We start from the raw sequence: 56835 nt of genomic DNA, 5'->3' as shown, positions 1-56835 counted from the left end.
TGCGGCTGACGACGCTGCGCGCCAGCATGACCGGCGGCTTCCTGTTCAGGCTCGGCATCGGCGCGCTGCCGTTCCTGCTGCCGCTCCTGATGCAGATCGGGTTCGGGCTGTCGCCGTTTCACTCCGGCCTCGTCACCTTCGCCTCCTCGGCCGGCGCGATGGGGATGAAGCCGCTCGCAGCAAGGATCATCCGCACCTTCGGCTTCCGCAAGATCATGACCATCAACGCGCTGGTCAGCTCGGTGTTTCTCGCCGCCTGCGCGCTGTTCACGCCGGCGACGCCGCTGCTGCTGATCATGATCATCCTGCTGGTCGGCGGTTTCTTCCGCTCGCTGCAGTTCACCGCGATCAACACCGTCGCCTATGCCGAGGTGGAGACCGCGCAGATGAGCCGCGCCACCACGCTGGTCAGCGTCGGCCAGCAATTGGCGATCTCCGCCGGCGTCGCGATCGGCGCGTTTGCCGTCGAGTCGACGATGGCGTGGCACGGCACCACGACGCTCGGCGCCGACGATTTCGCCCCGGCCTTCGTCGTGGTCGCGGTGATGTCGGCGCTGTCGGCGTTCTTCTTCTGGCGGATGCCGGACGATGCCGGCAGTGAGATCTCGGGGCGGAAGGCGATCGAGATCTCGAGCAAGAAGGGCGCCGCCGGCGCAGCAGCCAAGACGGCGACCGAAGAAACCCAGACCGCGCGCGATCAGAGATTGTGACGCCCTTGCGCCGGTCGGCGCGGTCGATCCATGCTACGGACGGGCTTGAAACATTCGAGGCGCCGTGCGTTTCCTGACACTCCGATATTTCAACGCGGTCGCCAGGCTCGGCTCGATCCGCAAGGCGGCCGACCGGCTGCATGTCGCTCCCTCAGCGGTGAGCCGGCAGATCGCGCAGCTCGAGCACGAACTCGACGCGGTCCTGTTCGAGCGCTCCAAGAGCGGCGTTCGGCTGACCGCGGCCGGCGAGGTTCTCGCCCGCCACAGCCATAGGGTGTTCCGCGACATCGACCGCGCCCGCTCCGGCATCGATGATCTGCGCGGACTGCGGCGCGGCGAGGTGAGCCTGTGGGTGATCGAGGGCTTCGTCCGCGGGCTGCTGCCGAGCATCCTGGCCGAATTTCAGATCCGCTATCCGGCCGTAGCCTTCAAGGTGCAGACCGCCTCGACCGACCGGATCATCGAGGCCTTGCTGGAGGACGATGCCGATATCGGCATCACCTTCAACGCCACCCGCCGCGCCGAGATCGAGACCATCGCGGAGTTTCCAGAGCCGATCTCGTGCCTTGTCACACCCGGCCACAAATACGCCGATCGCAAACAGCTCACGCTCGAGGAAATCTGCCGGGAGCCGCTGGCGCTGCCCGACCACAGCTTCGGCCTGCGGCAATCGTTCGAGCGCACCGTCGCCAAACACAAGCTCGCGCCCAAGATTTTGGTGACCACCAATTCGCTGGAGCTGACCAACACCATGGCGGCGACCGGCCAGTTCATCGCCTTCAAGCCCGCTCTCGCGGTGGTGTCGGACCTCGAGGCCGGCCATCTGCGGGCGATCCCCGTCGCCGATCAGGAACTGGCCTCGGCGCGGTCCAGCATCAATGTGCACCGCGACCGGCCGCTCTCACACGCCGCTCAGGAGTTCCTGAAACTGCTGACCGTGACGATCCGGGCCTCGAAGGAACGCTCGGAATAGTCGCCGGGTGTTGCCTTTTCCGCATGAACACATGACAGATTCTCGACTTTTAAGAACGCTGAAGGCTTCCTAGCCTGTCCCAGTTCATCGGGGAGCGGCGCACGACGGCTGTCCCCCGGGGTGCTCACCCACGTCGGCGGCAGGCCATCTCGTCAGGAGCCATCATGACTTCGAAAAAGACCGAAACGACCTCCCTCTCGACACTCTCGGCTCCGACCCGGCGCAACCTTCTGCTCGGCACCGGCGCGCTGGGACTGGCCGCGGCGTTTCCGATGCCGAGCATCGCGCAGAGCCGGACCAAGGTGATCGTCTCCGAGGCGATCCACATCGCGCTCTACACCCCGCTTTACACGGCGATGCGCAAGGATCTGTTCGCCAAGCAAGGCCTCGACGTCGAGCTGTCCACCGCCGGCGGCATCGCCGTGCCGGTGTCGGTGCTGCTCGCCAACCGCGCGCAATTCGCGCTGACCGGCACCGGCATGTCGGTGAACTCGACGCTGGAAGGCGGCAAGATGCGCGTCATCGCCAAGGTGGCGGGCGGCATCTCGCTGTTCGCGATCGCCAAGCCGGGCCTGAAGATCAATTCGCTGGCCGACCTCAAGGGCAAGACCATCGCCACGCTGCGCTTCCCGTCCAACACGATCTCGACGCCGACCTATCTGATGCGCAGCATCGGCGGATTCGATCCGAAGGAAGCCGGCGTCAATTTCCTGGAACTGCCGCCCGGCGCGCAGGCCGCCGCGGTCAAGGACGGCCGCGCCGATCTCGCCATCGCCTTCGATTGGGACGCCAGCATCGGCGTCACGCAGTTCGGCCTCGAAGTGGTCTACTCGTTCGCCGATACTCTCGGGCCGATCGCGTTCTCCTCGATCTTCGTCACCGAACCGTACCTGAAGTCCAACGGCGAGACGGTGCAGAAATTCACCAACGCCCTGGCCGACGCCATGAAGCTGCTGCACACCGATCCGAACGCGTTCGAAGAGGTCAGCCGGCAGGAATTCCCCAGCGTCGCGCCGGAGGTCGTCAAGCTCGGCGCCAAGAATTTCATGACCACCAAGAACGTGGTTCCGCGCAATCCCATCATCACCAAGGAAGACTGGGACGCGATCATGAAGCACGAGAGTGGCGCCGGTACACTCAAGAAGACGCTGCCCTACGAGGAGATGGTCGACACCACCATCGCCACCAAGGCCACGGCCGATTTCGGCCTGAAAAGCTGACGACGACAGCAGGAACATCGATGCCGACCATTCCGCAATCGTTGCCGCGCCGCGACAACGCGCTCATGCTGCCGGCGAAGCCGGAAGAGTTTCCGCTGTCGCCCGACGAGACCGCGCTGATCGTGGTCGACATGCAGAACGCCTACGCGTCTCCGGGCGGCTATCTGGATCTCGCCGGCTTCGACGTCAGCGGCGCCAAGCCGGTGATCGCCGCGGTGGCGGAGACGCTGGAGATATCCCGCAAACTCGGCTTCACCATCGTGTTCTTCCAGAACGGCTGGGACGCCGCCAAACAGGAGGCCGGCACCCCGGACTCGCCGAACTGGTGGAAGTCGAACGCGCTGAAGACGATGCGGTCGCGGCCCGATCTCGACGGCAAGCTGATCACCCGCGGCACCTGGGACTACGCGCTGGTCGACAAGCTGCTGCCGCTGCCGGGCGAACTGGTGCTGCCGAAGCCGCGCTACAGCGGCTTCTACGGCACCCAGCTCGACGCCATGCTGCGGGCGCGCCGAATCCGCAATCTCGTCGTGGTCGGCGTCGCCACCAATGTCTGCGTCGAATCCACCATCCGTGACGGTTACTTCCTGGAGTACTTCCCGATCATGGTGAAGGACGCCACGCTGCAGGCCGGCCCGCCGTCGCTGCAGGAAGCCACCATCTACAACGTCGAGACCTTTTTCGGCTGGACCACCACCACCAGCGAGTTGCGCAGCCTGACCAATCGCTGACAGTTTCAGTCCGTCGAACCACATCGTTTCAGCCCAAACTCGAGGAGCCCTGACATGTCGCGCAAACCGATCATCCCCGCCGGTTCGCCTCCGCCGCTGGCGCCCTACTCGCCCGGCGTGCTCGCCGACAACATCCTCTACGTCTCGGGCGTGCTGGCGATGGACGCCGAAGGCAAGACTGTCGGCGTCGGCGACGCCACCGCGCAGACCCGCGCGGTGCTGGAATCGATCAAGAGCATCGTCGAGGCCGCCGGCGGCACCATGGCGGACGTCACCATGAACTCGATCTTTCTCAAGGACCTGTCCGACTACGCCGCCATGAACGTGGTCTACAAGGAATACTTCCCGAAGGATTTTCCGGCGCGCTACTGCATCCGCGCCGATCTGGTGAAGCCGGAATTCCTGGTCGAGATCTCCTCGATCGCGCATCTGGCGAAGTCGACATGACGATCGCCGTCCCGGCAAAGCAGCGCGGCTCGTTGGTCTCGCCGTGGCTGCTGATCCTGCTCGGACAGATCGCGCTCACCATCGGCTTTTTCGGGCTGTGGGAAATCGCGATCCGGGCCGAGTGGCTGCCGGTCTATCTCTACGGTCAGCCGAGCGGCATCGCCGGCAAATTCGTCACGCTGCTGGCCGACGGCACGCTGATCCAGTCGACGCTGGTGACGGGCTTCGAATCGCTGGTCGGCTTCGTGATCGGCTGCTCGCTCGGCAGTGCCGCGGGCCTGGCATTATGGCTCACCCCGCGCCTGGCGCTGGTACTGCGGCCGTTCATCGTCGCCATCAACGGGCTTCCGAAGATCGCGCTGGCGCCGCTGATCATCGTCTGGTTCGGGATCGGCATCGAATCCAAGATCGCGATCGCGGCGATCATCACCTTCATCGTTTCGCTGATGACCGCCTTCAGCGGCGCGCAGGAGGTCGATCAGGACCTGATCCGGCTGATGCGCTCGCTCGGCGCGAGCCAGCGCCAGACCTTCCTCAAGATCGTCGCGCCGGCGACCATGCCGTGGATCATCTCCGGCCTGCGCCTCAACGTCGGGTTCGCCTTGATCGGCGCGGTTGTCGGCGAATACATCGCCGCCAAGCAGGGGCTCGGCTACCTCGTCTACTACGCCGGCACGCTTTACGACCTCAACGCGGTCTGGGTCGGGCTGTTCGCCCTGATGCTGCTGGCGCTCGTGCTGGACTACGCCGTCACGCTGCTCGAGCGCTGGCTGTCCTGGTGATGATACATCTGCAAGTGGAATGGAGAGTGGGATGCCGCTAGCTCAAGTCAATGGAACCGAGATCGCCTACAGCGTGTCGGGCCAGGGCGAGCCGGTGCTGCTGGTGGCCGGCATCGGCGGCGCGGGCGGCTATTTCAAGCCGAATCTCGACGCCTTCGCGGCCAAATATCAGGTGGTGCTGCACGATCATCGCGGCACCGGCGGATCTCGGCAGGACCGCATCACCTATTCGGTGCCGCAGATGACCGACGATATGGTCGCGCTGATGGACGCGCTCGGCATCGAGGCGGCGCATATCGTCGGTCATTCGACCGGGGCCGCGATGGCCCACGACATGGCGCTGCGCTTTCCGAAGCGGATCAAAAGCGCCGTGCTGTACGCCGGCTGGGCGACCTCCGACGCTTACTTCGCGCGCTGCTTCGACGTCCGCAAGCGCGTGCTGCAGCAGAGCGGCGCGCTGCATTACGTCCAGACCACGCCGCTGTTCCTCAGCCCGCCATGGTGGGTCAGCGCCAATATCGCCAAGCTCGAGGCCGAAGAGCCGGCCGCAGCCGAGGCGCTGGCGCCGACCGACATCATGCTGAGCCGGATCGACGCGATCTGCTCCTACAGCCCGGGCGAGGAACTGCGGAAGATCACCTGCCCGTCTCTGATCACCTGCGCCAAGGACGATCATCTGACGCCGCAGTTCTACTCGCAGCGTATGGCCAAGCTGATGCCCGCCGCCGACACGTTTTATTTCGAGACCGGCGGTCACGCCGTCTCCCAGGTCTTACCGGATCAGTTCAACACCCTGGTGATGTCCTATCTCGACGCGGTGATCGCAGGCAGGAAGTGGCAGGCGCCAGCTCTGAACTATCCGGAGATCGCCTGATGGTGGAAGCGATGGCAGCGGATGGAGACGTCCTGACCGCCAGCGGCGTCGGGATGGTGTTCAACGCCGACAGCGCCAATCCGGTGCGCGCGCTGGGCGACATCTCGTTCGGCCTGCGCAAGAGCGAAGTGCTCGCCATCGTCGGCCCATCGGGCTGCGGCAAGACCACGCTGTTCAACATCATCGCCGGACTGTTCACGCCGAGTCAGGGCAGCGTCTCGGTCAACGGCGTGCAGGTCGCCGGTGCCAAGGGCCATGTCGGCTACATGCTGCAGAAGGACATGCTGCTGCCCTGGCGCAGCGTGCTGGACAACGTGACCCTGGGCCTGGAAGTGCGCGGCGTGTCACGCGGCGAATCCGTCGAGATCGCGCACCGGCTGATCACATCCTACGGCCTCGGCGGCTTCGAGAACGCCAAGCCGGCGACGCTGTCCGGCGGGATGCGGCAGCGCGTGGCGTTCATGCGCACGCTGGCGTTCGATCCGGACGTGATCCTGCTCGACGAGCCGTTTTCGGCGCTGGATTTCCAGACCCGGCTGCTGCTGCAGGGCGAGGTCCAGCGCATCATCCGTGAGCGTGGCAAGAGCGTGATCCTGGTGACGCACGACATCGGCGAGGCGATCACCATGGCCGACCGCATCGTGGTGATGACCAACCGGCCCGCCACGGTGAAGTGCGTACACACGATCGAACTGTCGGATTCGGAGCGCGATCCGGTGACGATCCGCACCAATCCGCTGTACAATCAATATTTCAATCAGATCTGGTCGGAGCTGGAAATCCGGCGCGAGATCTGAGCGGGGAAGAATCCGCTCCTCGTTCGCTTGCATCGTGGTGCCGCCCTGCAAGCCGCAGAACGTCGTTGCAGACGCGGCATCCAAAATGCGGCACGTCGAAGACCGAAGTCGCGTGCGCGACCTCGACGAATTCGCGATCCGACCGATCCGGCTGCGGCAAATCAAGACCGATGCACCGGCATCGTCACGGTTGAGCCGTCACGGCTCCGTTGCGGGCGGCGCGCCCCGGAATCCCATCGCCAGCACGTAGCGCTCCGAGGAATCCTTGCGGCTGGCGGCGGGCTTGACGTGCTTCACGGTGGCGAAGTCGCGCTTGAGCTGGTTCATCAGCGTGGCGTCGGCGCCGCTCTGAAACACCTTGGCGACGAAGATGCCGCCGGGCTTCAGCACTTCACTGGCGAACTGCGCGGCGCTCTCGACCAGGCCGACGATGCGGAGCTGATCGGTCTTGCGATGCCCGGTGGTGTTGCCCGCCATGTCGCTCATCACCACGTCGGCGCCGTCGCCGCCGAGCATCTCGCGCAATTTGTCCGGCGCGGCATTGTCGAGAAAGTCGAGCTGCGCGAACGTGACGCCGGGGATTTCGCCCATCTCCAGCAGGTCGATCGCGATCACCTTGCCGCGGCCGTCCGCCGAGCCGATCCGCTTCGCCGCGACCTGGCTCCAGCCGCCGGGGGCGGCGCCGAGATCGACCACCGCCAGACCCGATTTGAGGAAATGATACTTGTCGTCGATCTCGGTCAGCTTGTAGGCCGCGCGCGAGCGATAGCCGTCGCGCTTGGCCTGCGCCACATAGGGATCGTTGAGCTGGCGATCGAGCCACAGCTTCGACGACAGCTTCATCCGGCCGCCGCTCTTGACGGTGACGCGCATTCGCCCGGTTGTGTCTTTGGCCATGGCCCTGCTTGAAAATTGGTTGTGTTCGCGCGTTGCTTAGCAGATGAGCGCGGAAAAACCAGCGTGGAACCGGCTCAGACGCCCCCTCAGGCGACCCTTCAGGCGACTCCTGGCACGCCGTCTTCGCGCATCATTTCGACCAGCATGCCCTCGCGCAGGCCGCGATCGGCCACCCGCAGCCGCGGCAGCGGGAACGCCGCGCGCACCGCGTCGAGGATCGCGCATCCGGCCAGCACCAGGTCGGCGCGCTCGGCGCCGATGCAATGGTTCTGGGCGCGGTCGTGATAACTCATGCCGCGCAGCCGGTCGATGGTCGCAGTCAGTTCCCCGTCGCTCATCCAGATGCCGTCGACGCGACGGCGATCGTAGCGGATCAGGTCGAGATACAGCCCCGCGAGCGTCGTCACCGTGCCCGAGGTGCCGAGCAGATGCAGGCCGCCGAGATCGCCGCCATGCGCGGCCGCGAACGGCGCGACGTGCTTTGCGACCTCGTCGATCATCGCCGCATAGCTGTCCGCGGTCACGACCTTGCCGCCGAATTGCTCCGCCAGCGTCACCACGCCGAGCGGAATCGACATCCAGGCCCGGATCCGCGGCGGCAGGTCCGGCCGCGCCGGATCGCGCGCCAGCCGCACCAGTTCGCTGGAGCCGCCGCCGATATCGAACAGGATCGCGCCGCGCCCGGCGGTATCGACCAGCGGCGAGCAGCCGATTGCGGCGAGCCGCGCCTCGGTCTCTCGATCGATGATTTCGAGCCGGATGCCGGTGGCGTGTGCGACCGCCTCACAGAACGCATCGGCATTGACGGCGGCGCGGCAGGCCTCGGTCGCGATCAGCCGCAGCCGCTTCGCCTTGCGCTGATGGATCTTGTCGCGGCAGATCGACAGCGCCGAAATCGCCCGCGCGATCGCCGCGTCGCTGATCCGCCCGGTCGCGGACACGCCCTCCCCGAGCCGGATGATCCGCGAGAACGAATCGACCACGCGAAAGCCGTCGCCGGTCGGCCGCGCGATCAGCAGCCGGCAATTGTTGGTGCCGAGGTCGAGCGCAGCATAGACGCCGCCATGCGGCGCCATCGATCCGTGCTCGTCCTCGACAATCGCGGCATTCCCGTGCTGCGGGTCTCCGCCGGGCGCCAGGCCACCGCGGAGCCGCGTCTTCTCATCCATCAATTCGGTCTTTCGTGGCCGTCCGGCCGACGTCGAGATCATATTCACGGAAAGTTTAGCAGCGCATGGCCACGGCGCAACCCACCCGCACGGCCCGCATTCCGGATCGTGCGTTGTCGCGACGCCACCGCTGCATTATCTGAAGATCGTCATCTTTACACGAAAACGGCCGCGCAACGCGGCTTTTTTGACGTCATCCCACCGCTGGAATGAGCCTCATGCAGGACCGACGTTCGAACGCACCGTCCGACACCGCCATCGCACTGCAAAAATTCGGGGTCGGCCAGCCGGTGCGTCGCAAGGAGGACGACACCCTGCTGCGCGGCAAGGGCCGCTACACCGACGATTGCAACCTTCCCGGCCAGCTTTTTGCGGTGATGGTGCGCAGCCAGCACGCCCACGGGGTGATCCGCGGCATCGACGTCGAGGCGGCCCGGGCGATGCCGGGGGTCAGCGGCGTCTACACCGGGGCCGATCTCGCCGAGGCCGGTTACGCCCCGTTCACCTGCGGCCTGCCGATCAAGAACCGCGACGGCACGCCGTTGCTGCAGACCGACCGCCCGGCGCTGGCCACCGACAAGGTGCGCTTCGTCGGCGATCCGGTGGCCTTTGTGGTTGCGAAAACGCCGGCGCAGGCGCGCGACGCTGCGGAAGCTGTCGAGCTCGATATCGAGCCGCTGCCGGCGGTGACCGACGCCGACGAAGCGATCAAACCGGGCGCGCCGCAGCTCTATGATCACATCCCGAACAACGTCGCGCTCGATTATCACTTCGGCGACGCCGCGGCCGTCGACGCCGCCTTTGCCTCCGCCGCGCATGTCACTACGCTCGACATCGAGAACACCCGCGTCGCGGCGGTGCCGATGGAGCCACGCACCGGGCTCGCCACCTACGACCAGCAGAACGGCCGCTACACCATCCAGCTCCCGACCCAGGGCGTCTCCGGCAACCGCAACACGCTGGCGAAGCTGCTCGGCGTGCCGGCCGACAAGGTGCGGGTGCTGACCGGCCAGGTCGGCGGCTCGTTCGGAATGAAGAACATCTCCTATCCCGAATACATCTGCATCCTGCATGCGGCGAAGGCGCTCGGCCGGCCGGTGAAGTGGACCGACGAACGCTCCTCCGCGTTCCTCTCCGACAGCCACGGCCGCGGCCAGCAGATCCGCGCCGAGCTGGCGCTTGATGCCGAGGGCCAGTTTCTCGCCATCCGTCTCGGCGGCACCGGCAATCTCGGCGCCTACATCACCGGCGTGGCCCCCCTGCCGCTGTCGCTCAACACCGGCAAGAACATCGGCAGCGTGTATCGCACGCCGCTGCTGGCGGTGGACATCAAATGCGTCGTCACCAACGTCACTCTGATGGGCGCCTATCGCGGCGCCGGCCGGCCCGAAGCGAACTACTTCCTGGAGCGGCTGATCGACCGCGCCGCCGACGAGATCGGCATCGACCGGCTCGCCTTGCGGAAGCGCAATTTCGTCAAGCCGTCGCAACTGCCGTTCACCGCCTGCTCCGGCGTCACCTATGACAGCGGCGATTTCGGCGGCGTGTTCGCGCAGGCGCTGGAGCTGTCCGACTATGCCGGCTTCGCCAAGCGCAAGCGGGATAGCCGCAAGTCCGGCAAACTGCGCGGCATCGCGGTGGGCTCCTATCTCGAAGTCACCGCGCCGCCGAGCGCCGAGCTCGGCAAGATCGTGTTCGAGGCCGACGGCACCGTGCGGCTGATCACCGGCACGCTCGACTACGGCCAGGGCCACGCCACGCCGTTCGCGCAAGTGCTGTGCGCGCAGCTCGGCGTGCCGTTCGAGAACGTCCGGCTCGAACAGGGCGACAGCGACGTCGTCCACACCGGCAACGGCACCGGCGGCTCGCGCTCGATCACCGCCAGCGGCCAGGCGATCGTCGAGGCATCGCAGCAGGTGATCGCCAGGGGCAAGGCCGCGGCATCGCATCTGCTGGAGACCGCCGAAGTCGACATCGAATTCGAAGGCGGCCGCTTCACCGTCGCCGGCACCGACCGCAGCATCGGCATCATGGAGCTGGCTGAGCGGCTGCGCGAGGCCAAGCTGCCCGAGGACGTGCCGTCGTCGCTCGACGTCGATCATGTCGCCAAGGGCGTGCCGTCCGCCTTCCCCAACGGCTGCCACGTCGCCGAGGTCGAGATCGATCCCGACACCGGCGTCACCCGCGTGGTGCGCTACACCGCGGTCAATGATTTCGGCGTGGTCATCAATCCGATGATCGTCGAAGGCCAGCTGCACGGCGGCGTCGCGCAGGGCATCGGCCAGGCGCTGATGGAGAAGATGTCCTATGACGGCGACGGCCAGCCGATCACCGGCTCGCTGCAGGACTACGCGCTGCCGCGCGCCGAGGACATTCCGATGATGGCGGTCGGCGACCACCCGGTGCCGACCAAGTCGAATCCGCTCGGCACCAAGGGCTGCGGCGAAGCCGGCTGCGCCGGCTCGCTGGCGAGCGTCGTCAACGCCGTGCTCGACGCGCTGAAGGACGTCGGCGTCACGACGCTCGACATGCCGCTGACTTCGGAGAAGGTCTGGCGCGCGATCCGGGAGGCGAAGGAGACGGCGGCGGCGTGAAAGCTGGCGCTTGCCGAGTGAGGTTGCGAACGCCCGCTGTTGCGCACTGCGCCTCCTCAAACAATCCCGTCATGCGCGGGCTTGACCCGCGCATCCATCGCGCGCGCAGCGCGCCAACAACGACTCTTTGCGAAGAGGATGGATCGCCGGGTCGAGCCCGGCGATGACGTCTTTCATGGGTGCGAGGCATCGTTGAGCACGCGACGCGCGCTTCTCCTCTCCCACAAGGGGAGAGGAGTCGACGGCCTTACTCCGCCTTCACCAGCGGGCAGCCGCCGTCCTTCAGCGGGCGGAACGCCTGATCGCCGGGGACTTCGGCCAGCAGCTTGTAGTAATCCCACGGCGCATTCGACTCTTCGGGCTTCTTCACCTCGAACAGGAACATCGAATGCACCATGCGGCCGTCCTCGCGCAGGAAGCCGTTGTTGGTGAAGGCGTCGCGCACCGGCATCTCGCGCATCTTCGCCAGCACCGTCTTGGTGTCCCTGGTGCCCGCCGCCTTCACCGCCTTCAGATAATGCAGCGTCGCGCTGTAGGTCGCGGCCTGGTTCATCGTCGGCATCCGCTTCATCTTGTCGTAGAACTTCCTGCCGAATTCGCGGGTCCGGTCGTTGAGGTCCCAGTAATACGCCTCGGTGATGATCAGCCCGTTCGCCATCTTCAGCCCGAGGCTGTGGATGTCGGAGATGAACATCACGATGCCGGCGAGCTTCTGGCCGCCGGCCACGATGCCGAATTCGGACGCCTGCTTGATGGTGTTGATGGTGTCGCCGCCGCCATTGGCCATGCCGATGATCTTGGCCTTGGACGATTGCGCCTGCAGCAGGAACGACGAGAAGTCGGCGTTGTTCAACGGATGCCGTGCGTTGCCGACGATCTTGCCGCCGGCCGCCTTGACCACCTCGCCGGTGTCGCGTTCGATCGAATGGCCGAACAGATAGTCCGCGGTGATGAAGAACCAGGTGTCGCCGCCGTTCTTGACGATCGCCGACCCCACCGTGTGCGCATTCGAATAAGTATCATAGGTCCAGTGCGCGGTGTAGGGCGAGCACGACTTGCCGGTGATGTCCGACGACGCGGCATCCGTGACGATCATGATCTTCTCGAACCGCTTCGACATCTCCATCGCGGCGAGCGCGGTGGCCGAGGTCGGCAGGTCGACGATCATGTCGACGCCCTCGTTCTCGTACCATTTCCGCGCCAGCGACGCGGCGATGTCGGGCTTGTTCTGCACGTCGGCCGAGATGAATTCGATCGGCTGGCCGAACATCGTGCCACCCATCTCGGCGATCGCCATTTTGGCGGCCTCGACATTGCCGGCGCCGCCGATGTCGGAATACACCGACTGGAAGTCGCCGAGCAGGCCGATCTTCAGCGGGCCTTGTTGCTGCGCGAACGCCGAAGCGCCGAGCAGCAGCGGAGCGGTGAGCGTCAGTGCCGCCGCCGCACGTTGAATGAAGTGCATGTTTCCTCCGGAGTGTTTTTTGATTTTGTTGGTGCGGCCTTGTCGCCGGCCCGCGCATGCGTGGTGTGTGCCCCCCTGTCTGCCCGTGATGTCGTGAAGCGCATTCTCGCAGCCCGCGCGCAAGACGCGCGAGGTCAGAACGTCGCAGCCTGCATCGGCCCGCGTCCGCGCGGCGGAATTAGCTCGACTACGCCGCCGCCTGTTCGCGCGGCTGAACGATCGCGATGTGATGGCAATGCGCGATCGGCGTCGTGCCGTTGGCGACGATCAGCGCGTCGAACTCGGCGAAGCGGTGGCCCTTCTTGTCGTAGTTGGCGACCACCTTGGCGCGCGCCGTCAGCGTGTCGTCGGCGCTGGCGGCTGCGAGCAGTTGCATTCGCGAGCCGACATGAATCCACGGACCGAGCACGACATTATCGACCAGCACCCGGTTCATGATGCGCTGCAGCGTGCCGGGATGTACCAGATTGTTCGCGAGATAGATCGGATCGGTCTCGCGCACCTCGGCGAGATAATCGCGCAGCGCCTCCCCGCCCCACGTCACCGGCTTGGTGCCGAGCCACAGCCCCGGCGCGAACGCTCCGGGACCGATCGGAGGCCGGACCGCGGCCGGCGCGGTCTCGGCATAGTCGCCGAGATCGACCACCGGCGCCCGCGCCGGCAGCGCGGCCGAGCCCGTCGCGCACAGCGCGCCGCGGCTCTCGACCTCGATCGCCAGCGCACCGCCCTCGTCACGGCCCGACACCGTGGCGGTCTCGCCGTCATAGACCGGCTTGACGAACCGCGCCTCGATCAGCCCGCGCTCCAGGAAGTCGCGGCCCCAGCGCGCGACCGGCAGGTGCATCATATAGGCCATCACCTCGACGCCGGGCACCAGCCCGCCCGAAAAGCCGAACCGCTGCGCCACATTGTCGTCGTGCATCTTGTTTTCGGAGAGCTTTGCGGTGTTGAAGGCGCTGACGCGCCAGGGCTCGAGCGGAGCGGCCATGGTTTCTCCCGGTTTGTTCGATCTTGTTGGCGATCGTGTCCGGCGATGCTACGCCAGCGCCGCAGCGGCCGTAAAGCGCCGCGCCAGCCCCCGACCGAGAGCGAATGACCGAAGCCGCGCCCACCCGCATCTATGTCGACGCCGACGCCTGCCCGGTGAAGGACGAGATCTACCGGGTCGCCGAGCGCCACGGCCTGCCGGTCAGCGTGGTCGCAGGCAGCTTCATCCGCGTGCCGGCGCATCCCCTGATCGAGCGGATCGCGGCGGGTTCCGGCATGGACGCCGCCGACGACTGGATTGCGGAACGCGTCCAGCCGGGCGATATCGTGGTGACCGCCGACGTTCCGCTGGCGAGCCGCTGCGTCAAGGCCGGCGCCGAGGTGCTGGCGCCGAACGGCAAGCCGTTTTCCGAGGCGTCGATCGGGATGACTCTGGCGGTGCGCAATCTGATGACCGATCTGCGCTCCTCCGGCGAGATCACCGGCGGTCCGCGCGGATTCACCCCGCGCGACCGCTCGGCGTTTCTCGCGGCGCTCGACACCACGATCCGCCGGATCGCCCGCCGCCGCCCCTCGCCGCCGGCGCAACCACAGACCTGATGGACCACCAATGGCCCCGCCGCTGATCCAACTCAAAGACATCGCGCTGACCTTCGGCGGCGCGCCGCTGTTCGACGGCGTCGAACTCAGCGTCTCGGCGGGCGACCGGCTCTGCCTGATCGGCCGCAACGGCTCCGGCAAGTCGACGCTGCTGAAGATCGTCGCCGGCCTGATCGAGCCCGACCGCGGCAGCCGCTTCGTGCAGCCGGGCTCCACCATCCGCTATCTGCCGCAGGAGCCGGATTTCGACGGCTTCAAGACCACGCTGGCCTATGTCGAAGCCGGGCTGGCGCCGGGCGACGCGCACTATCAGGCCGCGTATCTCTTGGAGCAGCTCGGCCTGCACGGCGACGAGGACCCGTCACATCTGTCGGGCGGTGAAGCGCGCCGCGCCGCGCTGGCGCGGATGCTGGCGCCCGATCCGGACATCCTGTTGATCGACGAGCCGACCAACCATCTCGATCTGACGACGATCGAATGGCTGGAAAGCGATCTGGCGCAGCGCAGGGGCGCGATCGTGATGATCAGCCATGACCGCCGCTTCCTCGCCAATCTGTCGCGCGCCACCGCCTGGCTCGATCGCGGCGTGATCCGGCAGATCGACCGCGGCTTCTCGCAGTTCGAATCCTGGCGCGACGATGTGCTCGCCGAAGAGGAGCGCGATCAGCACAAGATCGACCGCAAGATCGTCGCCGAGGAGCACTGGCTGCGCTACGGCGTCTCCGGCCGCCGCAAGCGCAACGTCAAGCGGCTCGCCGGCCTGCACGAGTTGCGCGCCTCACGCCGCGATTATCGCGGCCCGACCGGCAGCGCCAATCTCGCCGCCGCCGAGGCCGACAAATCCGGCAAGCTGGTGATCGAGGCGAAGAACATCGCCAAGGCGTGGGGCGATCGCCCGATCGTCGACGGCTTCTCGATCCGCGTCAATCGCGGTGACCGCATCGGCATCGTCGGCCCCAACGGCGCCGGCAAGACCACGCTGATCAGCATCCTGACCGGCGCGTTGTCGCCCGACTCCGGCAGCATCCGGCTCGGCACCAATCTCGAAGTCGCGACCCTCGATCAGCATCGCGACAGCCTCGACGCCAAGACCTCGCTCGCCGAAGCGCTGACCGGCGGCCGCGGCGACCAGGTGATGGTCGGCGGCAAGCCGCGCCACGTCATCGGCTACATGAAGGACTTCCTGTTCAAGCAGGAGCAGGCGCGCACACCGCTGGAAGCGCTGTCCGGCGGCGAGCGCGGCCGGCTGATGCTGGCCCGCGCGCTGGCGAAGCCGTCGAACCTCTTGGTGCTCGACGAGCCGACCAACGACCTCGACCTCGAGACGCTCGACGTGCTCGAAGAGATGCTCGGCGATTACGACGGCACCGTCATCCTGATCAGCCACGACCGTGACTTCCTCGACCGCGTCGTGACGTCGGTGATCGCACCGGAAGGCGACGGCCGCTGGACCGAATATGCCGGCGGCTACTCCGACATGCTGACCCAGCGCGGCGCCGACCTCAGCCGCGCCCCGGCGAAAACTGCCAGCGAGGCGAGCGCGCCCAAGGCCGCGGCGCCAGCCGCGTCGGCGTCCGCGCCGAAGCGCAAGATGACCTTCAACGACAAGCACGCGCTGGAAACGCTGCCGAAGACCATCGCCAAGCTGGAGGCCGAGATCGCCGCGCTGCAGCAGCAGCTCGACGACCCGCAACTCTACGCCCGCGACCGCGCCAAATTCGACACCGCCTCCGCCGCGATGGCCAAGGCCCACGCGGCGCTTCACGATTCCGAACAGCGCTGGCTCGAACTGGAAATGCTGCGCGAAGAAATCGAAAGCGCGTGAGGCCTCGTTTCTCTCACAGCCTTGACCGGATAAGCACGGCGCTTCCCAGTCGTAAGTCGTCATGGCCGGGCTTGACCCGGCCATCCACGCCCACGAGCTAGGCCGTGCTTGTTTCCGTGGATGCCCGGGTCAAGCCCGGGCATGACGTGCTAACAAGTTGCCAAGTCTACGCCACGAACCGGAGCCCGCCCATGACCACCCCGCTCGCCGCCAAAATCGCCCGCGACATCGGCACGCCCGCTGCGGTGATCGACATGGACCGCGTCGAGCGCAACATCGCGCGGGTGCAGGCGCTGTGCGACGCCGCCGGCGTCGCCAACCGGCCGCACATCAAGACCCACAAGTCGCCGCTGCTGGCGCAGATGCAGATCGCGGCGGGGGCAAGGGGCATCACCTGCCAGAAGCTCGGCGAGGCCGAAGTGATGGCGGATGCCGGCATCGACGACATCCTGATCAGCTACAATCTGATCGGCGAGGAGAAGATGGCGCGGCTCGGCGCGCTGCATGAACGCGTACAGATGATCGTCGCGGCCGACAACGAGGTGGTGATTGCCGGCCTGCCCGCAGCCGCCGCGCGCGCGGGCCGCCCGCTCGGCGTCGTGGTCGAATGCGACACCGGCCGCCAGCGCGCCGGCGTCGAGACGCCTGCCGAAGCGATCGCGCTGGCGCGCACCATCGCCGCCTCCGACGGGCTCGTATTCAAAGGCTTGATGCTGTACCCGACCGAGGACGGCTGGCCGCAGGCGCAGCGCTTCTTCGACGAGGCGCTCGCCGGCATCCGCGCCCACGGCCTCGACGCGGAGATCGTCTCGACCGGCGGCTCGCCGAATCTGAAGAATCTCGGAAAGCTCGACGGCGCCACCGAGCATCGCCCCGGCACCTACATCTACAACGACCGCATGCAGGTCGAAGCCGGCGTCGCGAGTTGGGACGATTGCGCGCTGACGATCTATTCCACCGTGGTCAGCCGCGCCGCGCCGGAGCGCGGCATCCTCGACGCCGGCTCGAAGACGCTGACGTCGGACCCCGGCGGCGGCCTCGACGGCTTCGGCCTGATCCTCGATCACCCCGAAGCCCGCATCGCAAAATTCGCCGAAGAACACGGCTTCCTCGACCTCTCCCGCAGCAACTCCCGCCCGGCCATCGGCGACGTCGTCCGCATCGTGCCCAACCACGTCTGCGTCGTCGTCAACATGCTCGACGAAGTGGTAATGGTCCGCGGCGAGGAGATTCTGGGGACGCTGCCGGTCGCGGCACGGGGGAAGCTGAAGTAACATCTTTTCCGTTCGTCATTCCGGGGCGCGAGCGTAGCTCGCGAACCCGGAATCCCGAGATTCGGGGCACAACCGAGATTCCGGGTTCGCGCTCCGCGCGCCCCGGAATGACGAACTCAGATCATCCCTTTGTCATTGCGAGCGAAGCGAAGCAATCCAGCAGTTCCGAGCATGCGGCTGCTGGATTGCTTCGTCGCTTCGCTCCTCGCAATGACGGAACTAACGACTTTCCCGTCGCCCACGCTATGCATCATCGCCCCAGCCACGCCAGCGCGCCCCGCCCCGCCGCAGCCCCCGTCGCAAAACACCCTGTCAGCAAGTAACCGCCGGTCGGTGCTTCCCAGTCGAGCATTTCGCCGGCCGCGAACACGCCGGGCAGATGGCGCAGCATGTAGTTGTGATCGATTGCGTCGAACGCGATGCCGCCCGCGGTCGAGATCGCCCGCGCGATCGGCGCGATGCCGGTGAGCCGCACCGGCACCGCATTGATCAGCGCCGCCAGTTCCGCCGGCGACAGCGCCGCCAATGACACCCCCTGCCGGTGCGCAGCTTCCTGCAGCAGCCCGATCCCGGCCGGCGCCAGCCCCGCCGCCTTGCGCAAGTAAGTCGACAGCGATTGCTTGCCCTTCGGCTTGCCCAGCCGCGCGGTGAGTTCGTCGGCGCACAGATCCGGCCGCAGCGCGATCGTCAGCGTCGCCGCGCCGGCCGCGAGGACGGCATCGCGCAAGCTCGCCGACAGCGCATAGACCGCGCCGCCCTCGAGGCCGCCTCTGGTGACGATCGCCTCGCCGCGCACGCTGCGCCCGCCGAACGACAGCACGAGGTTCTTCAGCGGCGAGCCCTGATACTTGTCGACAAACACATCCGACCACTCGACCAGGAAGCCGCAATTCGCCGGCTTCAGCGGCGCGATCGCGACGCCCTTCGCGCCGAGCAGATCGACCCAGCCACCGTCGGAGCCGAGCTTCGGCCAGCTCGCGCCGCCGAGCGCCAGCACGGTCGCCCGCGCCGCGACCGCGTGCACGCCGTCGAACGTGTCGAACAGCAGTCGCCCTTGCTCATCCCAGCCGCTCCAGCGATGCCGCAGCTCGAATCCCACGCCCTGGGCGGCGAGCCGGCGCAGCCAGGCGCGCAGCAGCGGTGAGGCTTTCATCGCCACCGGAAACACCCGGCCGCTGCTGCCCACAAAAGTCGGCTGCCCCAATTCCTCCGCCCAGGCGCGCAGCGCATCGGGCGGAAACGCCTCGATCGCCGGCGCAAGCCGCGCCTGCGCGTCGCCATAGCGCGCGAGGAATTCCGGCAGCGGCTCGCTGTGGGTGAGATTGAGCCCACCGCGCCCGGCGAGCAGGAATTTGCGGGCGGCCGAACTCATGCCGTCGAACACGGCCACGCGCGCGCCGCTTTGCGCAGCGGTCTCGGCGGCCATCAGCCCGGCGGGGCCGGCGCCGATCACGGCAATGTCGATGTCGAACCTGTCAGCCACGACGGTGGCCTGCGCTGGAAATCATCCGGCCCTTATACACGAACCGGGCTGCGCGCGGAGATTCCGGGTTCGCGCCTGTCGGCGCGCCCCGGAATGACAAGTTGAGAGACGATCGTTTCCCCTCTCCGTCATTCCGGGGCGCTCGCGCAGCGAGCGAACCCGGAATCCCGAGATGTTCTGCAACCTGAGATTCCGGGTTCGCGCTGCGCGCGCCCCGGAATGACGTGTTGAGAGCCGATCGCTTCCCGTCTCCGTCATTCCGGGGCGCTCGCGCCAGCGAGCGAACCCGGAATCTGGAGCTGTTCTGCGACCGGAGATTCCGGGTTCGCGCCTGGCGGCGCGCCCCGGAATGACATCCAGAGCTACATCTTGATGCCGAGCCTCGCCGCCGCCTGCGCGACGTATTTCTGCGTCTGCTGGAACGCGCCTTCCAGCGCCTGGGCCTTCGACGAATCGTCGATCTCGGCAAAATGCGCGGCGATCGCGTCCGGGGTCCATTCGTCTTCCGGCAAGTTGATGCCTTCGGTCTCGATGATCTTGATCACCGCGAACGAGCCCGCGCCGGCTCCCATGATGGTGCGGGTCGGCGCGTTCTCGCCGAGCAGGAACAGCACCGCCGGGGTGATCGCCTCGGGCTTCATCAATTGCAGCGCCTGCGGCGGCAGCAGCTCTTCGGTCATACGGGTCGCCGCCGTCGGCGACACGGTGTTGATGCGGATATCGGACTTGCGGCCTTCCTGGGCGAGCACGTTCATCAGCCCGACGATGCCGGCTTTGGCCGCGCCGTAATTGGCCTGGCCGAAATTGCCGAACATGCCGGACGACGAGGTCGTCAGCACGATGCGGCCGTAGTTGCGCTCCTTCATGCCGTCCCACACCGCCTTGCAGCAGTAGAACGTGCCGGCGAGATGCACGTCGATCACCTTCTGGAAGTCGGAGAGCTCCATCTTGCCGAAGGATTTGTCGCGCAGGATGCCGGCATTGGCGACCATCAGATCGACGCTGCCCCACTCTTTGGTCGCCTTGGCGACCATCGCCTGCACCTGCTCGTAGTTCGAGACGTCGGCGCCGTCGGCCATCGCAATGCCGCCGGCCTTACGGATCTCCTCGACCACGGTCTCGGCCGCGGTCATCGAGCCGCCGGTGCCGTCGCGCGCGCCGCCGAAATCATTGACCACCACCTTGGCGCCGCGCGCCGCGAGGCCCAGCGCATGCGCGCGCCCCAAACCGTTGCCCGCGCCGGTGACGATGGCGACGCGTCCGTCGAACCTGATAGCCATGTGTGTTGTTTCCCGGATTATTGTTCGAAGTAGATCAGGCCGAGCCAGTCGGCCACGAGTGCGGAACGTTTCTCGCCCTCGATCTCGACATTGACGCTGGTACGCGACAGCAGTTCGCCCGGCTTGCGCCACGTCGCTTCGGCCAGCATGAACCGACCGCGCACGCGCATGCCGGCCTTCACCGGCGAGATGAAACGCAGCCGGTCGAAGCCGTAATTGACGCCCATGGTGACGCCCTTGATCTTGGGCATCGCCTCGTAGGAGAACACGCTCAGCATCGACAAAGTCAGGAAGCCATGCGCGATGGTCGAGCCGAACGGCGTCTCACGCGCGGCGCGTTCCGGATCGACGTGGATGAACTGCCAGTCCTCGGTGCAATCGGCGAATGTATCGATCCGTTTCTGATCGAGAACGTGCCACTCCGACACCCCGATCTCGGTGCCGACCAGTTTCATATAAGCATCGCGTTCGATTTCAGCGCTCATTCAGTCCTCGTTGTTTTGCGCTGCATTCCACATTGCGAAACCCGCGCCAAGCGAAATTTTCGCTGGGCGCCGCTTGCAAATTCCGCGTTACGGCAGCAGCGCGACCCGGCCGATCGCCTTGCGCTCGATCAGAAGCCGCATCCCTTGCGCCCATTGCGCGAGCGGCAACCGATGCGACACGTTCGGACGCAGCACGCCCTTTGCCGCGAGATCGAGCAGCGCTTTGATGCGCCGTTCGCCGAGCGCGGGATCGCGCCGCACCGCCTCTCCGGCGCGAACGCCGATCACGCTCGCGCCCTTCATCAGGATCAGATTGGTACGTGCGAGCCCGATGCCGCCGGTGAAGCCGACGACGAGCAGCCGCGCGCCCCAGTTGATACAGCGCACGCTCTGTTCGAAGATCTCGCCGCCGACCGGATCGAACACCACGTCGGCGCCGCGGCCTTGTGTGATGCGCTTGACGGCATCGCGAAACGGCTCGGCGCCGTACAGGATGCCGTGATCGGCGCCGCGGGCGCGCGCAACCGCGAGCTTTTCCTCGGACGACGCCGCCGCGATCACGGTCGCGCCGAGATATTTGCCGAGTTCGACCGCGGCGAGGCCGACGCCGCCGGCGGCGCCGTGCACCAGCAGCACCTCGCCGGTCTTCAACTGCCCGCGATCGACCAGCCCGTGCCAGGCCGTGCCGTGGCCGGCGAGAAACGTCGCCGCCTCGGCGTAGTCGAAATTGGCGGGCGCAGGTGTGAGCTGCGACGCCGCCACCGCCACTTCCTCCGCATAGGCGCCGAACCGCAGCTTGACGATCACCCGATCGCCGACCGTGACGTCGCCGACGCCCTCGGCCGTTTCGATCACGTCGCCGGCCGCCTCGACGCCGGGAATGAACGGCAGCTCCGGCTTGAGCTGATACTCCCCCGCGCACATCAGGATGTCGGGAAAGTTGATGCCCGCGGCGCGGATCGCGACCCGCACCTCGCCGGGCTTCAACGCCTTGCGTTCGATCTCTTCAAGCCGCAGCGCCTCGGGCGGACCGAGTTCGCGGCACACCACCGCCTTCGTCATCAGGCGGCGCTCGCTTTGCGGCGCATCAGCGCCTCGCGCACCAGCGGCAAGCGGTCGTTGCCGAAATACATATCGGTTTTGTCGACGAAGATCGTCGGCGAGCCGAAGCCGCCGCGCGCCATCACCTCGTCGGTGTTGGCCTTGAGCTGATCCTTGATCGCGGGCTCGGCGATCGCCGCGAAGAATGCCTGCGGATCGAGGCCGGCGCGGGTGCAGATCGCGCTCAGCACCTCGTCCTTGGAGATATCCTGATCGTCGCCCCAATAGGCCTCGAACACGGCGGTAGCAAACGGCGCCATCGCGTCCGGCTTGTCGCGCAGCAGCCATAGGCAGCCGCGCATCGCTTTCACGCTGTTCACCGGAAACACCGAGGGCGGCATCTTGATCGCCAGCCCCGCCGAACGCGCCCAGTCGGAAAGATCCTTCTTCATGTAGCGCGCCTTCAGCGGCACCGGCGTCTTGCGCGATTCATACACGCTCGGATTGACCGAGTTGAAAATCCCGCCGACCAGGATCGGCCGCCAGACGATCTCCTCGCCCACCTCCTTGGCCAGCGGCTGGATGTTGTGGAACGCCAGATAGGTCCAGGGACTGGAGCAGTCGAAGAAGAATTCGAGCATCGGGGTTTCCTTTTGTTGTTGTTACTTGTTCAATACTCTCGATCCGTCATTCCGGGGCGCCGCGCAGCGGCGAACCCGGAATCCAGAGGTTCAGGACATCTCGGGATTCCGGGCTCGCGCCCTCGGCGCGCCCCGGAATGACGAACGTTGATGTTGTGCGGGGCATCGTTACCACATCCCCACCGTCGTCCCCCGCGAAAGCGGGGGACCCAGTATTCCAGAGCGATTGAGTTCAGCGACATCTGCCCTGCAATACTGGGTCGCCCGGTCGAGCCGGGCGATGACAGGTGGGGTTGTTGATCGCGCGTGCATCGACGTCGTCCGTATCCAGTGCTCACCACTACTCTCACTGCTGCTGCGCACCCTGCGCCGCCGCATGCGCCGGGCCGTCGACGCCGAACAGCAGCTTGCGCGCCTGTTCGTCCATCGGCTTCCGGTCCTCCTTGCCGAGCGCCAACCCGGCCTGCAGCTTCGGCCGCGCGCGCAACAGCGCGTACCAGCGCTTGACGTTCGGGAATTCGTCGAGGCTCAGCCCCTGCGCCTTGTGGGTCATGATCCAGGGAAAGCACGCCATGTCGGCGATCGAATAGTCGCCGGCGATGTATTCCCGGTCGGCGAGCCGCGTCTCGATCACGCCGTACAGCCGCTTGGCCTCGCGGCTGTAGCGGTCGATCGCATAGGGAATCTTCTCCGGCGCATACAGCAGGAAATGGCCGTTCTGGCCGAGCATCGGCCCGAGCCCGCCCATCTGCCACATCAGCCATTGCATCACGTCGAAGCGCGGCCGCGCTGCGCTGGGCATGAACCGGCCCGACTTCTCCGCCAGATAGATCAGGATCGCGCCGCTCTCGAATATGCTCAGCGGCGCTCCGCCGTCGGCGGGCGCATGATCGACGATCGCCGGCATCCGCCCGTTCGGGCTGAGCGCGAGAAATTCCGGCTTCAACTGGTCGCCGCGGCCGAGCTGCATCGGCACCACTTTGTACGGCAGGCCGCATTCCTCCAGCATGATCGAGATCTTCCAGCCGTTCGGCGTCGGCGCGTAATGCAGGTCGATCATGCGGGCTCCCTTCGCGGGTTGATTTTTGCGCATCCTAGCCCGGCCGCGCCGGCCTTGTCACCTCGGTCTCGGCCCCCTATCCGCCACGCAGCGAACATGGCAGAGAGGGCCGCAACGACGCGTCCCAGGGAGAGGCCCCATGCTGTTTCCGACCACGATCGCTGGCTCCTTGCCGAAGCCGGAATGGCTCGCCGAACCCGACAAGCTGTGGGCGCCGTGGAAATCCTCGGGCGCGGAACTGCAGCGTGCCAAGCGCGACGCGACGATTCTCGCGCTGAAGCTGCAGGAGGATTCCGGCGTCGACATCGTCACCGAAGGCGAGCAGGCGCGGCAGCATTTCGTCCACGGCTTTCTCGAAGCGGTCGAGGGCATCGATTTCGCCCACAAGGTCGAGATGGGCATCCGCAACGATCGCTATAAAGCGATGGTGCCGCAGGTGGTTGCGCCGCTGCGGCTGAAGGGCCGCGTCCACGAATTCGAGGCGCTGGTCGCACGCGCGCATACAAGGCACAAGATCAAGTTCACCCTGCCCGGGCCGATGACGATCATCGACACCATCGCCGACAAGTACTACGGCGACCGCGTCAAGATGGCCTTCGCCTTCGCCGAGCTGCTCAATCAGGAAGCCAAAGCGCTGCAGGCCGATGGCATCGACATGATCCAGTTCGACGAGCCGGCGTTCAACGTCTACATGAGCGAGGCGGCCGACTGGGGCGTCAAGGCGCTGGAGCGCGCCGCCGAAGGCCTCACCTGCGCCACCGCCGTGCACATCTGCTACGGCTACGGCATCAAGGCCAACACCGACTGGAAAGAGACGCTCGGCGCCGAGTGGCGGCAATACGAACAGATCTTTCCGGCGATCGACGCCAGTCCGATTCAGCAGGTCGCGATCGAATGCCGCAATTCGCGCGTGCCGCTGGAATTGCTGTCGCTGCTGCCCGGCAAGATCGTCCAGGCCGGCGTGATCGACGTCGCCAGCGACGCGATCGAAACCGCCGACGACGTCTGCGCCACCATTGAGGCGGTGATGCAACACGTGCCGAAGCACAACATCGTCGCCACCACCAATTGCGGCATGGCCCCGATGCGCCGCGACATCGCCGAGGCGAAACTCGCCGCACTGGGTGCCGGCGCGGAATTGGCAAGAAAGCGGTTCGAGTAGTTCACGGCACGCCTGCTGCGCTCGCGCTCGTCATTCCGGGGCGCACGCGCGGCGTGCGAACCCGGAATCCCGAGGTGCTCTGAACGTCTGGATTCCGGGTTCGCGCTGCGCGCGCCCCGGAATGACGCTGTCAGTTGGCAGGCGCGCTCGGATGCAGCGCGGGTCGATAGCCCGCGCTAAGCGCACGCAGCGTCGAGGGCGGCGTAACTAGCATCGCATTGACGGGGAGCTGGTCGACAGCCTGATAGCCGTCGAACGAGCAGCGCAGCGCCCGGCCCTTCGTGATCAGGTAGCACGCTGGCATCTGTTCCGCCGGCGCTGCTGCCGCCGTGGCCGCAGCGCATGGCGACGCGCCGTCGCCAGCCGCCACCACGCTAGCGCCTTCCGCCACCATCGCGCCGTCAGGTAACTCGCTCACCGCACACGGCAGCGGATGCAGCCGCTTCGCCTTCCCGTCGAGCCGCTCGCGATGCAGCGTCGCGTCGATCTCTTTAGCACTCACATGCACAAGGCCGCTGCCCTTCGCCCACGCCGCGGCGAAGCGGTTCGCATCGTCGCGGCGGCAATAGTAGCAAGGCCGATGTCCCGCCGCGAGCGCGGTCGCTTCATCGAGAAAGAACAGCTCGGTCCAGCTCCGCGTCGCCATCACGTCGCGGCGGCGGCCGCGGAAGTCGCAGACGCAGGTGATCCAGGCCGGGCTCGACCAGCGCCGCGTCAGCAGCGTCTTGGTCGCGGGATCGTGGATGATGCCGCGATTGCCGGTGAACAGCCCGCGGCTCGCCACCGCGACGATGTCGCCGAACGGCGTCACGCGGTTCTGCAGCGGCATGGTCGGCTCCACAAACACAAGACGAGGCCTGTCTCAGAGCGTCATCGCGATCCCGCGCGTGGCAGGACCTCTCCCCGCGCCCGGCCTGCTCCTTCTCCCCGCCTGCGGGGAGAAGGGTGGGATGAGGGGGCGTCTCGCCGCAGCCGAGCGTCGCGATGTCATCACCAGCGCGCGGCGTGCGCCACCCGAAAAGCTCAGACTCGTGGAGGCGCCCCCTCACCCGGATTGCTGCGCAATCCGACCTCTCCCCGCCCGCGGGGAGAGGTTAGTCCGCGCCGCGCGCCACAATGCCGACCGCCCCTACGCCGCGCCGTCCTTCAGCGGCGGCTGGAAGCTCAGGCCGGTGTCCCACGGAAAGAAGATCCAGGTGTCCTGCGAGACTTCGGTGATGAAGGTGTCGACCAGCGGCTTGCCCATCGGCTTGGCGTAGACGGTGGCGAAGTGCGCGTCGGGCAGCAGGTCGCGGACCATCCGGCCGGTCTTGCCGGTGTCGACCAGATCGTCGACGATCAGCAATCCCTTGCCGGTGCCGTGGCCCAGCGCGGCGGTGTGTTCGGAGACGCCTTTCAGCACCTGCAAATCGCCCTGTTTGTCATGGGCGTAGCTCGCCACGCAGATCGTGTCGATCACCCGCAGTCCGAGTTCGCGCGCCACGATCGCCGCCGGCACCAGCCCGCCACGGGTGATCGCGATCACCGCACGAAACGGCCCGACCTCGTTCAGCCGCCAGGTCAACGCCCGGCAATCGCGATGAAACTGGTCCCAGGAGACCGGAAACGGCCGCCGCTCTGCTATGCCGGCCTCGAAGCCGCTGTCCATGCCGTCTCCGTCATCCTGCGGATCACCGCGGTCGCGGTGCCGGTCGCCACGACCCTGTCGTCCTGCAGCAATTCGCCGCTGAGCTGGCAGACTTCCCTGCCCCGCAATAGCACGCGGCCGACGCCTTTCAACATCCCGACCCGTGCGGGGCGATGGAATTGCACATTGAGATTGACGGTCGGCGCGAACTCGTCGGGGTCGAGCGTCGCAACCAGCGCCGGCCCCATCGTGTCGTCGAGCATCGCGGCGAGAAAGCCGCCCTGCACGTGGCCGGCGAGATTGAGAAACGCCGGCGTCGCCTCGAATTTCACTTCGATGTTGCCGGATTCGGGGGTGACGCGGAGAAATTCGATTCCCAGGGTGGTGGCGCAGGGCGGCGGCGGCAATCGTCCGTCTGCGATCTTCCAGAACACCGAGTCGCTGTTCATACTCCCTCCGTGCTGAAATTATTCGGTCGCGTGCAATTCCGCCAACATCCGCTTCACCGCGCTCATCGCCTGCTGCAATTTTTCGGCGTCGCGCGAGCGGACCACCAGATTCGTATTCGGTTTGCGTCCCTCGTCGAGGAACGGGTAGCTGCCGATCATCGTCTCCGGATGAGCCGCGGCGATCTCCCGCAACGGTCCGCCGATGTCGCCTTCGCGCGCATTGGCCTGCACCGATTCGGACAGCATCTTCACTCCGGACTTCAATTTCGGCGCGACGATGTCCATCATCGCCTGCATGATCGACGGCACCCCGGCCATCACGATGACATTGCCGATCTTGAATCCCGGGGCGATGATGGTGGCGCTCTGGATCAGTTCGGCGCCGTCGGGAATCCGCGCCATCCGCAACCGAGCCTCGTTCAGTTCCGCTTCGGAGAATCGTTCGCGGAACCTCGCCAGCACCTCGGGGTGATAGCCGATGCCGACGCCGAACGCCTTCGCCACGCAGTCGGCGGTGATGTCGTCATGGGTCGGGCCGATTCCGCCGGTCGTAAACACATAGGTGTAGCTGCCGCGCAGCGCGTCCAGCGCCTCGACGATCGCCTCCTCGTCGTCGGCGACAACCCGCACTTCGCGCAGGTCGATGGCGATATTGGTAAGGTATTCAGCGATGAAGCCGATGTTCTTGTCCTTGGTGCGGCCGGACAGGATCTCGTCGCCAATCACCAGGATACCCGCCGTGACGATGTCGCTCATGACTTTCCTTGTCCTCCCGGCCGTGCCCGGACCGTCTGATCTTACCGACTGACGCTTTAATGTGCAGCGCTTCGCCGTTTTCCGGGCAGCATCATGGACCGGCGCGAGAAATCGGTCCACTCCATCCATATCGCGCTGGTCCGGCCCTTGCTACCATCCTGTTCCGTGCTGCACTCTGGCGCGAACACCTCTGGAATCAATTTGGCGACATGGCAGTTGCGTTCGATGAAATGAACGGCCCCGGCGGCGAGCTTCGTCAGGCCTATCAGGAATTATCCCGCTGGCTGAGCGAGACGCCGCCCGAGTCTCTCACCCATCGGCGTCAGGAAGCCGAGCTGCTGTTCCGCCGGATCGGCATCACCTTCGCGGTCTATGGCGACGCCGAGGCGCAGGAGCGGCTGATCCCGTTCGACGTCATCCCGCGCATCCTGTCCGGGCGCGAATGGGCGCTGATGGAACTCGGCCTGAAGCAGCGTGTCCGCGCCCTCAACATGTTTCTGCGGGACATCTATCACGGCCGCGACATTCTGCGCGCCGGCATCATTCCCGACGACCTGATCTTTCAGAACCCGGTGTTCCGGCCGGAAATGAACGGCCAGGCGGTGCCGCACGACGTCTACGTCCACATCGCCGGGATCGACATCGTCCGGGTCGACGACGAGAATTTCTACGTGCTCGAAGACAACGCCCGGACGCCGTCCGGCGTGTCCTACATGCTGGAAAACCGCGAAGTCATGATGCGGCTGTTTCCGGACCTGTTCGCGCGGCACCGCATCGCGCCGGTCGAGCGCTATCCGGACGAGCTGCTGACGGCGCTGCGTTCGGTGGCGCCGGCGCATTCCTCGTCGGAACCGACCGTCGCGCTGATGACACCCGGCGTCTACAATTCGGCCTACTACGAACACTCGTTTCTGGCCGACAAGCTCGGCGTCGAGCTGGTCGAGGGCCGCGATCTCGTCGTCAAGAACGACGAGGTGTTCATGCGCACCACCGAGGGCCTGAAACGGGTCGACGTGATCTATCGCCGGGTCGACGACGACTTCCTCGACCCCCTGACCTTCCGCCCGGATTCCGCGCTGGGCGTGCCCGGGCTGATGTCGGCCTACCGCGCCGGCAACGTCACGCTGGCCAATGCGGTCGGAACCGGCATCGCCGACGACAAGGCGGTCTACAGCTACATGCCGGACATCGTGAAGTTCTATCTCGGCGAAGAGCCGATCCTGAAGAACGTGCCGACCTGGCGCTGCCGGGAGCCGGCCGACCTCGCTTACGTGCTCGATCATCTGTCCGAACTGGTGGTCAAGGAAGTCCACGGCTCCGGCGGCTACGGCATGCTGATCGGCCCGGCCGCCACCAAGGCGACGATCGAGGCGTTCCGCGACAAGCTGAAGCGCGAGCCGGAAGGCTTCATCGCGCAGCCGACGCTGGCGCTGTCGACCTGCCCGACCTGCACCGAAGCCGGCCTCGCACCGCGCCACGTCGATCTGCGCCCGTTCGTGCTGACCGGCCGCGACCGTGTCACCATCGTCCCCGGCGGCCTCACCCGCGTCGCGCTGAAGGAAGGCTCGCTGGTGGTGAACTCCAGCCAGGGCGGCGGCACCAAGGACACGTGGGTGCTGGATGAGTAAGCTCGCCGAAGTCGCTCACCGCTTCAACGACCGCTGCCTGCCCCCCTCCCCCTTGTGGGGAGGGGTCGGGGGTGGGGGTCCACAACGGAAGCCTCGCTTGTTGCCACCCCCCACCCCGACCCTCCCCCGCAAGGGGGGAGGGAGGAAAAGAAACCATGCTGTCGCGTACCGCTGAAAACCTGTTCTGGCTCGCCCGCTACGTCGAACGCGCGGAGTATCTGGCGCGGACCATCGACGCGACGCTGCGCGTCACCGCTTTGCCGAACACCTATTCCGGCCAGGGCAACGAGTGGGATTCGGCACTGCTGACCGCCGGCGTCGCCGGCAGTTTCTACAAGCACTACGACGAGGCCAACGAGACCAATGTGGTCGAGTTTCTGTCGTTCGCCGCCACCAACCCGTCGTCGATCCGCAGTTGCATCGAGGCCGCGCGGCTGAATGCGCGCTCGGTCCGCACCGCGCTGACCGGCGAGATGTGGGCGACCATCAACAGCGCCTGGATCGAGCTGCAGGAAAACTGGAGCAAGGGCACCAAGACCCGCGAGCAGCTCACCGGCTTCCTGCGCTTCGTGCAGGAGACCTCGCTGCGGTTCGACGGCTCGGCCTACCGCACCATGCTGCGCAACGACGCCTACTGGTTCTCCCGGCTCGGCGTTCACCTCGAACGCGCCGACAACACCGCACGGATTCTCGACGTCAAATATCATCTGCTGCTGCCCGAGCAGGAACATGTCGGCGGCCCGCTCGATTACTATCAATGGTCGTCGATCCTGCGCTCGGTGTCGGCGCTCACCGCCTATCACTGGGTGTATCGCCAGACGCTGAAGCCGTGGCTGATCGCGGATCTCTTGATCCTCAACGACTCGCTGCCGCGCTCGCTCGCCTCCTGCTACGGCAATCTGGTGCGCAACCTCGACCAGATCGGCGTCGCCTATGGCCGCCAGGGTCCGGCGCAGCGCCACGCCCGCGGCATCCGCAACCGGCTCGAACATTCCGAGATGGAAGACATCTTCCAGCGCGGCGTGCACGAATTCATCCAGGAGTTCCTCGCCGACAACAGCCGCCTCGGTGAGATCGTCGCCAAGCAATACCTGATCTAAAGCATGGTACAGCCACGCAAATCCGGGTTTCCGGGCGAAATCATGCGGACGCGACAAATCCGCGAACAACGGCGATTGACGACGCGTCCTCGCGCCCGAGCCTGATATAGTCCGCCGCGCCACCGCGCCGCGACGACCGGAATGCCGACCCATGCGCCTGCGAATTTCCCACACCACGACCTATCGCTACGAGCCCGCCGCCACCGGCGTGATCCAGGTGCTGCGGCTGACGCCCGGCAGCCATGACGGCCAGTATGTCGCCGACTGGCAGATCGACGTCTCGGCCGATGTCCGGCTCGACATGCACTACGATGCGTTCGGCAACGCCACCCACGTGCTGACGATCGGCGCGACCGAGGACCTCACCATCACCGCGGAAGGGCTGATCGAGACCATCGACACCGGCGGCGTGATGCGCGGCACCGACGAGCGGTTTCCGCCGCAACTGTTCCTGCGCTCGACCGAGCTGACCGAACTCAGTCCGGCGATGGCCGCCTTCACCCGCGACATCGGCGGCGCCGAGGGCGACGTCATCAGCTTCCTGCACGCGCTGATGACGCGGATGAACGACCATATGACGTTCGACGGCGATCCCACCAATTCCGGCACCACCGCGGCGGAAGCCTTCACGCTGCGCCGCGGCGTCTGTCAGGATTACGCGCATGTGTTCATCGCCTGCGCGCGCGCCAGCGGCGTCCCCGCACGGTTCGTCGCCGGCCATTTCCTGCGCGCCGACGGCGAGGTGCATCAGCAGGCGGGCCATGCCTGGGCGGAGGCCTATGTCCCGGCGCTCGGCTGGGTCGGCTTCGATCCCGCCAACAGCATCTGCTCGACCGACGCCCATGTCCGCGTCGCGATCGGGCTGGATTATCTCGGCGCCGCCCCGGTGCGCGGCACCCGCTATGGCGGCGGGCTCGAGACGCTGACAGTCGCGGTCAAAGTCGATCAGGCCGGCCGGCACGGCCAGTCGCAGAGCCAGTCGTAGCGGGCACCGGCGAGCCGAACTCGTGCGTTGTCAAAGTGAGCGGCATTCCCGGACGCGCGCAGCTATGAGCGCTCGCCCCGGAAAACCGAGAGGCCGGGCCGGCGACGGCGTGCGCGCGCTATGCCGCACGCACCGAGGTCAGGAACTTGCCGACTTCCATCCTCAGCCGATTGCTATCGCGAGACAGCGACTGCGCCGCCGACAGTACCTCGGACGAGGCCGAACCGGTTTCGCTGGCGCCGCGCTCCACGTCGGTAATGTTGGATGAAACCTGCTGGGTGCCCTGCGCGGCCTGTTGCACATTGCGGGAGATCTCCAGGGTCGCGGCGCCCTGCTCTTCCACCGCCGAGGCAATGGTCGATGAAATCTCCGACATCCGGTTGATGGTGCTGCTGATCTCCTTGATGGCCGCAACCGAACCCTGGGTCGCGGTCTGGATGCTGGAGATCTGCTGGCTGATTTCGCCAGTCGCCTTGGCGGTCTGCTCGGCCAGCGCCTTGACCTCGGAAGCCACCACCGCGAAGCCGCGGCCAGCCTCGCCGGCGCGCGCCGCTTCGATTGTGGCGTTCAGCGCTAGCAGGTTGGTCTGGCCGGCGATGGAATTGATCAGTTCGACCACCGCGCCGATCCGGCCGGCGGCCTGCGACAACTCGCCGACGCGATCATTCGTGGTCCTGGCCTGGTCCACCGCCTCGCCCGCGATCCGTGCGGATTCCTGCACCTGGCGGCTGATCTCGGTGACCGACGATGCCATTTCCTCGGTCGCCGAAGCCACCGATTGCACATTGGTGGAAGCCTCCTCGGAGGCCGCCGCCACCGTCGTGGCCAGTTCTTGGGAGCGTACGGCGGTCGCGGTCAGCGTGCTGGCGGACGCTTCCAGTTCGGTCGATGACGACGACACGGTTTCGACGATTTCGCCCACCGCGCCTTCGAAATCATTGGCCAGCTTCTGCATTGTTTCGCGGCGCAGTGCATCCGCAGTGGCCTGATCCTCGACACGCTGCGCGATGCTGCGCTTGAGATCGTCCTGCATCCCGCGCAGGGCGCCGGCGAGAACGCCGACCTCGTCGGCCTGCTCGATTTCCAGCTTCTGCTCGAAGTCGCCCTTCGCGATTCCATTGGCGAATTCAGCGCATCGCTTGGTGGGACGCGCGATGCTGGCGGCCGCCAAGGTGATCAGGAAGATCGCGATCGCGATGATCACCAAGCCAACGCCGAGCTGCCAGTAGATAGTGGCTGCCGCACGTGACGCCAGCGTTTCGTCGAGTTGCCGAACGCCGGCCATCACCACGGCACGCGGCACCGAAATCACCACGGCCCATGCGGCGCCGGTGCGGCCAATCCGGATCGGGGAATAGACATCGACATTGGCTGATTGCGGGTCGTCCTGCACGATGGCCTTCCCGGCGCGGATGCTGGCCATGGCGTCTGTCCAGCGTGAATCCGACGTGCCGGCGCTCCGGCCGATAAATTCCACTCCGGCGCTGTTGGCGACGGTCAGTCCGGTATCGTTGATGATCGTGACCTTGCCTTTGCCTTCGAAGACCGAACCGTTGATTTGCAGGGCCAGCTTCTGCACGAAATCGAGATTGTAGTCGGCTCCGGCGACCCCATGGAACTTGCCGTCGATCATGACCGGCACCGACATGGTGGCAAGGAAAACCTGACGGCCCTGGACGATGTAGGGCAGCGGGCCGAGGATGTTCTCTTTGCCGGTCGCGCTCGGGTCGATGTACCAGGCGCCCTTCACCAGCCCATTGGGATGCCGCTCGGCGCTGTCATACTCCACCAACGGCTGAACCGCGATCGAGCCCTTGGAGTCGCGGGTCCAGTACGGCAGAAAACGCCCGGTGTCGTCGGATCCGAGATCCTTGCGCCCCTTGAACGAGGCATCATTGCGGTCGAGGCCGTTGGGTTCCCACGCCGAGTAGGTGCCGTTGAATGCAGGGTTGAGTTCGAGGACGCCGCGCAGCACCGCATTCAACTGCGCGCGGCGCGACTCGATCGGAGTGGCCGCGGTTTTGCTGCCGGCAAGGACGGCAAATGACTGCGCCATGGTGCGCGCCGCATCAAGTCCGAGTTCCAGTTCGGACTTGATCACATTGGCCTCGGTGGCAGCTCGGTTCAGCAAGCTCTCTTTGGATTGCTTATCGACCAGATGCGACACTTCGGTGCCGACGTACTCCATCGTACTGCGCGCGGACAACAGGCTGTAGCCGATCAGGGCAATGCTGGTACCAACGAGGCAAGCTCCCGAGATCAATGCGATCTTCAGTTGGACTGATCGCATCGCCTTGAAAGAGAACGTCGCCATTTCGAATCTCCAGATGCCTGAATTGGCTGCAAACCGACTAGCTGTGGCGGGATACAACGATCCATTAATTTGGGGCCACGTAACAATACGAACGCAGACTTGCGGCCCGCGCTTGGCGCTCCCCACCGACAGTCAGACGACGATGCCGGAGACCGACTCGGGTTGCTGCGCCCTGCTCTTCTGTCACGAACGCGACGATGGATTGGATTTCCGGCTGTGCCATGCAATGAGGAGGGGTAGACGGGACGACGAAATTGACTAGTGTTCCGCCGCAGGCGCTTGACCGGTCCGCAGCCGCTTGAGCTGATTCCTGTTCGGGCTGAGCCGCGGCGATTCGGTCCGCGCAACCCGAAGCTTCTTCATCGAAGCTCCCACATGGCTTGATGGCGCAGATCGAGGACGAGATGACCTATTGCTGCGGAGTGCTGGTCCAGGACGGCCTGGTGATGGTCGCCGACACGCGGACCAATGCCGGGCTCGACAACATCTCGACCTTCCGCAAGCTGCACGTCTTCAACCGGCCCGGCGACCGGATCATGGCGGTGGCGAGCGCCGGCAACCTGTCGATCAGCCAGTCGGTGCTGTCGACGCTGACCGAAGGCCTCGAAGATCCGGAGACCGGCGAACGCGAAACGCTGCTCGACTCGCCGACGATGTTTCAGGCGGCGCAGCGGATCGGCCGGGTGATCCGTCACGTCAACGCCACCGAGGCGCAGGCGCTGAAGGCCGAGGAGATCAATTACGAGGTGTCGTTCCTGTTCGGCGGCCAGATCAAGGGCGAGCGGATGCGCCTGTTCATGATCTACCCGGCCGGCAATTTCATCGAATGCACCATCGACACGCCCTATCTGCAGATCGGCGAGCACAAATACGGCAAGCCGGTGCTCGACCGCGCGATCACCTACGACGTCGAACTCTACGAGGCGCTGAAGACCAGCCTGATCTCGATGGATTCGACGATGCGCTCCAATCTCGGCGTCGGCCTGCCGATCGACGTGCTGGTGGTCCGCACCGACGTCTGCGACGCCGACCTCAACCACCGCATCGAAGCAGGCGAACCATATTTCCACGATCTGCGCTCCCGCTGGTCCGCCGCGCTGCGCGCCGCCCACAAGAACATCCCGCGGCCGCCCTACAAGGATCAGAAGTAGTTCGCCGCGATGGCGCATTCCCACATACGAAAGTCGTCTCGCCACGATACGACCCCTTGGTTCACGCACGTCCCCTCCCCGTCATTCCGGGGCGCGCGCAGCGCGAACCCGGAATCCATAACCCCTCGACTCTCGTGGACATGACATCCTCGCCCACGGTGTTCCTCCGCATCCGTCAGGGGATATGGATTCCGGGTCTGCGCCCTGCGGGCGCATCCCGGAATGACGAACGTAGAGGCGGGGCGCTGCCATGACGACCGCCGCTACTCTCTGGCGCCAGATGACCGCCGCCGATCTCGCCGCGGTGAATGCCATCGCCGCACAGGTCCACGTCGCCTTTCCGGAAGACGCCGCGATCTTCGCCGAGCGTCTCGCGCTCTATCCCACCGGCTGCTACGTGCTGGATCGCGAGCGCGACGGCATCGGCGGCTACGTCGTCAGCCATCCGTGGCGGATCGCCGAGCCGCCCGCGCTCGACACGCTGCTCGGCAGCCTGCCCTCGCCGGCCTCGACCTACTACATCCACGACGTCGCGTTGCTGCCGCACGGCCGCGGCAACGGCGCCGGCGCGGCGCTGGTTGCGCTGCTGCTGCGACATGCCGTCGCGGTGGGGCTGGACACCATCTCGCTCGTCGCCGTCAACGGATCGGTCCCGTTCTGGCGCAGCCAGCGGTTCGAGGTGATGGAAAATCACGCTCTGGCCCGGAAACTCGCGAGCTACGGGGTGGACGCCCGCTACATGGTTCGCACCGCAGAGACGGGTTAACTCTATCGCCCGATGCCGACGGCGAAAGGCGCTCGCAGCGGTTATATCATCGACGCCGCGCCCCGGTCGCGTGCATCGGAATCGATAGACCACTGGAGTTCCATATGATCAGCAATGCCGGCGCGGCGGGTGCCGACGGCGAGCGTCTGGAGATCGTCCGGACCGCCGAACGGCTGCGCGAGATCGGCCCGCTGTGGGAAATGCTGTGGCACGACGCCGGCGCGTTGGTGTTTCAGAGCCATGACTGGACCGCCGCGTGGTGGAATGCGGTGCCCGACCGCAAGCGCCGCGAATTGTCGATCGTACTGGCGTGGCGACACGACACGCTCGTCGCGGTGCTGCCGCTGGCGACCTGCCGCTGGTACGGCGTCCGCGTGCTGGAATGGGCCGCCAAGGACTACTCCGACTATTGCGACGCGCTGCTGCGTCCGGGCGTCGACCCGGCGGTGGTGCAGCGGATGTGGGACTATCTCGATCAGCAGGGCGGTTTCGACGCCGCGTATCTCGGCCATGTGCTGCCGGCGGCGGTCGTGAACACGCTGACCGCACGGACCGACGGAGGCGGCGTCGCGCTGCGGCCCCATCACCGGCAGGCCACCAGCCTGCGCGTGGTCGGCCCGTGGAGCAACAGCCAGGCCTGGTTCGATTCGCATTCGGGCAATGCGCGGCGCAACTATCGCCGCGGCCTCAAGAGTCTGGCGGAGAACGCCAAGGTCGAATTCCGGCTGATGTCGCCGGACGAGCCGCTCGGGCCCGCATTGCAGCGTTGCGCGGAGCTCAAGCGCGCATGGTGCGCCCGCAACGGGCTGGTCGCGCCGCTGTTCGATGCCGGTTCGCCGATGCTGGAAGCGCTGGCGCAGGTGCTCGCCGACAAGAAGCTGCTGCACGTGTTCGTGCTGGAGCGCGACGGCGTGATCGTCGCGATGACGGTGAACCTGATGCAGCACGACACCATGATGGCCTATGTCACCACCTACGACGCCGCGTTCGAACGCAGTTCGCCCGGCAACATCCTGCTGTTCGACTACATCCGTTGGTCGATCGATCACGGCGCGACGACCATCGATTTCCTGTGCGGCGACGAAGACTACAAGCATCGCTTCGCCAACCAGCAGGTCACCCTGCAATCGTTCGCCGGCGGACGCACGCTACTGGGCAAGGCGGCGATCCTGTCGGACAAGGCGCTGCACGCCGTCAACGCCTTCCGCGCCCGATCGCAGAACCGCCCGTCGAAGTCCGCGGCGAAATCCGCCGATCGGGAGGCCCTCGGCGCGCCGGTCGGCGAACCCTAGCTTCCTTTCGGTTCGGCCCCCTCGCCCCGATGCAGGCCGTCTTGTTGAAGCGCAGGACAGCCTCTACGATCCCGCGAACATTCACAACGAACAGCAAGAAACTCCGGGGAGAGCCAATGTCCGACACCAAGAAGATCGCCATCGTCACCGGCGCGGGCACCGGCGTCGGTCGCGCCGCGTCGCTGGCGCTGATGCAGATCGGCTTCACCGTCGTGCTCGCCGGCCGCAGGCTCGCACTGCTGCAGGAGACGCAGAAGCTCGGCGAAGGCATCGGCGACAGTCTCCCGGTGCAGGCCGACATGACCGATCCCGCCTCGATCGCCGCATTGTTCGACAAGACGGTCGCGAGCTACGGCCGGCTCGATCTGCTGTTCAACAATGCCGGCATGGGCGCGCCGCCGGTGCCGTTCGAGGAGCTGTCGCTGGCGCAATGGCAGGCGGTGGTCGACACCAACCTCACCGCGCCGTTCCTGTGCACCCAGCACGCCTTCCGCATCATGAAGGACCAGTCGCCGCGCGGCGGCCGCATCATCAACAACGGCTCGATCTCGGCGCATGCGCCGCGGCCGTTCTCCGCCGCCTACACCTCGACCAAGCACGCCATCTCCGGGCTCACCAAGGCGTGCAATCTCGACGGCCGCGCCTATGATATCGCGGTCGGCCAGATCGACATCGGCAATGCCGCGACCCCGATGACCGACCGCATGGTCGACGGCCCCGGCGTACTGCAGCCGGACGGCTCGACAAGGCACGAGCCGCGGATGGACGCCAAGGCGGTCGGCGACGCCGTGGCCTACATGGCCGGCCTCCCGCTCGACGCCAACGTGCTGTTCATGACGGTGATGGCCACCAAGATGCCGTTCGTCGGCCGCGGCTGATACGCAAGACGCGGCGCGCAGCCTTCACACCGGCCGGGTGAGCGCCTTCAGCGCCGCGGACAAATGGCTGCGGACCTGCAGCGCGCGGCGCAGCGGATCGCGCTGCCCGGCCAGCTCGGCATCGCGTCGCTCGAACGCGCTGTCGCGAACCGGCGCGAGCGTCGCGATCGAGCTCGGCTCGGCGGAGCGTGGCGCAAAGTCGACCGCCGCCAGATCGCCGGGCGAAAGATCCTCCCGCATCGACAACCGGGCGAGCTGGGCGCGGGCGTGGTTCCGTCCCGCCTGCTCCGGCGCCAGCTCCGGCTTCTGCGCCACGGCGACGGCATCGCGCCAGATGTTGCTTCGATACACCTGACGCCGCTGCACGTTGGCATCGATCACGACGAGGCCCGCGGCCTGCGCCAACGCCGGAAGCCCATCGGGGTTGTAGCGGAAACAATCTTCCGGATAGCGATGCACATGTCCGGCGCTGGGGGCAGCCAGGAAGGCAAGCCCGCGCGGACGCAGGACGCGGGCGATTTCCTGAACCAGACGCCAGGGATGGCGGGTGTGCTCCAGCACCTGACTGCACAGCACGACATCCAGACTGTCGTCCGCAATCGCGGTCCAATCGTAACCATCGGACACGACCAGATCGACATTCGGTCCCGGCTCGATGTCCATGCCGACATACGACCACCCGCGCCTCACGACGTCCGGCCGATGGGTGTCGGCGCCGTCGATGGCGCAGCTTCCCACGTCCATCACCGAGAGCGGCCGGCCGACATGCGCCGGCAGATACACGTCGAGAAAAACCCGGAACTTGTCCAACGCCGATTGATGCATGCGATCCGCCCACCGTCTCTTGTTTCTTCGGAAACAGTCAGAAACATTAGGCGGTCTGCTTCGCATCTCCAACCGGCATCATCGCCACAGCCCTCGGCAGCTCACACGTTCGATTTGGGCGAGGTCGTCCGGCACCGCCGTCGCCGCCGGTTGCGTTCGGCATTGACGACGCTGAGAAAGCGGAGAAGATCACACGGACCACACGACACCGGCGACTGACGGAGACACCATCATGACGACCTGTAGCGAGAGTCACCACGCCAACCACGATCATCAGCACGGTCCCGCCTGCGGCCACACCGCGGTCAAGCACGACGGCCATGTCGACTATCTGCACGACGGCCATCTGCATCACATGCACGGCGACCATGTCGACGAGCACGTCATCGCCGTCAGCGACACCAATCCGGTGCAATGCACGCCGCAGACCGCCTGCGCCGGCCACACCCACGGCCCCGGCTGCGGCCACGAGGCGGTGCCGCACGGCGATCATGTCGATTATCTGGTCGACGGCCGCCTGCACCATCCGCACGCCGGCCATTGCGACGACCACGGCCCGATCGAACTCGCCTGAGTTCTGGACCTGCCCGGCGGCTACCAGCTGATGGCGTAGCTGCCGGTGTAGGGGCCGCCGCCCGGCAGCACGTTCTTGGTGCCGAGCAATTCCTGCAGCGCCGGGATATCGGCGGTCGTCTTGGTGCCCCTGCCGCTCCAGCCGATGCCGTTGGACGAGACGCTGAACTCGTTGGTGGTCTGCACCAGGCCCGGGTCGTCGATCCCGGTGATCTTCATCTTGCCCTGCTGCGCCGCCGAGAGTTCGTTCTCGTATCTGGCGATCACATCGTTCCAGCCGTCGGACTCCGGCAGCGTGCCGTTCGCCAGTCCGTCCTTCATCCGCGCGATCGCTTCGGGATAGCTTTCGAGCACCGTCTCGACGTGACCCGACAGCGCGTCGTCGAGCGTCTTCGGCTGGGCGTCGTAGAGGCTCTGAAGCGTCTGCACGACATGGTAGACATTCTGCTCGGCGGTGCTCAGGCCCGAAACATCGATATCCTTCGGCATCGGCAGTTGCGCGATCTTGCCGTCGCGCACCAGCGCGCGGACTTGATCGTCGGCGACGCCCCTGGCGGCGTTCGCGAACGTGCCCGACGCCGCCATGGTCTTGATCAGCGAGATCGCGCCGGCGCCGCCGGAGAGCGTCCCATTCGCCGTGTAGGTCGACAGCGCGGCGGACGAGCCGCCGGCATTCCATCCGCCGAAGCTTGCGCCAGTCGAGGACTGGCCGGCGCCCTTGCCGGAGGTGGACGCCGAGCGCGACAGCAATTGCAGCACGGCGACATCGTTATGGTAAGACGCAGCACTTCCGATCCGCATGGAAGCCCCCGATTCAGAATATGGTCGATCGTTACGTTCGCCGGGTTAATGAATTGATAAGGATATGGGCAACGGGAACCTTATTCCGGGGGCGAACAGGTCCGGATGAAATCCGCCACCGCCGGGTTCGCACGCAGCTCTGCGAGGTCGCCCTCGCCCGGCAGTTGCGGCCGGTCGCGCTCGGCGTTCACCACGCAGAGAAAGCCGAGGCAGTCGCCGGCATTGGCGCGGAACTGGTGCCAGGTCATCGGCGGAATGAACACCAGATCGCCCGCCGCGACGTCGCCGATCGTGCTGCCGACCAGGCACTGCCCGCGGCCACGATGGATCATCACCGCATGGACATGCGCGTGCCGCTCCAGCGTCGAGTGGCCGCCGTCGTCGACCTCGAAATAGCGCCATTCGCAGGCGAGGTTCGGATCGGCGAACAGCACCTGCCGGGTCACGTCGCGAAACGGCGCGGCGTCGGCCTGCTTGTAGGGCATCAGCGCGACGCCGTCCCAACGGCCGGGCGTCGTCTGTCGGCGGACGCGGGGCTGCTCGTTGCTGGTCTCGTCATTGGCCATGGGCTGCGACCTCCGCGGCGAATTCCGCCGCCTGTTCGCTGAGGCGCTCGCGCGCCGCGAGCAGGCTGCCGCCGATCAGCAGCATCACGTCCTCACCATAGAACGACAACAGCTCACTGACGCGATCGATCGCGATGCCGCCCGCCGGCACCGGCAGGCACGGCTTCAGCCCGCCCCACGCGGCGCGCGCCGCATCCGCCAAAGCGCGGCAGGTTTCGGGCGTATAGGCGAACCGCCCGCCATGATGCGGAAACACCGTGGCGTCGGCGCCGAACAGCCGGAACAGTTTTCCGAGCAGCAGTGGCGGCGCGATCCTGGTCGCTCCCGACAGCGCCGGATGCGCCAGCACCGCCAGCCCCTCCGCCTCCTTGGCGATCGCATGGAAGTTCGACAGCCCGACGATCATCGGCATCATCATCAGCGCGGGGATGTTTTCGGCGCGGATCAGGTCGAGCTGGCGCCGCATGTCGTCGAGCGAGCCGGACACATGCGGCGCATACAATGTCCGTTGTCCGCTCGCCTGGTTGGCGGCATCCACCGCGCGGCCGACCGCGGCGATCCGGGCGGCGAACGGGCTGTAGGCCTGATCCGCAAGGCCGTGATCGTCCTTGATCAGATCGACGCCGCCGTCCGCGAGTTGCCGCGCGATCGCGGCCAGCGCCGCGGGCGCGAGTCCCTGCGGCTTCAGCGCCGAGGCGGTCAGCGCCCGGCCTTGCACGCCGGTCAGCGCGCGGATGCCGTCGATGCCGAGCTTCGGGCCGCCGAACGCTTCGGGATAGGACGGCGGCAGTTCGACATCGACCAGCGCGACGTCGGGCTGGATCGAGGCGTTGCCGAACAGCATGTTGATCAATTGTCCGGGCTCCGCCGGCGCCGTCGCGGACGCCAGCGCGATCCGCACCGCGTAGCGGCCGCTCTCCAGCTCGTCGATCCGCGCGACACGACCGAGAATCGCGTCGCACACCCAGCGGTCGCCGATCGCATCGAGCGGGCATTCGACGCTCTGCTCGATCGCGAGCCCCTGCGCGCGGTCGGCGATCCGTCCGGGCTCGCTCGTCACATGATAGGTCGCGATGATTCGATCGTTCGTCATCCGCTGCCGTCCCGCCGCGCCCCGCCGACGCGACGGCCTCTCTAGCACGGCGCGCATGACAGCGCCGCGATGCGGCGGGCGCCGCGACGCCGTCTCGCGCGGTCAGGCCCTGAGCACAAAGTCGCAGATCGAATTTGCCCCAGCCGTGCTGGTCACCGCGCCCGGCATCGGCATAATGGCGTGGGGGACTGATGCTGCAACTTCAATCTGCTGTTGGAATTTTTGCGCTGCTGATGCTCGCCTGGGCCTGCGGCGAGCACCGTGATCGCGTCTCGCTGCGCCAGATCGTGATCGGGCTCGCGGTGACGATCGGCACCGCCGCACTGATGCTCAAGCTGCCGGGCGCGGCGCACGCCTTCGGCGCGATCAACGAGGCGGTGGGCGTGATCGCCGCGGCGACCCGCGCCGGCACCTCGTTCGCGTTCGGCTATCTCGGCGGCGGCGCGGCGCCGTTCGACGTCAAGGCGCCCGGCGCGGATTTCATTCTCGCCTTCCAGGCGCTGCCGATCGTGCTGGTGATGAGCGTGCTCACCACGCTGCTGTTCTACTGGAAGATCCTGCCGCCGGTCGTGCACGGCATGTCGTGGCTGCTGGAGCGCACGCTCGGCGTCGGCGGCGCGGTCGGGCTGTCGACCGCGGCCAACGTGTTTCTCGGCATGGTCGAGGCGCCGCTGTTCATCCGGCCGTATCTGGCGCAGCTCACCCGCAGCGAGCTGTTCCTGGTGATGACCGGCGGCATGGCCGGCATCGCCGGCACCGTGCTGGTGCTGTACGCCACCCTGCTCGCGCCGCATCTGCCCGACGCGGCGGCGCATTTCGTCATCGCCTCGGTGCTCGGCGCGCCGGCGGCGATCCTGATCAGCCTGATCATGGTGCCCGAGACCGAGCCGCGCGCCACCGGCGGCGCGCTGGCCGATCCGGAGCGGATCGCGGTCAGCAGCATCGACGCCGTGGTCAAAGGCACCGCCGCCGGGCTCGAACTGCTGCTCAACATCATCGCCATGCTGATCGTGCTGGTGGCGCTGGTGTATCTCGCCAACGCGGCTCTCGGCATTCTGCCGGACATCGGCGGCGCGCCGATCTCGCTGCAGCGGATGCTCGGCTATGCGATGGCGCCGGTGTGCTGGCTGCTCGGCCTGCCGTGGCCGCAGGCCGTCACCGCCGGCTCGCTGATGGGCATCAAGACCGTGCTCAACGAGCTGATCGCCTATGTCGAATTGTCGAAGCTCGCGCCCGACGCGCTCGATCCGCGCTCGCGGCTGATCATGCTGTATGCGATGTGCGGCTTCGCCAATTTCGGCAGCCTCGGCATCATGCTCGGCGGCCTCACCGCGATGGCCCCGCAGCGCCGCGAGGAGATCGCCGCGCTCGGCCTGCGCTCGATCGTCTCCGGCACCCTCACCACCTGCCTGATGGGCGCCGTGGTCGGCGTGATGACGTAGGCCGACGGCTCGAACGTCGCCGTTCCGAAGCCCGCGCTAAGCCAGCCGCCTGATGGCGGAATCGGGAAGTGCGAGCGGCGGGCGGGCAGACTGTTCTGCGATGCGCCGGGTCATAGCCTCCGCGCGGCGGGCGCTGTAGTCGACCAGCCAGAGTTCGAATCCCGCCGGCGTCAGCGCCGGAGCATAGAGGAATCCCTGGACGGCGTCGCATCCCAGTTCCGCCAACAGCGCGAACTGCTCGTCGGTTTCGACGCCTTCGGCGATCACGCTCAGTTGCAGGCTCTGGCCGACCCGCACCACCGCGGTCACCACGGCCCGCGCGCTGGGCTGGTGCGCGATGTCGCGCATGAAGCCGCGGTCGATCTTCAGTTCGCGGATCGGCAGTTGCGCGAGCTGGCTGAGACTGGAATAGCCGGTGCCGAAATCGTCCAGCGACAGTCCGACGCCGAGCCCGCGCAGGGCATTCATGGTCTCGATCGCCAGCGAGCGTTCGTTCTGGATCACGCCCTCGGTCACTTCGAGCATCAGCATGCCGGGCGGCAGGCGGAATTCGGCGAGTATATCCGATACCAACGCGGCGAGATTCGGATTCTGGAAATTGATCGGAGACAGGTTGACGGACACGCACGGGATATCGAGCCCGTGCTCGCGCCACGCCGCCATCTGCCGGCACGCCGCGCGGATCGACCACAGCGCGATCTGTTCGATCAGCCCGCATTCCTCGGCGAGCGGGATGAACTTCGCCGGCGACACCGAGCCGAGCACCGGATCGTTCCAGCGCGCCAGCGCCTCGACGCCGTGAATGGCACCGTCGCAGGTTCTGATCTGCGGCTGATAGTGCAGTTCGAGCGAATCGAGCGCGATCGCGTTGCGCAACGCCGCGCTGTAGGCCATACGCTCCTCGGCCGCGCCGTTCATGTCCTTGCTGAAGAATCGATAGGTGGACCTGCTGGCGCGCTTGGCCTGGTACATCGCCGTGTCGGCCTGCCTGATCAGCGTGTCGATATCGGTCGCATTGTCCGGATACAGGCTGATGCCGATACTCGCGGACATCAGCACTTGTTTGGATCCGATCCCCACCGGCGTCGTCAAGGCCATGGAGATCCGCGACACGATCAGATCGGCCTCGGCGGCGTCGCGCCCCGGCATGACGATGACGAATTCGTCGCCGCCGAGCCGCGCGAGCATGTCGCGCGGCTGAATCTGTTCGCGCAGGCGTCGCGCGAACTCGACGAGAAATTCGTCACCGCCCGAGTGCCCGAGCGTGTCGTTGACGTCCTTGAAATTGTCGACGTCCAGAAACGCCAGCGCGACGTGCTGTCCCGGCGGACAGGTCTCGATCGCCTGGGCGATCAGATCGCGCAGGCGCGCGCGGTTCGGCAGGCCCGTCAGCATGTCGTAATAGGCCAGCCGCGCGATCTGGGCGCGCGCTTCCTTGCGCTCGATCGCGAGCGCGCCGAGATGCACGCAGGCGTCGACGATCCGCTCGTGCCAGCGGCTGGGCGCGCGACATTCCCGGAAATAGAACGCGAAGGTTCCGATCACGCGGCCGTCCTTGGCCATGATCGGCGACGACCAGCAGGCGCGCAGACCGGCAGCGAGCGGAAGCGCCTTGAACGGCTGCCAGCGCGGATCCGTATCGATGTCGATCGCCAGCACCGGCCGGCCGAAATAGGCCGAGGACCCGCAACATCCCATCTCCGGCCCGATCGCGACGCCATCCAGCGTGCGCGAATATTCGTCGGGAAGGCTCGGGCCGCCGAGCGGATGAAGCAGGCCGTCCGCGTCGACGTGGAGCAGCGAGGAGACGACGTCGGGCGCGATCTTCTCGACCAACCGGCACAGCCGGTCCGCGATCTCGGTGATCGGCAGTTCGTCGGCCAGCGCGCTCAGGGTCAGTTGCTGCAACGACCGCAGTTGCACCGACTCGGAGATGTCGGTCATCAGAGCGAACCCGTTGGTGATCTCCCCGCGCCCGTTGCGCAGCGCCTTGACGTCGGCGGAAACCCAGATTTCGCCGCCGGCCTTGTCGTAGAGCAGAATCTCTCCCTCGCCGCCTTCGTCCTCTCCGATTTTGGTCGCCAGATCCTGGAGCGTTTCACGATCGGTGTGGCTCCCCGCCAGCAATTCGCCGGCCCGTCGGCCCCGCGCCTCCTCGGACGAGTATCCGAACAGGCGCGTGAAGCCGGCGTTGCTGTAGACGATGCCCCCGTTGGGATCGGTGACGACGACGGCGCGGTTGGTCCGGTCGGCGATCGAGGTGAGCAGCGCCAGGCCTTCGCGTTGTTCGATTTCCCGGGTGATGTCGCGGACGAAAGCGATGGTGCAGCCGCTGCATCCGTACTGTACGCGGGACACCGACAACGCGGCGCGGATCCGGCTGCCGTCCTTGCGACCGATGCTGATCTCAGAACCGGGATCGCCGGCGGCGACTGTGCCGGCGGGCGGGGTCGACGCCGGCGAGCCGTCACGCGCGATCAGATCGGCGAGCCCCAGCGACCCGACATCGCTACCGAGCACCTCGGTTCGATCGAGCCCCCAGATCGACTCCGCCGCGCCGTTGAAGTAGCGCACGTGACGGTCGCAATCGACGATCACCACGGCATCGTTCGCCCGCTCCAGCGCGGCGAGCTGAACGGCGGAATCGTCCGTCGCGGCGTCATCCCTCTTTTCCATCGTCCCGTCCTGATGCCTGTGGATTCTACGTGCTCGCGCGAGCGGGAGTTAGTTCTAATGTCGAACTACGTATTCGCTCAGGAGTGATTAAAGGGTTGTTCGATGCCGACCTCGACGGTCGAGAACTTTCATCCTTAGCAATCCGTTGCCGACGCTCGCCCGATGCGGCGAATGCGCGCGAAAACCGCAACGACGCGGTGCTCGGACGTCCTCGGAATTCCACGAGGTCGCCCCCGCGCGACTCGAACGCCCGACACAACCGGAGCCCGGATCCGCACGCACCCGTCGGCCCCGGCGCCGACGCACAACTTCGGCGTGCGATCCTCTCGACAGGATCGCGCTCGTCGCGGATCGCGCGCCGACTCCGCGCGCCGGCAATATCGGGAAACGGGGCGAGCCGAGCCGGCGTTGCGACCGACGGCCGAAACGCCCCGCCTTTAGAATATGATTAAATCGTCTGTCCTGCCGGATCGCGCTGCTTCTTCGTTTCTCCGCATTGGTGCTATCACTCGGCATCGTACGAGCTGAATGTCGCGACCGCGTGGATGCCGCCTGGCAATCGATCAGCCGTCACTGTAGATGCGGAGATCGGATTGCCACTGACATCGTTGCGGGATCAGGCGCGCTCGCTCGGGCTGCGCACCCTTCTGGCCGGGCTGGTCGCATGGGCCGCGGCCGCCGCGATCGCCTTCCGCTCCAGCCTGCTGTCGTCGTTCGATTGGATCTTCGGCAGTCCCGGCGACGGACGGCTGATCGCCTATCTGCACGAGCATCTGTTCAATGCGCTGCGCGGGCGCGCCGAATTCCTGTCGCCGCCGTTCTATTTCCCGCAGAAGAACGTGCTCGGCTATACCGACGCATTCCTGCTCGACATCCTGCCCTATTCGGCGCTCCGCACGCTCGGCCTCGATCCCTTCCTCGCCTCGCAGATTTTCGCGATCTCGCTGTCGCTGGCCTGTTTCGTCGCCAGCCTGGTGATTCTGGTGCGCTATCTGCGGCTGTCGCCTGCGATCGCGATCTGCGCCGCGGTCCTGATCACGTTTCCCAACAATCTGATGTTCAAGACCGCCGAGGGACATCCGAATTTCTTCGCGCTGTATTACGTGCCCTGCATCGTGCTGCTGGCGCTGTGGGCGATCGAGGATTTCCCGCGGCCGACGCGGTGGTCGCTGATCCGCGCCGCGCTGGCCGGGCTGCTGTTCGGCCTGTTGTTTTCGACCCTCTTCTACGTCGCGTGGCTGTTCGTCTTCACCGCGCTGTTCGCCTTGTGCGCCGTCGCCGTGCTGCGCTGGCGCGCCATGGCGGCGCTGCTCTGGAGCAATATCCGGCCATGCGCCGCGCTGCTCGCCGCGGCCGCGCTCGGCTTCGCGGTGGGCGTGGCGCCGCTGGTGGTGATCTATCTGCCGGCGCTGCACGAATTGTCGGGCCGGTCGTATCGCGAGTTTCTCAGCTACGCGCCGTTCCCCAAGGACCTGATCAACGTCAGCCACACCAACCTGATGTGGGGCTGGCTGGTCGACCTCCTGCTCGGCAAGACCGACCACGAGCGGGTTCTCGCCGTCACGCCGCTGCTGACGGCGGCGGCCGTGGCGCTGGTTGTCGTCGTGCGCGGAGCGCGACGGCCGGGCGAAGCGATGCCGTGGCAACTCGTCGTCGGCGTCGCCTGCGTCGCGGTCTGGGCGCTGTCGTGGCTGTTCACCTTCCGCGTCGGCACGTTCAGCGTGTTCTGGATCCCCTACCAGATCGTGCCCGGCGCCGTGGCGATCAGGGCCGCCGGGCGAATCCAGTTGCTGGTGCATCTGTGGATGGTGACCGGGCTGGCCGTGCTGCTGCATTATTGGATCACGACCGCGCCGCTCGGCCGGCTGCGGACGCGGCAGGCGATCGCGGCGCTGGTGCTGGCGGTCTGCCTGATCGAGCAGATCAACCTGCAGCCCGGCGAATTGTCGCGTCGCGACGAACTCGCGCGGCTCGCTGCGGTGCCGGCGCCGCCGGCCGATTGCGAAGTGTTCGTCGTGAATGCGGGACCGCCCTCCGACATCTCGCTCAAGGAAGTCGACGCGATGTGGATCTCGATGCGGATCGGCCTGCCGACCATCAACGGCAATTCCGGCTGGTCGCCGCCGGGCTGGCGCCTCGACGACAAGCAGATGGACTACGACGACGCGCTGCGACGCTGGATCAAGCTGGCCGGCGTGACGCAGCGGATCTGTCAGTATCAGCGCGACGCCGGGTTCTGGTCGGCCTACGACACGAACCCGCCGGCGCTGCGGCCCACGGCGGACGCCGCCCCGCGGGCCGACTGAGCGAGTGGCGTCCGGCCGCTCGGCGTCTCCGGTTCAATGCAGCCGGAACACGCCGTCGACGGTGCGCAACTCGGCCGGCTTGATCAGCTTGGAATGCGCCACGGTGACGGAAAACAGCGGCCCCTCGAGCTCCTTTTCCCAGAACGACAGGAAGTCCTTCAGCGCCGGAAAGTGCGGAAACAGGTCGTAGTTCTGCCAGGTGTAGCTCTGCAGCAGCCAGTTGCGATCCGGGCGCCGATAGAGAATTTCCGCCGTGGTCAAACCATAGCCGAGCACCTGTTTCTTGAAGTCTTCAGAAACCGCACCTTTTCCGTCCATGCCAACCTCCTGGGGTAGAGCGCATTCAGCAAAAGTGGTGTCCGGCTTGCGTCGTCGATGTGCCCTACAGCTCGTTCTGACTGCCCACCGACTCCGGTATTCACTTCCCGGTGGGCTCGCCTCAATTGTGACGTGACGAAGTAACCGATCTCAAGCCCAAAAGTTTAACGCTCTGTATAAAAAGTCAGCGTTAGCAGCGACTTACGAGAAGTGCTAACAGCCCGTCCGGGGCGGACCGCAGGCCGGCCGGAGCAGCCGGCGTTAATCCTGGTCTACGGAATTGGCAGATGTTCCAGACGACTGCCAATTTTTCTGCTATCCACCCTTGTCTCTCCGAACGCGGCGGATTATGTCCTCAATGTCGGTCTGGCACTCGCCGGACACGACTGCCAATTTCCAGAAATTCTGAAAACGTTTCAGAAACTTAGGAGGATCTGCATGAATTTCCGTCCGCTTCACGACCGCGTCGTGGTCAAGCGCATCGACGCCGAAGAGAAGACCGCTGGCGGTATCATCATTCCTGACTCGGCCAAGGAAAAACCCTCGCAGGGCGAAATCGTCGCCGTTGGCCCGGGTGGTCGCGACGAAGCCGGCAAGCTGATCCCGATCGACCTCAAGGTCGGTGACCGGGTGCTGTTCGGCAAGTGGTCGGGCACCGAAGTCAAGATCGACAGCAAGGAGCTGCTGATCATGAAGGAAAGCGACATCATGGGCGTCATCACCGACGTCGCCCCCGCCAAGAAGAAGGCGGCCTGACGCAACGCAAAGCCCTCACCCTGAGGAGCCGCGGCGCAGCTCGAAGAGCGAAGCCGGGGCGTATCGAAGGGTGAGCCACGCAACGTTCAACCAGATCATCCTTCGAGACGCCGCCCCGCCCTTCGGCCGGGCCGGCTGCTCAGGATGAGGTCCACAACCAGTTTTCAGGGAAACCTCATATGTCAGCTAAAGAAGTCAAATTCGGCGTCGACGCCCGCGACCGCATGCTGCGCGGCGTGGACATTCTCGCCAATGCCGTGAAGGTCACGCTCGGCCCGAAGGGCCGTAACGTCGTGCTCGACAAGTCGTTCGGCGCGCCCCGCATCACCAAGGACGGCGTCACCGTCGCCAAGGAGATCGAGCTCGAGGACAAGTTCGAGAACATGGGCGCCCAGATGGTGCGCGAAGTGGCCTCGAAGTCCGCCGACGCCGCCGGTGACGGCACCACCACCGCGACCGTGCTGGCCCAGGCGATCGTCCGCGAAGGCGGCAAGGCCGTCGCCGCCGGCATGAACCCGATGGATCTGAAGCGCGGCATCGACCTCGCGGTCGAAGCCGTCGTCGCGGATCTCGTCAAGAACTCCAAGAAGGTCACCTCGAACGAGGAGATCGCCCAGGTCGGCACCATCTCGGCGAACGGCGATGCCGAAATCGGCAAGTTCCTGTCGGACGCGATGAAGAAGGTCGGCAACGAGGGTGTCATCACCGTCGAGGAAGCCAAGTCGCTCGAGACCGAACTCGACGTCGTCGAGGGCATGCAGTTCGACCGCGGCTACATCTCGCCCTACTTCGTCACCAACGCCGACAAGATGCGCGTCGAATTCGACGACGCCTACATCCTGATCAACGAGAAGAAGCTCTCGAACCTCAACGAACTGCTGCCGCTGCTCGAAGCCGTGGTGCAGACCGGCAAGCCGCTGGTGATCGTCGCCGAGGACGTCGAAGGCGAAGCGCTGGCCACCCTCGTCGTCAACCGCCTGCGTGGCGGCCTGAAGGTTGCCGCTGTGAAGGCTCCGGGCTTCGGCGATCGCCGCAAGGCCATGCTGCAGGACATCGCGATCCTGACCGGCGGCCAGGCGATCTCGGAAGACCTCGGCATCAAGATGGAGAACGTCACGCTCCAGATGCTCGGCAAGGCCAAGAAGGTGATGATCGACAAGGAAAACACCACGATCGTCAACGGCGCCGGCAAGAAGGCCGACATCGAGGCCCGCGTCGCGCAGATCAAGGCGCAGATCGAGGAAACCACCTCGGACTACGACCGCGAGAAGCTGCAGGAGCGTCTGGCCAAGCTCGCCGGCGGCGTCGCGGTGATCCGCGTCGGCGGCGCCACCGAGATCGAGGTCAAGGAGCGCAAGGATCGCGTTGACGACGCGATGCACGCCACCCGCGCCGCGGTCGAGGAAGGCATTGTCCCGGGCGGCGGCGTCGCTCTGCTGCGCGCCTCCGAGCAGCTCAAGCGTATCAAGACTGCGAACGACGACCAGAAGACCGGCGTCGAGATCGTGCGCAAGGCGCTCTCCGCCCCGGCCCGCCAGATCGCCATCAACGCCGGCGAAGACGGCTCGGTGATCGTCGGCAAGGTGCTGGAGAAGGACCAGTACAACTACGGCTTCGACAGCCAGACTGGCGAATACGGCGACCTGGTCAAGAAGGGCATCATCGACCCGACCAAGGTGGTCCGCACCGCGATCCAGAACGCGGCCTCGGTCGCAGCCCTGCTGATCACCACCGAAGCGATGGTCGCCGAACTCCCGAAGAAGGGTGGCGCCGGCGCCGGCGGCATGCCCCCGGGCGGCGGCATGGGCGGCATGGATTTCTGATCCAGGCACCTCATTCGCTCCAAGCGAAGTATCAGATGCAGAACCCCGGCGGAAACGCCGGGGTTTTTGTTTGGTGATCGACCTACTGCCCCTCTCGTTCGTCATTCCGGGGCGCGCGCAGCGCGAGCCCGGAATCCATACGCCCTCGACTCGCGGTGAAGCACTGCTGTTGAGACGCCGGTTCTCGACCATGAAGTCCCTCGGTTATGGATTCCGGGCTCGCGCGCTTACGCTCGCGCCCCGGAATGACGCGCAGAGGTTGATGCGATAGACTGGGATCCGGACTTGGAGGGCGCCTCCTCCTCGTGAAGGCCGGACCCACGCCATGCCCCAGCTCCCACCCCATCTCGCGCGGCTCGAAAACGAACTCGCCGATATGGGCGTCGAGGCCTTGCAGCTCGAAGAGCTCGACGGCTTCATCGCCGCGCTACTGGTCTGCCCCGAGATGATCAAGCCCGGAGACTGGTTGCCGGCGGTGTGGGGCGGCGACGCTGACGAGCCGGCGCCGTTCACCGATCTCGATCACGCCAACAGCGTGTTCGCGCTGATCATGCAGCATTACAACGAGGTCGCGGCGACGCTGGCCGACCATCCCGAGCGCTACCGCCCGCTGATGCCCGGCATCGGTACGAAGGACGTGGTCTGGGAGATGTGGATCGACGGCTTCGGAGCAGCCGTGGACATGTGGCCGGAGCACTGGGAGCTCCTGCAGAATGCCGACGAGGCGACTCGCGCGGCGTTCGACAGCCTGACGCAGCTGGCCGACGTCTCCGCCATGATGGTGGAGATTTCCGACGCCGACCGCGAAGCCCTGGCCAAGACCGCCGACGCCAAAGTCACCGGCTGGATCATCGCGCTGAACAGATGGCGGACCGCCACCGACCAGCCACGTCGCTCAATCGAATGGGGCCCGCCAACGCCGCCGGCCCTGCCAGCCAAGACGCAACGCAAGGTCGGCCGCAACGAGCCCTGCCCCTGCGGTTCGGGCAAGAAGTACAAGCGCTGCTGCGGAGCGAACGAGGCGAACTCGTAGGATGGGTTGAGCGCTTCGCGAAACCCATCACCGTCGCAAGTCGCCGCATGGGTATCGCTCCGCTCAACCCATCCTACGATCAACCCTTCCCCTCCACCGGCTGAAAGCTGATCTTCAGCCGGTGCCCGGTCGCCTTGGCGAAGCGTAGCAGCGTCCGGGTCGAGGGCTGGCCCAGACGCAGCATCGTCGCCCGCGAAGAGCCCAACGCGATGCGGGCCGCAGCGCTGTCCGCTGCGGCCCGCCCCGAGACCAACGGAAGCTACTTCGCCGCCTCTTCGATCAGCTCGGCCACCACCTGCGGCTCCGACACCATCACCACATGCGAGGCGCCGCTGACCACCACAGTGTGCTTGGAATTCGCGCGTCCGGCCATGAAGTGCAGCGCCTTGGCGGGAATGTTCTTGTCGCCGTCGCCAAAGACGAAATACGACGGCAGCGACTTCCAGGCCGGCTCGCCGGATTTTTCAGTCAGCGCCGCCTCGGTGATCGGGCGTTGGCTGGCCGCCATCAACGCGGTGTTCGCCGCCGGCACGTCGTGCGCGAACTGCTCGCGGAACTTGGCCTGATCGATGTACAGATCGACGCCGCCGGAGGCGAGCTTGACCGGGGGCGCCAGCGCCGCGCCGAGCGTGCCGCCGGGGAATTTGCCAGCCAACTCGGCCACCGCCTCGCCGGCCTCCGGCGCGAACGCCGCCACATAGACCAGCGACTTGACGTTGGCGTGGCCTTTGGCGGCGGTCGAGATCACCTGACCGCCGTAGGAATGACCGACCAGCACCACCGGACCCGCGATGCTGGCGACGACGTCGGACACGTAGCGCGCGTCGCTCGACACGCTGCGCAGCGGATTGGCGGCGGCGACGGTCTTGTATCCCTTGCTCTGCAGGATCGAGACGACCCCGTTCCAGCTCGAGGAGTCGGCGAAGGCGCCGTGCACCAGGACGATGGTGGGGTGGTCGGACTTGGCCGGTTGGGCGACGACCGAACCGGACAACAGCGAGGCGGCAAGCGCGACGACGGCGGAGAGCTTGGACATGATGACGATCTTTCGGGATGCGGGTTTCGAGGTGGGGAGATTGACTGTGATCAGGCGCGGATGAAGGACAGCACGTCGGCATTGAAGCGGTCGGCTTCGATCTCGGCGAGGCCGTGCGAGCCGCCGGGATAGACCTTCAGCGTCGCGTTCGGGATGAGTTCGGCCGCGCGATGCGCCGACGCGTCGATCGGCACGATCTGGTCGTCGTCGCCGTGGATGATCAGGGTCGGCCGGTCGATCCGCTCGAGGTCCTCGGTGTAGTCGACCTCGGAGAATTCGCGGATGCAGTCGTACTGGCCCTTGATGCCGCCCTGCAGCCCGATCCGCCGGAAGTTTTCGCGCAGGCCGTCGTTGCTCGCGACGCCGTCGCGGTTGAAGCCGTAGAACGGCACGGTCAGGTCGAAGAAGAATTGCGAGCGGTTCTTGGCGGTGCCGTCGCGGATGCCGTCGAACACCGACAGCGGCGTGCCGTGCGGATTGGCGGCGGTCTGCAGCATCAGCGGCGGCACCGCGCCGACCAGCACCACCTTCGCGACGCGGGACGTGCCGTGCCGGCCGAGATAGTGTGCCACCTCGCCGCCGCCGGTCGAATGGCCGACCAGGATCAGATCGCGCAGGTCGAGCGCCGCGATCAGCTCGGCCAGATCGTCGGCGTACTGATCCATGTGGTTGCCGTCCCAGGTCTGGTCGGACCGGCCGTGGCTGCGCCGGTCATGGGCGATCACGCGATAGCCCTGCGCGCCGAAGAACAGCATCTGCTGGTCCCAGGCATCTGACGACAGCGGCCAGCCATGCGCGAACAGGATCGGCTGGCCGGTGCCCCAATCTTTGTAGAACAGCCGGGTCCCATCGCGGGTGGTGAACGTGGTCATGGTCGAGGTCCTTTTATTTGTGTGCGATTGCTTTGTGCACGATCTATCTAGGACGACGGACCGACGCTGTCAATCGCTTGCAATTCAATCGCACACAAATTATTTTGAACGGCATCGGAGACGCCATGACCTCGCCCCGCGCCAAGTCCGCACCAGCCCCGCCCCCAGCCCTGCCCCCAGCCCTGCCCCCAGCCCTGCCCCCAGCCCTGCCCGATGTCTCGGACATGCTGTGCTTTTCGATCTATTCGGCGGAGCACGCCTTCACCCAGCTCTACCGTCCGCTGCTCGATCGGCTGAAGCTCACCTACCCGCAGTTTCTGGTGATGATGACGCTGTGGCGCCGCGACGGTCAGTCGGTGAAGGAGCTGGGCAAGGCCCTGTTCCTCGATTCCAGCACCCTGACCCCTCTGCTCAAGCGGCTGGAGGCGGCCGGTCTCGTCACCCGGACGCGCAATCCGAAGGACGAGCGCGAGGTCCAGCTGCGTTTGACCGACGCAGGTCGGGCGTTGCAGAGCCAGGCGGCGGACGTGATGCAATGCGTCGCGCAGGCCGTGGCGCTGGACGAGGCGACGGTGACGGCGATCAAGACCGCGATCGACACCATCCGCGACCGGCTTCACGACCAGACTAAATCCTGAATCTGTTGAAGGCGGCCGCCGCGCGATCCGCGCGCTGGACGAACGAACGGATCGTCACGGCGTGTCTCGCGCGTGACCTGTCGACGCGTGACAGCCGAGCCCGCGGGCCTACTCCCCCGCGTGCTTCAGGATCGCCTTCAGCAATCCCGGAAACCGCGCATTGATGTCGCCTTCGCGCACGGTGTTGCGGTTTTCGACGCCCTTCTTGGTGGTCCGGATCAGGCGGCTTCGCGCAGCACGCGGAAGTGGTTCGACAAGGTCGATTTCGCCATCTCGGCGCAATACGCTTTGCTATTGCGCCCCAACCGTCAGGCCTGTCCAAAGCAACCCGCCACTACTCACCCCTTCCCCTTCACCGGCTGAAAGCTGATCTTCAGCCGATGCCCCGTCGCCTTGGCGAACCGCAGCAGCTTCCGCGTCGAGGGCTAGCCGCGACCGCAGCACGCCGCGCGCGGCGGGATGCGCTGCAGATCCGGGGCCCCGGTTCTCGTCGTGACTCGGCAAAGCGGGATCCCGGATCGGCGGCCCGGCGCTACGCGCCGCGCCTTGTCCGGGACACGGCAGAGGGACGCGGCAGAGGGACGCGACGCGACGACACGACGCCATCCTGCCGCGCGCCGGTCGGCATGCGCCGATCCGACGGCGCTTGCGCGGCTCAGAAGGTGGCGTTGAAATTCGCCCGCACGCCCTGGTCGAGGATGCCGGAGCCGACCTGCCCCGAGTAGTTGAGGCTGACGGCCATGCTCGGGCTGAGCGCGGTGCCGAGACCGGCCTCGAACACGGCGACGTCCTGCACCAGCGGCACGCCAGCCACCGTGAAGGCGCTGCCGCCCGCGAGCGCGTTCGTGACCGTCGGCGTGACGTGGTTCAGCGAATGCCGCCAGCCGACCATGCCGTTGGCCGTCACCGCGGTCCAGCCGAGCTCGACCGTGGTCTTGGCGCGCAGGCCGAGCGTGCCGAACGTCGCGTCGATCGTGTCGCCCGCGCTGGTCAGCGCCGCGGCGCCGCCCTTTTCGGTGAAGCCCGAGGTGTCGAGGCTGACATGAGCGAGGCCGAGGAACGGCTGCAGCGCGGCGCGCCCGAGCTCGATGTTGTAACCGACATCACCATAGACCTGCGTCGTCCGCGCATTGTAATCGGCCGACAGCCGATCCGCGAAACCTGCGAACGCCAGGTTGCGCCGCGACGACAGATCGTGCCACGCGTGGTTGACGCCGACGCTCATCGCGATGGCGCCCCAGTTTCCGCCGCCATAGGCGCCGACGCTGTAGGTGTCGCCCGACACCGAGCCCCGCCCGCTGTCGAGGCTGATGCTCGAATAGCCGTAGCCGCCGACCACGCCGAGCCGGAACGCGTCGAACACTTCACCGTCGGCGCCGTACAACACGCCGCCGGTGGTCCGGCTGAAATCGCCCGCATTGCCGTTGCCGTCGAAATTGGCCCACGAGCCGTAGCTGCGGGTCCAGACCGACGCGCCGGCGCCGCGCGCGCTGGATTGAACCTGGCGCGCCGTCGCCTCGCGCACGAAACGGCTGTCGTCGAGCAGCGCCGTCTTGGCCGAGGCGTAGACTTCGCCCGACACCTGGTCGAATGCGGCGCGGGCCGCGACATCGGTGGCGGACGAGGAAATCCCGTAGCGCAGCGCGCTGCCGGTCGGCAGTGCCTGCAAGGCAGTCGCCGTGGCGCGTTGATTGACGGTCGTCGCCGCGGCCACGAAGCTGCGGGTCTGCACCGCATCGAGGTAGACATGGTTGAGATCGTAATTGGCGATCAGCGAATAGAACGACGACACGAAGGTGTCGCCGGTCAGGATGTATGTGCCGGTGATGCCGCCGGTCGCCGTCAGCACGGTGTAGTGCGCATCCGGCGCATAGGCGCCGGCGCCGTAGCGGGAGAGATTGAGGATCGCACCGCTGTCGATGGTGGCGACGCCATTGACCGCGATCAGGTCGGAGACGGCGCTCCCCGGCACCAGTTCGGCATTGTAGGTGGCGCCGGAGGCCTGATGATAGTTGCCCGCCACGTTGAGCGTGCCGGGGCTGTTGCCGGGAGAGATCGCGGCCCCTGACAACAGGTCGGTGGCTCCGAGCGTACCCGAGCCGGACACGACGGCGCCGCTGTAGACCGTCACGGCGGAGGTCTGGCTGTTGCTGTCGACCACCAGCCCGCCCTCCTTCACCAGCATGGTGCCGGTGAAGCCGCTGCCGTTGCCCGACAGCGTCAGCGTGCCGGCGCCGGTCTTCTCGATCGAATCGAAGTCGCGATACTGCCCGCTCGAGCCGACCGACAGCATGGTCAGGCTCGCGGCGTTGCTGGTCTGCAGCACGAGGGAGTTGTTCCCGGTGCCGGCCTGGACGATGCCCTGGATGATCGAGCGGTCGGCATCGAGCACGAGGCGGTTGGTGCCGCTTCCGAAGCTGATCGCGGTTCCGCCGCCCGTATTGGAGATGGTGCCGGCATTGGTGATCGTGGTGTCGCCGTTGCCGGTGACGATCGCCGCATCGCTGGCCGAGCTGGTCGTGATCGCGCCCGAATTGATCAGGGCGTTGGTGGTCCCGTTCAGTTCGACGCCGACGCCGGTGGCGGTGACGGTGCCGCTGTTGGTCACGCTGACGGCGCCGCTCCCCGTCGATG

Annotated in this window: 51 protein-coding genes and 1 pseudogene (2 of these 52 only partly in view); 27 read left to right on the top strand and 25 right to left on the bottom strand. The window is 66.3% G+C overall.

Annotated features, from left to right (window positions below):
* The 8 genes from SR870_RS03770 to SR870_RS03735 all read left to right on the top strand — a co-directional run.
* On the top strand, positions 1-710 hold the 3' portion of the coding sequence (locus SR870_RS03770) for an MFS transporter (protein ID WP_322516713.1). The gene continues 763 nt to the left of window position 1, outside the view; 710 of the gene's 1473 nt are visible here — the last part of the coding sequence; its start codon lies off the left edge, out of view; its stop codon occupies positions 708-710.
* 64 nt (positions 711-774) lie between these two features.
* On the top strand, positions 775-1683 hold the full coding sequence (locus SR870_RS03765) for a LysR family transcriptional regulator (RefSeq protein ID WP_322516712.1): 909 nt from the start codon (positions 775-777) through the stop codon (positions 1681-1683).
* Between the two features lie 164 nt (positions 1684-1847).
* Positions 1848-2903, top strand: coding sequence for an ABC transporter substrate-binding protein (locus tag SR870_RS03760; protein ID WP_322516711.1), 1056 nt, complete (start codon positions 1848-1850; stop codon positions 2901-2903).
* A gap of 20 nt (positions 2904-2923) precedes the next feature.
* Positions 2924-3634, top strand: coding sequence for an isochorismatase family protein (locus tag SR870_RS03755; protein ID WP_322516710.1), 711 nt, complete (start codon positions 2924-2926; stop codon positions 3632-3634).
* A gap of 54 nt (positions 3635-3688) precedes the next feature.
* On the top strand, positions 3689-4081 hold the full coding sequence (rutC, locus tag SR870_RS03750; protein ID WP_322516709.1) for a pyrimidine utilization protein C: 393 nt from the start codon (positions 3689-3691) through the stop codon (positions 4079-4081).
* Positions 4078-4863, top strand: coding sequence for an ABC transporter permease (locus SR870_RS03745; protein ID WP_322516708.1), 786 nt, complete (start codon positions 4078-4080; stop codon positions 4861-4863). Before rutC ends, SR870_RS03745 begins: the two co-directional genes overlap by 4 nt.
* Positions 4864-4894: 31 nt before the next feature.
* On the top strand, positions 4895-5737 hold the full coding sequence (locus SR870_RS03740) for an alpha/beta fold hydrolase (RefSeq protein ID WP_322516707.1): 843 nt from the start codon (positions 4895-4897) through the stop codon (positions 5735-5737).
* Entirely contained in the window at positions 5737-6534 is a 798-nt protein-coding gene (locus SR870_RS03735) for an ABC transporter ATP-binding protein (protein WP_322516706.1), read from the top strand. Before SR870_RS03740 ends, SR870_RS03735 begins: the two co-directional genes overlap by 1 nt.
* Before the next feature lie 198 nt (positions 6535-6732).
* On the opposite strand, the gene SR870_RS03730 is transcribed toward SR870_RS03735, so the two are convergent.
* Positions 6733-7431 carry an RlmE family RNA methyltransferase gene (locus SR870_RS03730; RefSeq protein ID WP_322516705.1) on the bottom strand — a complete coding sequence of 233 codons (699 nt, stop codon included), beginning with the start codon at positions 7429-7431 and terminating at the stop codon, positions 6733-6735.
* Positions 7432-7529: 98 nt separating this feature from the next.
* Positions 7530-8600 (bottom strand): Ppx/GppA phosphatase family protein, encoded by a 1071-nt coding sequence (locus tag SR870_RS03725; protein ID WP_322516704.1) that lies wholly within the window; start codon positions 8598-8600, stop codon positions 7530-7532.
* Between the two features lie 218 nt (positions 8601-8818).
* Between SR870_RS03725 and SR870_RS03720 the strand changes: the two genes are divergently transcribed.
* On the top strand, positions 8819-11194 hold the full coding sequence (locus SR870_RS03720) for a xanthine dehydrogenase family protein molybdopterin-binding subunit (protein ID WP_322516703.1): 2376 nt from the start codon (positions 8819-8821) through the stop codon (positions 11192-11194).
* Positions 11195-11441: 247 nt separating this feature from the next.
* On the opposite strand, the gene SR870_RS03715 is transcribed toward SR870_RS03720, so the two are convergent.
* Positions 11442-12659: an ABC transporter substrate-binding protein gene (locus SR870_RS03715; RefSeq protein ID WP_322516702.1), complete on the bottom strand. Its 1218-nt coding sequence runs from the start codon at positions 12657-12659 to the stop codon at positions 11442-11444.
* A gap of 187 nt (positions 12660-12846) precedes the next feature.
* On the bottom strand, positions 12847-13647 hold the full coding sequence (locus tag SR870_RS03710) for a hypothetical protein (RefSeq protein WP_322516701.1): 801 nt from the start codon (positions 13645-13647) through the stop codon (positions 12847-12849).
* A gap of 104 nt (positions 13648-13751) precedes the next feature.
* Between SR870_RS03710 and SR870_RS03705 the strand changes: the two genes are divergently transcribed.
* The 3 genes from SR870_RS03705 to SR870_RS03695 all read left to right on the top strand — a co-directional run bounded on the left by SR870_RS03705 (position 13752) and on the right by SR870_RS03695 (position 17345).
* Complete coding sequence (locus tag SR870_RS03705; protein WP_322516700.1) at positions 13752-14246, top strand: YaiI/YqxD family protein; 495 nt, start codon at positions 13752-13754, stop codon at positions 14244-14246.
* Positions 14247-14256: 10 nt separating this feature from the next.
* Complete coding sequence (locus tag SR870_RS03700; protein ID WP_322516699.1) at positions 14257-16071, top strand: ABC-F family ATP-binding cassette domain-containing protein; 1815 nt, start codon at positions 14257-14259, stop codon at positions 16069-16071.
* 191 nt (positions 16072-16262) lie between these two features.
* Entirely contained in the window at positions 16263-17345 is a 1083-nt protein-coding gene (locus SR870_RS03695) for a D-TA family PLP-dependent enzyme (protein ID WP_322516698.1), read from the top strand.
* A 250-nt stretch (positions 17346-17595) separates the two neighbouring features.
* Here the strand turns inward: SR870_RS03695 and SR870_RS03690 are convergent, their stop codons facing one another.
* The 6 genes from SR870_RS03690 to SR870_RS03665 all read right to left on the bottom strand — a co-directional run bounded on the left by SR870_RS03690 (position 17596) and on the right by SR870_RS03665 (position 23335).
* Positions 17596-18828: a TIGR03862 family flavoprotein gene (locus SR870_RS03690; protein WP_322516697.1), complete on the bottom strand. Its 1233-nt coding sequence runs from the start codon at positions 18826-18828 to the stop codon at positions 17596-17598.
* 362 nt (positions 18829-19190) lie between these two features.
* Entirely contained in the window at positions 19191-20108 is a 918-nt protein-coding gene (locus SR870_RS03685) for an SDR family NAD(P)-dependent oxidoreductase (protein ID WP_322516696.1), read from the bottom strand.
* 17 nt (positions 20109-20125) lie between these two features.
* Positions 20126-20593, bottom strand: a complete 468-nt coding sequence (locus tag SR870_RS03680; protein ID WP_322516695.1) for a MaoC family dehydratase — start codon at positions 20591-20593, stop codon at positions 20126-20128.
* Between the two features lie 87 nt (positions 20594-20680).
* Positions 20681-21655: an NADPH:quinone oxidoreductase family protein gene (locus tag SR870_RS03675; RefSeq protein WP_322516694.1), complete on the bottom strand. Its 975-nt coding sequence runs from the start codon at positions 21653-21655 to the stop codon at positions 20681-20683.
* Complete coding sequence (locus SR870_RS03670; protein WP_322516693.1) at positions 21655-22275, bottom strand: 2-hydroxychromene-2-carboxylate isomerase; 621 nt, start codon at positions 22273-22275, stop codon at positions 21655-21657. The genes SR870_RS03675 and SR870_RS03670 overlap by 1 nt, the downstream gene beginning before the upstream one ends.
* A gap of 346 nt (positions 22276-22621) precedes the next feature.
* A complete protein-coding gene (locus SR870_RS03665; RefSeq protein ID WP_322516692.1) occupies positions 22622-23335 on the bottom strand; it encodes a glutathione S-transferase N-terminal domain-containing protein in 714 nt (237 codons plus the stop codon).
* Positions 23336-23474: 139 nt separating this feature from the next.
* Between SR870_RS03665 and SR870_RS03660 the strand changes: the two genes are divergently transcribed.
* The gene (locus tag SR870_RS03660; protein ID WP_322516691.1) at positions 23475-24497 is read left to right on the top strand and encodes a methionine synthase; all 1023 of its coding nucleotides are present in this window, start codon (positions 23475-23477) and stop codon (positions 24495-24497) included.
* Positions 24498-24627: 130 nt separating this feature from the next.
* Here the strand turns inward: SR870_RS03660 and SR870_RS03655 are convergent, their stop codons facing one another.
* From SR870_RS03655 to SR870_RS03640, 4 genes are all read right to left on the bottom strand, one after another.
* A complete protein-coding gene (locus tag SR870_RS03655; RefSeq protein ID WP_322516690.1) occupies positions 24628-25326 on the bottom strand; it encodes a hypothetical protein in 699 nt (232 codons plus the stop codon).
* A gap of 300 nt (positions 25327-25626) precedes the next feature.
* Complete coding sequence (gene gpt / locus SR870_RS03650; protein ID WP_322516689.1) at positions 25627-26145, bottom strand: xanthine phosphoribosyltransferase; 519 nt, start codon at positions 26143-26145, stop codon at positions 25627-25629.
* On the bottom strand, positions 26118-26573 hold the full coding sequence (locus SR870_RS03645) for a PaaI family thioesterase (protein WP_322516688.1): 456 nt from the start codon (positions 26571-26573) through the stop codon (positions 26118-26120). Before SR870_RS03645 ends, gpt begins: the two co-directional genes overlap by 28 nt.
* An 18-nt stretch (positions 26574-26591) precedes the next feature.
* Positions 26592-27329: a competence/damage-inducible protein A gene (locus tag SR870_RS03640; protein ID WP_322518180.1), complete on the bottom strand. Its 738-nt coding sequence runs from the start codon at positions 27327-27329 to the stop codon at positions 26592-26594.
* Positions 27330-27538: 209 nt separating this feature from the next.
* Between SR870_RS03640 and SR870_RS03635 the strand changes: the two genes are divergently transcribed.
* The 3 genes from SR870_RS03635 (at position 27539) to SR870_RS03625 (ending at position 31042) form a co-directional block, all read left to right on the top strand.
* Complete coding sequence (locus tag SR870_RS03635; protein ID WP_322516687.1) at positions 27539-28957, top strand: circularly permuted type 2 ATP-grasp protein; 1419 nt, start codon at positions 27539-27541, stop codon at positions 28955-28957.
* 155 nt (positions 28958-29112) lie between these two features.
* Positions 29113-30057, top strand: coding sequence for an alpha-E domain-containing protein (locus SR870_RS03630; RefSeq protein ID WP_322516686.1), 945 nt, complete (start codon positions 29113-29115; stop codon positions 30055-30057).
* Positions 30058-30208: 151 nt separating this feature from the next.
* Complete coding sequence (locus tag SR870_RS03625) at positions 30209-31042, top strand: transglutaminase family protein (RefSeq protein WP_322516685.1); 834 nt, start codon at positions 30209-30211, stop codon at positions 31040-31042.
* 118 nt (positions 31043-31160) lie between these two features.
* Here SR870_RS03625 and SR870_RS03620 read toward each other — a convergent pair whose 3' ends face one another.
* On the bottom strand, positions 31161-33356 hold the full coding sequence (locus tag SR870_RS03620; RefSeq protein ID WP_322516684.1) for a methyl-accepting chemotaxis protein: 2196 nt from the start codon (positions 33354-33356) through the stop codon (positions 31161-31163).
* A 404-nt stretch (positions 33357-33760) separates the two neighbouring features.
* Between SR870_RS03620 and SR870_RS03615 the strand changes: the two genes are divergently transcribed.
* The 4 genes from SR870_RS03615 (at position 33761) to SR870_RS03600 (ending at position 37443) form a co-directional block, all read left to right on the top strand.
* Positions 33761-34507: a peptidase gene (locus tag SR870_RS03615; protein WP_322518179.1), complete on the top strand. Its 747-nt coding sequence runs from the start codon at positions 33761-33763 to the stop codon at positions 34505-34507.
* Positions 34508-34757: 250 nt separating this feature from the next.
* Complete coding sequence (locus tag SR870_RS03610) at positions 34758-35273, top strand: GNAT family N-acetyltransferase (RefSeq protein WP_322516683.1); 516 nt, start codon at positions 34758-34760, stop codon at positions 35271-35273.
* A gap of 104 nt (positions 35274-35377) precedes the next feature.
* Positions 35378-36565 (top strand): GNAT family N-acetyltransferase, encoded by a 1188-nt coding sequence (locus tag SR870_RS03605; protein WP_322516682.1) that lies wholly within the window; start codon positions 35378-35380, stop codon positions 36563-36565.
* 116 nt (positions 36566-36681) lie between these two features.
* Entirely contained in the window at positions 36682-37443 is a 762-nt protein-coding gene (locus tag SR870_RS03600) for an SDR family oxidoreductase (RefSeq protein ID WP_322516681.1), read from the top strand.
* A 24-nt stretch (positions 37444-37467) separates the two neighbouring features.
* On the opposite strand, the gene SR870_RS03595 is transcribed toward SR870_RS03600, so the two are convergent.
* The gene (locus SR870_RS03595) at positions 37468-38268 is read right to left on the bottom strand and encodes a class I SAM-dependent methyltransferase (RefSeq protein ID WP_322516680.1); all 801 of its coding nucleotides are present in this window, start codon (positions 38266-38268) and stop codon (positions 37468-37470) included.
* 232 nt (positions 38269-38500) lie between these two features.
* Here SR870_RS03595 and SR870_RS03590 point away from each other — a divergent pair, with 232 nt between their 5' ends.
* Positions 38501-38842: a hypothetical protein gene (locus SR870_RS03590; RefSeq protein ID WP_322516679.1), complete on the top strand. Its 342-nt coding sequence runs from the start codon at positions 38501-38503 to the stop codon at positions 38840-38842.
* Between the two features lie 20 nt (positions 38843-38862).
* Here SR870_RS03590 and SR870_RS03585 read toward each other — a convergent pair whose 3' ends face one another.
* The 3 genes from SR870_RS03585 to SR870_RS03575 all read right to left on the bottom strand — a co-directional run bounded on the left by SR870_RS03585 (position 38863) and on the right by SR870_RS03575 (position 41301).
* Positions 38863-39642 carry a hypothetical protein gene (locus tag SR870_RS03585; RefSeq protein ID WP_322516678.1) on the bottom strand — a complete coding sequence of 260 codons (780 nt, stop codon included), beginning with the start codon at positions 39640-39642 and terminating at the stop codon, positions 38863-38865.
* 80 nt (positions 39643-39722) lie between these two features.
* On the bottom strand, positions 39723-40208 hold the full coding sequence (locus SR870_RS03580) for a cupin domain-containing protein (RefSeq protein WP_322516677.1): 486 nt from the start codon (positions 40206-40208) through the stop codon (positions 39723-39725).
* Positions 40198-41301: a RuBisCO large subunit C-terminal-like domain-containing protein gene (locus SR870_RS03575; protein WP_322516676.1), complete on the bottom strand. Its 1104-nt coding sequence runs from the start codon at positions 41299-41301 to the stop codon at positions 40198-40200. Before SR870_RS03575 ends, SR870_RS03580 begins: the two co-directional genes overlap by 11 nt.
* A gap of 191 nt (positions 41302-41492) precedes the next feature.
* Between SR870_RS03575 and SR870_RS03570 the strand changes: the two genes are divergently transcribed.
* A complete protein-coding gene (locus SR870_RS03570; protein WP_322516675.1) occupies positions 41493-42743 on the top strand; it encodes a NupC/NupG family nucleoside CNT transporter in 1251 nt (416 codons plus the stop codon).
* Between the two features lie 36 nt (positions 42744-42779).
* Here the strand turns inward: SR870_RS03570 and SR870_RS03565 are convergent, their stop codons facing one another.
* Positions 42780-45419: an EAL domain-containing protein gene (locus SR870_RS03565; RefSeq protein ID WP_322516674.1), complete on the bottom strand. Its 2640-nt coding sequence runs from the start codon at positions 45417-45419 to the stop codon at positions 42780-42782.
* A 593-nt stretch (positions 45420-46012) separates the two neighbouring features.
* Here SR870_RS03565 and SR870_RS03560 point away from each other — a divergent pair.
* On the top strand, positions 46013-47725 hold the full coding sequence (locus tag SR870_RS03560) for a hypothetical protein (protein ID WP_322516673.1): 1713 nt from the start codon (positions 46013-46015) through the stop codon (positions 47723-47725).
* Positions 47726-47758: 33 nt separating this feature from the next.
* Here the strand turns inward: SR870_RS03560 and SR870_RS03555 are convergent, their stop codons facing one another.
* On the bottom strand, positions 47759-48043 hold the full coding sequence (locus tag SR870_RS03555) for an usg protein (protein ID WP_322516672.1): 285 nt from the start codon (positions 48041-48043) through the stop codon (positions 47759-47761).
* Between the two features lie 438 nt (positions 48044-48481).
* On the opposite strand from SR870_RS03555, the gene SR870_RS03550 reads away from it, so the two are divergent.
* From SR870_RS03550 to SR870_RS03540, 3 genes are all read left to right on the top strand, one after another.
* Positions 48482-48799: a co-chaperone GroES gene (locus SR870_RS03550; RefSeq protein ID WP_322516671.1), complete on the top strand. Its 318-nt coding sequence runs from the start codon at positions 48482-48484 to the stop codon at positions 48797-48799.
* Positions 48800-48978: 179 nt separating this feature from the next.
* Positions 48979-50622, top strand: a complete 1644-nt coding sequence (groL, locus tag SR870_RS03545) for a chaperonin GroEL (protein WP_322516670.1) — start codon at positions 48979-48981, stop codon at positions 50620-50622.
* Between the two features lie 325 nt (positions 50623-50947).
* Positions 50948-51655, top strand: a complete 708-nt coding sequence (locus tag SR870_RS03540) for a UPF0149 family protein (RefSeq protein ID WP_322516669.1) — start codon at positions 50948-50950, stop codon at positions 51653-51655.
* Between the two features lie 259 nt (positions 51656-51914).
* Here SR870_RS03540 and SR870_RS03535 read toward each other — a convergent pair whose 3' ends face one another.
* Both SR870_RS03535 and SR870_RS03530 read right to left on the bottom strand, forming a co-directional pair.
* A complete protein-coding gene (locus SR870_RS03535) occupies positions 51915-52691 on the bottom strand; it encodes an alpha/beta hydrolase (RefSeq protein WP_322516668.1) in 777 nt (258 codons plus the stop codon).
* A gap of 50 nt (positions 52692-52741) precedes the next feature.
* Positions 52742-53563 carry an alpha/beta hydrolase gene (locus SR870_RS03530; RefSeq protein WP_322516667.1) on the bottom strand — a complete coding sequence of 274 codons (822 nt, stop codon included), beginning with the start codon at positions 53561-53563 and terminating at the stop codon, positions 52742-52744.
* A gap of 125 nt (positions 53564-53688) precedes the next feature.
* On the opposite strand from SR870_RS03530, the gene SR870_RS03525 reads away from it, so the two are divergent.
* Complete coding sequence (locus SR870_RS03525) at positions 53689-54201, top strand: MarR family transcriptional regulator (RefSeq protein WP_322516666.1); 513 nt, start codon at positions 53689-53691, stop codon at positions 54199-54201.
* Between the two features lie 108 nt (positions 54202-54309).
* Here the strand turns inward: SR870_RS03525 and SR870_RS03520 are convergent.
* Positions 54310-54482: pseudogene (locus SR870_RS03520) on the bottom strand (ArsR family transcriptional regulator); the annotation flags it as partial.
* A gap of 374 nt (positions 54483-54856) precedes the next feature.
* On the bottom strand, positions 54857-56835 hold the 3' portion of the coding sequence (locus SR870_RS03515; RefSeq protein ID WP_322516665.1) for an autotransporter outer membrane beta-barrel domain-containing protein. Its footprint extends 907 nt past the window's final position; 1979 of the gene's 2886 nt are visible here — the last part of the coding sequence; the start codon falls outside the window, past its right edge; its stop codon occupies positions 54857-54859.

Source organism: Rhodopseudomonas palustris, assembly GCF_034479375.1.
Taxonomy (GTDB): domain Bacteria; phylum Pseudomonadota; class Alphaproteobacteria; order Rhizobiales; family Xanthobacteraceae; genus Rhodopseudomonas; species Rhodopseudomonas palustris_M.
This window is presented reverse-complemented; position numbering and strand designations above follow the sequence as displayed.

Bases quoted from the DNA above. Each gene is read 5' to 3' on its own strand.
- SR870_RS03565 (WP_322516674.1), bottom strand. From the start codon at position 45,419: ATGGAAAAGAGGGATGACGCCGCGACGGACGATTCCGCCGTTCAGCTC.
- SR870_RS03580 (WP_322516677.1), bottom strand. From the start codon at position 40,208: ATGGCCAATGACGAGACCAGCAACGAGCAGCCCCGCGTCCGCCGACAG.
- SR870_RS03575 (WP_322516676.1), bottom strand. From the start codon at position 41,301: ATGACGAACGATCGAATCATCGCGACCTATCATGTGACGAGCGAGCCC.
- SR870_RS03735 (WP_322516706.1), top strand. From the start codon at position 5,737: ATGGTGGAAGCGATGGCAGCGGATGGAGACGTCCTGACCGCCAGCGGC.
- SR870_RS03610 (WP_322516683.1), top strand. From the start codon at position 34,758: ATGACGACCGCCGCTACTCTCTGGCGCCAGATGACCGCCGCCGATCTC.
- SR870_RS03720 (WP_322516703.1), top strand. From the start codon at position 8,819: ATGCAGGACCGACGTTCGAACGCACCGTCCGACACCGCCATCGCACTG.
- SR870_RS03645 (WP_322516688.1), bottom strand. From the start codon at position 26,573: ATGAACAGCGACTCGGTGTTCTGGAAGATCGCAGACGGACGATTGCCG.
- SR870_RS03550 (WP_322516671.1), top strand. From the start codon at position 48,482: ATGAATTTCCGTCCGCTTCACGACCGCGTCGTGGTCAAGCGCATCGAC.
- SR870_RS03665 (WP_322516692.1), bottom strand. From the start codon at position 23,335: ATGATCGACCTGCATTACGCGCCGACGCCGAACGGCTGGAAGATCTCG.
- SR870_RS03570 (WP_322516675.1), top strand. From the start codon at position 41,493: ATGCTGCAACTTCAATCTGCTGTTGGAATTTTTGCGCTGCTGATGCTC.
- groL (WP_322516670.1), top strand. From the start codon at position 48,979: ATGTCAGCTAAAGAAGTCAAATTCGGCGTCGACGCCCGCGACCGCATG.
- SR870_RS03760 (WP_322516711.1), top strand. From the start codon at position 1,848: ATGACTTCGAAAAAGACCGAAACGACCTCCCTCTCGACACTCTCGGCT.
- rutC (WP_322516709.1), top strand. From the start codon at position 3,689: ATGTCGCGCAAACCGATCATCCCCGCCGGTTCGCCTCCGCCGCTGGCG.
- SR870_RS03635 (WP_322516687.1), top strand. From the start codon at position 27,539: ATGGCAGTTGCGTTCGATGAAATGAACGGCCCCGGCGGCGAGCTTCGT.
- SR870_RS03625 (WP_322516685.1), top strand. From the start codon at position 30,209: ATGCGCCTGCGAATTTCCCACACCACGACCTATCGCTACGAGCCCGCC.
- SR870_RS03655 (WP_322516690.1), bottom strand. From the start codon at position 25,326: ATGCCGCTGCAGAACCGCGTGACGCCGTTCGGCGACATCGTCGCGGTG.
- SR870_RS03725 (WP_322516704.1), bottom strand. From the start codon at position 8,600: ATGGATGAGAAGACGCGGCTCCGCGGTGGCCTGGCGCCCGGCGGAGAC.
- SR870_RS03615 (WP_322518179.1), top strand. From the start codon at position 33,761: ATGACCTATTGCTGCGGAGTGCTGGTCCAGGACGGCCTGGTGATGGTC.
- SR870_RS03740 (WP_322516707.1), top strand. From the start codon at position 4,895: ATGCCGCTAGCTCAAGTCAATGGAACCGAGATCGCCTACAGCGTGTCG.
- SR870_RS03555 (WP_322516672.1), bottom strand. From the start codon at position 48,043: ATGGACGGAAAAGGTGCGGTTTCTGAAGACTTCAAGAAACAGGTGCTC.
- SR870_RS03640 (WP_322518180.1), bottom strand. From the start codon at position 27,329: ATGAGCGACATCGTCACGGCGGGTATCCTGGTGATTGGCGACGAGATC.
- SR870_RS03540 (WP_322516669.1), top strand. From the start codon at position 50,948: ATGCCCCAGCTCCCACCCCATCTCGCGCGGCTCGAAAACGAACTCGCC.
- SR870_RS03675 (WP_322516694.1), bottom strand. From the start codon at position 21,655: ATGACGAAGGCGGTGGTGTGCCGCGAACTCGGTCCGCCCGAGGCGCTG.
- SR870_RS03605 (WP_322516682.1), top strand. From the start codon at position 35,378: ATGATCAGCAATGCCGGCGCGGCGGGTGCCGACGGCGAGCGTCTGGAG.
- SR870_RS03685 (WP_322516696.1), bottom strand. From the start codon at position 20,108: ATGGCTATCAGGTTCGACGGACGCGTCGCCATCGTCACCGGCGCGGGC.
- SR870_RS03620 (WP_322516684.1), bottom strand. From the start codon at position 33,356: ATGGCGACGTTCTCTTTCAAGGCGATGCGATCAGTCCAACTGAAGATC.
- SR870_RS03585 (WP_322516678.1), bottom strand. From the start codon at position 39,642: ATGCGGATCGGAAGTGCTGCGTCTTACCATAACGATGTCGCCGTGCTG.
- SR870_RS03525 (WP_322516666.1), top strand. From the start codon at position 53,689: ATGACCTCGCCCCGCGCCAAGTCCGCACCAGCCCCGCCCCCAGCCCTG.
- SR870_RS03730 (WP_322516705.1), bottom strand. From the start codon at position 7,431: ATGGCCAAAGACACAACCGGGCGAATGCGCGTCACCGTCAAGAGCGGC.
- SR870_RS03660 (WP_322516691.1), top strand. From the start codon at position 23,475: ATGCTGTTTCCGACCACGATCGCTGGCTCCTTGCCGAAGCCGGAATGG.
- SR870_RS03755 (WP_322516710.1), top strand. From the start codon at position 2,924: ATGCCGACCATTCCGCAATCGTTGCCGCGCCGCGACAACGCGCTCATG.
- SR870_RS03700 (WP_322516699.1), top strand. From the start codon at position 14,257: ATGGCCCCGCCGCTGATCCAACTCAAAGACATCGCGCTGACCTTCGGC.
- SR870_RS03530 (WP_322516667.1), bottom strand. From the start codon at position 53,563: ATGACCACGTTCACCACCCGCGATGGGACCCGGCTGTTCTACAAAGAT.
- SR870_RS03715 (WP_322516702.1), bottom strand. From the start codon at position 12,659: ATGCACTTCATTCAACGTGCGGCGGCGGCACTGACGCTCACCGCTCCG.
- SR870_RS03745 (WP_322516708.1), top strand. From the start codon at position 4,078: ATGACGATCGCCGTCCCGGCAAAGCAGCGCGGCTCGTTGGTCTCGCCG.
- gpt (WP_322516689.1), bottom strand. From the start codon at position 26,145: ATGGACAGCGGCTTCGAGGCCGGCATAGCAGAGCGGCGGCCGTTTCCG.
- SR870_RS03595 (WP_322516680.1), bottom strand. From the start codon at position 38,268: ATGCATCAATCGGCGTTGGACAAGTTCCGGGTTTTTCTCGACGTGTAT.
- SR870_RS03630 (WP_322516686.1), top strand. From the start codon at position 29,113: ATGCTGTCGCGTACCGCTGAAAACCTGTTCTGGCTCGCCCGCTACGTC.
- SR870_RS03600 (WP_322516681.1), top strand. From the start codon at position 36,682: ATGTCCGACACCAAGAAGATCGCCATCGTCACCGGCGCGGGCACCGGC.
- SR870_RS03705 (WP_322516700.1), top strand. From the start codon at position 13,752: ATGACCGAAGCCGCGCCCACCCGCATCTATGTCGACGCCGACGCCTGC.
- SR870_RS03590 (WP_322516679.1), top strand. From the start codon at position 38,501: ATGACGACCTGTAGCGAGAGTCACCACGCCAACCACGATCATCAGCAC.
- SR870_RS03670 (WP_322516693.1), bottom strand. From the start codon at position 22,275: ATGCTCGAATTCTTCTTCGACTGCTCCAGTCCCTGGACCTATCTGGCG.
- SR870_RS03535 (WP_322516668.1), bottom strand. From the start codon at position 52,691: ATGTCCAAGCTCTCCGCCGTCGTCGCGCTTGCCGCCTCGCTGTTGTCC.
- SR870_RS03680 (WP_322516695.1), bottom strand. From the start codon at position 20,593: ATGAGCGCTGAAATCGAACGCGATGCTTATATGAAACTGGTCGGCACC.
- SR870_RS03695 (WP_322516698.1), top strand. From the start codon at position 16,263: ATGACCACCCCGCTCGCCGCCAAAATCGCCCGCGACATCGGCACGCCC.
- SR870_RS03710 (WP_322516701.1), bottom strand. From the start codon at position 13,647: ATGGCCGCTCCGCTCGAGCCCTGGCGCGTCAGCGCCTTCAACACCGCA.